Annotated in this window: 48 protein-coding genes and 1 pseudogene (1 of these 49 running past the window's edge); 27 read left to right on the top strand and 22 right to left on the bottom strand. The window is 66.1% G+C overall.

Annotation, left to right across the window (positions count from 1 at the left end; genetic code table 11):
* The 3 genes from trpB to ACO1P8_RS21050 form a co-directional block, all read right to left on the bottom strand.
* A protein-coding gene (gene trpB, locus ACO1P8_RS21060; protein WP_486297811.1) for a tryptophan synthase subunit beta crosses the window boundary here: on the bottom strand, positions 1 to 14 show its 5' end (the start). It extends 1,189 nt beyond the left edge of the window; 14 of the gene's 1,203 nt are visible here — the first part of the coding sequence; its start codon is at positions 12 to 14; the stop codon falls past the left edge of the window.
* Positions 15 to 193: 179 nt separating this feature from the next.
* Entirely contained in the window at positions 194 to 1,345 is a 1,152-nt protein-coding gene (gene argE, locus ACO1P8_RS21055) for an acetylornithine deacetylase (protein WP_486297810.1), read from the bottom strand.
* Between the two features lie 73 nt (positions 1,346 to 1,418).
* On the bottom strand, positions 1,419 to 3,647 hold the full coding sequence (locus ACO1P8_RS21050) for a RelA/SpoT family protein (RefSeq protein WP_486297809.1): 2,229 nt from the start codon (positions 3,645 to 3,647) through the stop codon (positions 1,419 to 1,421).
* 148 nt (positions 3,648 to 3,795) lie between these two features.
* Here ACO1P8_RS21050 and ACO1P8_RS21045 point away from each other — a divergent pair, with 148 nt between their 5' ends.
* Positions 3,796 to 4,635, top strand: a complete 840-nt coding sequence (locus tag ACO1P8_RS21045) for a M90 family metallopeptidase (protein WP_486297808.1) — start codon at positions 3,796 to 3,798, stop codon at positions 4,633 to 4,635.
* Between the two features lie 53 nt (positions 4,636 to 4,688).
* Here ACO1P8_RS21045 and ACO1P8_RS21040 read toward each other — a convergent pair whose 3' ends face one another.
* Both ACO1P8_RS21040 and pncB read right to left on the bottom strand, forming a co-directional pair.
* Positions 4,689 to 5,042 carry a RidA family protein gene (locus ACO1P8_RS21040; protein ID WP_094841074.1) on the bottom strand — a complete coding sequence of 118 codons (354 nt, stop codon included), beginning with the start codon at positions 5,040 to 5,042 and terminating at the stop codon, positions 4,689 to 4,691.
* Complete coding sequence (pncB, locus tag ACO1P8_RS21035) at positions 5,039 to 6,265, bottom strand: nicotinate phosphoribosyltransferase (RefSeq protein ID WP_486297807.1); 1,227 nt, start codon at positions 6,263 to 6,265, stop codon at positions 5,039 to 5,041. Before pncB ends, ACO1P8_RS21040 begins: the two co-directional genes overlap by 4 nt.
* Before the next feature lie 320 nt (positions 6,266 to 6,585).
* On the opposite strand from pncB, the gene fdxA reads away from it, so the two are divergent.
* The 13 genes from fdxA to acnA all read left to right on the top strand — a co-directional run bounded on the left by fdxA (position 6,586) and on the right by acnA (position 20,120).
* Positions 6,586 to 6,909 (top strand): ferredoxin FdxA, encoded by a 324-nt coding sequence (fdxA, locus tag ACO1P8_RS21030; RefSeq protein WP_066660569.1) that lies wholly within the window; start codon positions 6,586 to 6,588, stop codon positions 6,907 to 6,909.
* Between the two features lie 97 nt (positions 6,910 to 7,006).
* Positions 7,007 to 7,825 carry a ferredoxin--NADP reductase gene (locus tag ACO1P8_RS21025; protein WP_486297806.1) on the top strand — a complete coding sequence of 273 codons (819 nt, stop codon included), beginning with the start codon at positions 7,007 to 7,009 and terminating at the stop codon, positions 7,823 to 7,825.
* Positions 7,826 to 8,205: 380 nt separating this feature from the next.
* On the top strand, positions 8,206 to 9,429 hold the full coding sequence (locus tag ACO1P8_RS21020) for a polyhydroxyalkanoate depolymerase (RefSeq protein WP_486297805.1): 1,224 nt from the start codon (positions 8,206 to 8,208) through the stop codon (positions 9,427 to 9,429).
* A 64-nt stretch (positions 9,430 to 9,493) separates the two neighbouring features.
* Positions 9,494 to 10,165, top strand: coding sequence for an electron transport complex subunit RsxB (rsxB, locus tag ACO1P8_RS21015; protein WP_486297804.1), 672 nt, complete (start codon positions 9,494 to 9,496; stop codon positions 10,163 to 10,165).
* 79 nt (positions 10,166 to 10,244) lie between these two features.
* Positions 10,245 to 10,889, top strand: coding sequence for an endonuclease III (gene nth, locus ACO1P8_RS21010; RefSeq protein ID WP_486297803.1), 645 nt, complete (start codon positions 10,245 to 10,247; stop codon positions 10,887 to 10,889).
* A 133-nt stretch (positions 10,890 to 11,022) separates the two neighbouring features.
* The gene (locus tag ACO1P8_RS21005; protein ID WP_486297802.1) at positions 11,023 to 11,796 is read left to right on the top strand and encodes an ABC transporter ATP-binding protein; all 774 of its coding nucleotides are present in this window, start codon (positions 11,023 to 11,025) and stop codon (positions 11,794 to 11,796) included.
* Positions 11,793 to 12,506: an ABC transporter ATP-binding protein gene (locus ACO1P8_RS21000; protein WP_486297801.1), complete on the top strand. Its 714-nt coding sequence runs from the start codon at positions 11,793 to 11,795 to the stop codon at positions 12,504 to 12,506. Before ACO1P8_RS21005 ends, ACO1P8_RS21000 begins: the two co-directional genes overlap by 4 nt.
* 54 nt (positions 12,507 to 12,560) lie before the next feature.
* Positions 12,561 to 13,778: an ABC transporter substrate-binding protein gene (locus ACO1P8_RS20995; protein WP_486297800.1), complete on the top strand. Its 1,218-nt coding sequence runs from the start codon at positions 12,561 to 12,563 to the stop codon at positions 13,776 to 13,778.
* 100 nt (positions 13,779 to 13,878) lie between these two features.
* Entirely contained in the window at positions 13,879 to 14,763 is an 885-nt protein-coding gene (locus ACO1P8_RS20990) for a branched-chain amino acid ABC transporter permease (RefSeq protein ID WP_486297799.1), read from the top strand.
* Positions 14,760 to 15,737 carry a branched-chain amino acid ABC transporter permease gene (locus ACO1P8_RS20985; RefSeq protein WP_486297798.1) on the top strand — a complete coding sequence of 326 codons (978 nt, stop codon included), beginning with the start codon at positions 14,760 to 14,762 and terminating at the stop codon, positions 15,735 to 15,737. The genes ACO1P8_RS20990 and ACO1P8_RS20985 overlap by 4 nt, the downstream gene beginning before the upstream one ends.
* 75 nt (positions 15,738 to 15,812) lie before the next feature.
* Positions 15,813 to 16,853, top strand: coding sequence for a M4 family metallopeptidase (locus ACO1P8_RS20980; protein ID WP_486297797.1), 1,041 nt, complete (start codon positions 15,813 to 15,815; stop codon positions 16,851 to 16,853).
* Positions 16,850 to 17,164: a protealysin inhibitor emfourin gene (locus tag ACO1P8_RS20975; protein WP_486297796.1), complete on the top strand. Its 315-nt coding sequence runs from the start codon at positions 16,850 to 16,852 to the stop codon at positions 17,162 to 17,164. Before ACO1P8_RS20980 ends, ACO1P8_RS20975 begins: the two co-directional genes overlap by 4 nt.
* Before the next feature lie 250 nt (positions 17,165 to 17,414).
* On the top strand, positions 17,415 to 20,120 hold the full coding sequence (gene acnA, locus ACO1P8_RS20970) for an aconitate hydratase AcnA (RefSeq protein WP_486297867.1): 2,706 nt from the start codon (positions 17,415 to 17,417) through the stop codon (positions 20,118 to 20,120).
* Between the two features lie 139 nt (positions 20,121 to 20,259).
* Here the strand turns inward: acnA and ACO1P8_RS20965 are convergent, their stop codons facing one another.
* A complete protein-coding gene (locus ACO1P8_RS20965; RefSeq protein ID WP_486297795.1) occupies positions 20,260 to 21,237 on the bottom strand; it encodes a Bug family tripartite tricarboxylate transporter substrate binding protein in 978 nt (325 codons plus the stop codon).
* Between the two features lie 325 nt (positions 21,238 to 21,562).
* Positions 21,563 to 22,333 carry a DODA-type extradiol aromatic ring-opening family dioxygenase gene (locus ACO1P8_RS20960; RefSeq protein ID WP_486297794.1) on the bottom strand — a complete coding sequence of 257 codons (771 nt, stop codon included), beginning with the start codon at positions 22,331 to 22,333 and terminating at the stop codon, positions 21,563 to 21,565.
* 127 nt (positions 22,334 to 22,460) lie between these two features.
* Here ACO1P8_RS20960 and ACO1P8_RS20955 point away from each other — a divergent pair, with 127 nt between their 5' ends.
* The 4 genes from ACO1P8_RS20955 (at position 22,461) to ACO1P8_RS20940 (ending at position 27,083) form a co-directional block, all read left to right on the top strand.
* Complete coding sequence (locus tag ACO1P8_RS20955; RefSeq protein WP_486297866.1) at positions 22,461 to 23,663, top strand: DUF2863 family protein; 1,203 nt, start codon at positions 22,461 to 22,463, stop codon at positions 23,661 to 23,663.
* Positions 23,664 to 23,797: 134 nt separating this feature from the next.
* Positions 23,798 to 24,937 (top strand): elongation factor P maturation arginine rhamnosyltransferase EarP, encoded by a 1,140-nt coding sequence (gene earP / locus ACO1P8_RS20950; RefSeq protein ID WP_486297865.1) that lies wholly within the window; start codon positions 23,798 to 23,800, stop codon positions 24,935 to 24,937.
* A gap of 248 nt (positions 24,938 to 25,185) precedes the next feature.
* Complete coding sequence (gene efp / locus ACO1P8_RS20945) at positions 25,186 to 25,746, top strand: elongation factor P (RefSeq protein ID WP_094841058.1); 561 nt, start codon at positions 25,186 to 25,188, stop codon at positions 25,744 to 25,746.
* Positions 25,747 to 25,958: 212 nt separating this feature from the next.
* A complete protein-coding gene (locus ACO1P8_RS20940) occupies positions 25,959 to 27,083 on the top strand; it encodes a hypothetical protein (RefSeq protein ID WP_486297793.1) in 1,125 nt (374 codons plus the stop codon).
* 16 nt (positions 27,084 to 27,099) lie between these two features.
* On the opposite strand, the gene ACO1P8_RS20935 is transcribed toward ACO1P8_RS20940, so the two are convergent.
* Together ACO1P8_RS20935 and ACO1P8_RS20930 are read right to left on the bottom strand one after the other, a co-directional pair.
* Entirely contained in the window at positions 27,100 to 27,561 is a 462-nt protein-coding gene (locus ACO1P8_RS20935; protein ID WP_486297792.1) for a DUF1178 family protein, read from the bottom strand.
* Positions 27,562 to 27,594: 33 nt separating this feature from the next.
* Positions 27,595 to 28,569, bottom strand: a pseudogene (locus ACO1P8_RS20930) (sigma 54-interacting transcriptional regulator); the annotation flags it as partial.
* Positions 28,570 to 29,140: 571 nt separating this feature from the next.
* Here ACO1P8_RS20930 and ACO1P8_RS20925 point away from each other — a divergent pair.
* A complete protein-coding gene (locus tag ACO1P8_RS20925; RefSeq protein WP_486297791.1) occupies positions 29,141 to 30,862 on the top strand; it encodes a ShlB/FhaC/HecB family hemolysin secretion/activation protein in 1,722 nt (573 codons plus the stop codon).
* Between the two features lie 179 nt (positions 30,863 to 31,041).
* A complete protein-coding gene (locus ACO1P8_RS20920; RefSeq protein WP_486297789.1) occupies positions 31,042 to 32,682 on the top strand; it encodes a collagen-like triple helix repeat-containing protein in 1,641 nt (546 codons plus the stop codon).
* Positions 32,683 to 32,748: 66 nt separating this feature from the next.
* Here ACO1P8_RS20920 and ACO1P8_RS20915 read toward each other — a convergent pair whose 3' ends face one another.
* The 6 genes from ACO1P8_RS20915 to ACO1P8_RS20890 form a co-directional block, all read right to left on the bottom strand.
* Complete coding sequence (locus tag ACO1P8_RS20915; RefSeq protein WP_486297788.1) at positions 32,749 to 34,509, bottom strand: ABC transporter ATP-binding protein; 1,761 nt, start codon at positions 34,507 to 34,509, stop codon at positions 32,749 to 32,751.
* A complete protein-coding gene (locus ACO1P8_RS20910) occupies positions 34,506 to 36,032 on the bottom strand; it encodes an ABC transporter permease (protein ID WP_486297787.1) in 1,527 nt (508 codons plus the stop codon). Before ACO1P8_RS20910 ends, ACO1P8_RS20915 begins: the two co-directional genes overlap by 4 nt.
* Before the next feature lie 5 nt (positions 36,033 to 36,037).
* A complete protein-coding gene (locus ACO1P8_RS20905) occupies positions 36,038 to 37,015 on the bottom strand; it encodes an ABC transporter permease (protein ID WP_486297786.1) in 978 nt (325 codons plus the stop codon).
* Complete coding sequence (locus ACO1P8_RS20900; protein ID WP_486297785.1) at positions 37,012 to 39,252, bottom strand: ABC transporter substrate-binding protein; 2,241 nt, start codon at positions 39,250 to 39,252, stop codon at positions 37,012 to 37,014. Before ACO1P8_RS20900 ends, ACO1P8_RS20905 begins: the two co-directional genes overlap by 4 nt.
* Positions 39,253 to 39,457: 205 nt before the next feature.
* Entirely contained in the window at positions 39,458 to 40,048 is a 591-nt protein-coding gene (locus ACO1P8_RS20895; RefSeq protein ID WP_486297864.1) for a thermonuclease family protein, read from the bottom strand.
* Positions 40,049 to 40,074: 26 nt separating this feature from the next.
* Entirely contained in the window at positions 40,075 to 41,112 is a 1,038-nt protein-coding gene (locus tag ACO1P8_RS20890; RefSeq protein WP_486297784.1) for a magnesium and cobalt transport protein CorA, read from the bottom strand.
* Positions 41,113 to 41,282: 170 nt separating this feature from the next.
* Between ACO1P8_RS20890 and ACO1P8_RS20885 the strand changes: the two genes are divergently transcribed.
* Both ACO1P8_RS20885 and ACO1P8_RS20880 read left to right on the top strand, forming a co-directional pair.
* Positions 41,283 to 42,221, top strand: a complete 939-nt coding sequence (locus ACO1P8_RS20885) for a DUF72 domain-containing protein (RefSeq protein WP_486297783.1) — start codon at positions 41,283 to 41,285, stop codon at positions 42,219 to 42,221.
* Between the two features lie 98 nt (positions 42,222 to 42,319).
* Positions 42,320 to 42,559 carry a hypothetical protein gene (locus ACO1P8_RS20880; protein ID WP_486297782.1) on the top strand — a complete coding sequence of 80 codons (240 nt, stop codon included), beginning with the start codon at positions 42,320 to 42,322 and terminating at the stop codon, positions 42,557 to 42,559.
* A 13-nt stretch (positions 42,560 to 42,572) separates the two neighbouring features.
* On the opposite strand, the gene ACO1P8_RS20875 is transcribed toward ACO1P8_RS20880, so the two are convergent.
* Positions 42,573 to 44,648, bottom strand: coding sequence for an ATP-dependent helicase (locus tag ACO1P8_RS20875; RefSeq protein WP_486297781.1), 2,076 nt, complete (start codon positions 44,646 to 44,648; stop codon positions 42,573 to 42,575).
* Between the two features lie 202 nt (positions 44,649 to 44,850).
* On the opposite strand from ACO1P8_RS20875, the gene ACO1P8_RS20870 reads away from it, so the two are divergent.
* Both ACO1P8_RS20870 and ACO1P8_RS20865 read left to right on the top strand, forming a co-directional pair.
* On the top strand, positions 44,851 to 45,300 hold the full coding sequence (locus tag ACO1P8_RS20870; RefSeq protein ID WP_486297780.1) for a PA2169 family four-helix-bundle protein: 450 nt from the start codon (positions 44,851 to 44,853) through the stop codon (positions 45,298 to 45,300).
* Between the two features lie 111 nt (positions 45,301 to 45,411).
* A complete protein-coding gene (locus tag ACO1P8_RS20865) occupies positions 45,412 to 46,380 on the top strand; it encodes a DUF72 domain-containing protein (protein ID WP_486297779.1) in 969 nt (322 codons plus the stop codon).
* A gap of 70 nt (positions 46,381 to 46,450) precedes the next feature.
* On the opposite strand, the gene ACO1P8_RS20860 is transcribed toward ACO1P8_RS20865, so the two are convergent.
* Positions 46,451 to 48,328, bottom strand: coding sequence for a TRAP transporter large permease (locus tag ACO1P8_RS20860; protein ID WP_486297863.1), 1,878 nt, complete (start codon positions 48,326 to 48,328; stop codon positions 46,451 to 46,453).
* Complete coding sequence (locus ACO1P8_RS20855; RefSeq protein WP_486297778.1) at positions 48,328 to 49,341, bottom strand: TRAP transporter substrate-binding protein; 1,014 nt, start codon at positions 49,339 to 49,341, stop codon at positions 48,328 to 48,330. The genes ACO1P8_RS20860 and ACO1P8_RS20855 overlap by 1 nt, the downstream gene beginning before the upstream one ends.
* Positions 49,342 to 49,891: 550 nt before the next feature.
* Here ACO1P8_RS20855 and ACO1P8_RS20850 point away from each other — a divergent pair.
* From ACO1P8_RS20850 to ACO1P8_RS20840, 3 genes are all read left to right on the top strand, one after another.
* Positions 49,892 to 50,734, top strand: coding sequence for an inositol monophosphatase family protein (locus ACO1P8_RS20850; protein ID WP_486297777.1), 843 nt, complete (start codon positions 49,892 to 49,894; stop codon positions 50,732 to 50,734).
* 151 nt (positions 50,735 to 50,885) lie between these two features.
* Positions 50,886 to 51,830 carry a serine O-acetyltransferase EpsC gene (epsC, locus tag ACO1P8_RS20845; RefSeq protein ID WP_094841041.1) on the top strand — a complete coding sequence of 315 codons (945 nt, stop codon included), beginning with the start codon at positions 50,886 to 50,888 and terminating at the stop codon, positions 51,828 to 51,830.
* A gap of 7 nt (positions 51,831 to 51,837) precedes the next feature.
* Complete coding sequence (locus ACO1P8_RS20840; protein WP_486297776.1) at positions 51,838 to 52,710, top strand: NAD-dependent protein deacetylase; 873 nt, start codon at positions 51,838 to 51,840, stop codon at positions 52,708 to 52,710.
* Between the two features lie 142 nt (positions 52,711 to 52,852).
* Here the strand turns inward: ACO1P8_RS20840 and ACO1P8_RS20835 are convergent, their stop codons facing one another.
* From ACO1P8_RS20835 to ACO1P8_RS20820, 4 genes are all read right to left on the bottom strand, one after another.
* The gene (locus ACO1P8_RS20835) at positions 52,853 to 54,043 is read right to left on the bottom strand and encodes an AI-2E family transporter (RefSeq protein ID WP_486297775.1); all 1,191 of its coding nucleotides are present in this window, start codon (positions 54,041 to 54,043) and stop codon (positions 52,853 to 52,855) included.
* Positions 54,044 to 54,191: 148 nt separating this feature from the next.
* Complete coding sequence (gene galE, locus ACO1P8_RS20830) at positions 54,192 to 55,229, bottom strand: UDP-glucose 4-epimerase GalE (protein ID WP_486297774.1); 1,038 nt, start codon at positions 55,227 to 55,229, stop codon at positions 54,192 to 54,194.
* A 22-nt stretch (positions 55,230 to 55,251) separates the two neighbouring features.
* A complete protein-coding gene (locus ACO1P8_RS20825; protein WP_486297773.1) occupies positions 55,252 to 56,655 on the bottom strand; it encodes a phosphomannomutase/phosphoglucomutase in 1,404 nt (467 codons plus the stop codon).
* A 15-nt stretch (positions 56,656 to 56,670) separates the two neighbouring features.
* A partial coding sequence (locus tag ACO1P8_RS20820; RefSeq protein WP_486297772.1) for a polysaccharide biosynthesis tyrosine autokinase occupies positions 56,671 to 57,671 on the bottom strand: 1,001 nt, incomplete at its 5' end.

Genomic DNA, 57,671 nt, shown 5'->3' with positions numbered 1-57,671 from the left:
TAAGGTTTGACCACTCTGTTTCACCACGTTATTCCCGCCGGCACCGCGGGGAGCGGGCGGTCAGGTAAAACACGCCGCCGCCAACAATTTAGCAACCGGGTATTTTACCCGACCGGGCGCCCGCGTCCGGGCGAGGACACCCCGGGTGCCGCCGGCATGCGCCCGCACCGGCCGGGAAGCCGGCGCCCGTCCCTTATATCGACTGGCCGACGCGGCGCAGGAACGCCGCGCAGGCCTCCAGTTGGTCTATCGCGACAAACTCGTCCGGCTTGTGGGCCTGGGCAATATGACCCGGGCCGCACACCACCGTCGGGATGCCGATGCCCTGGAACAGCCCCGCTTCGGTGCCATACGCCACTTTGCGCGTCGCGCTATCCCGGGTCAGGGCGCGCACCAGTTGGGTGATGGCGGCCTGCTCCGAGGCTTCCAGGCCGGGAGCCGCGGGACCGCGCTCGATATCGATGCGCGCCGCCGGAAATTCCGCCCGCATGCGCGGCAGCAGCACGTCATCCACGTAGCGCTGGATTTCCCGCTGGATATCGTCCGGCTCGATGGCCGGCAGATTGCGGAACTCGTAGGCGAACTCGCAATCGTCCGGAATAGTGTTGACCGCAATGCCCCCGCGGATCAAGTTGGTCGTCAAAGTGCTGAAAGGTACGTCGTAGAAGGTGTCGTAAGGCCCCCTGGCCTTGTAGGCATCGGCCACGTCGCGGATATGGCAAATCAGCCGCGCGGCGTACTCGATGGCATTGCAGCCATGCGGCGTCAGCGACGAATGCGCCGCCTTGCCGTGTACCCGGCAGCGATACAGGTTGATGCCTTTATGCGCCACCACGACTTGCATGCCGGTGGGTTCCCCCACCACGCAGCCGTCGGGGCGGATGCCGCGATCGCGCAGGTCGGCGAGCAGGTAGGGGGCGCCGGCGCAGCCGACTTCCTCGTCGAAGGAAAACGCCAGGTGCAAGGGCTTGGCGCGCGGCATGGACAGGAATTCCGGCACCAGGGCCAGCGCCGTCGCGATGAACCCCTTCATGTCGCAGGCACCGCGCCCGTACAACCGGCCATCCTGCTCGCGCACCACGAAGGGATCGCCGGTCCAGTCCTGCCCGTCGACCGGCACGACATCCGTATGGCCGGACAACACGATGCCGCCCTGTTCCGCGCCGTCGCGGCCGGGCAGCGTGGCGAACAGGTTTGCCTTGCTGCGGTCCTCGTTATGGGCCAGCCAGGCCTGCACGCCCTGGCCCTTGAGCCAATCGCGCGCGGTTTCGATCAGAGCCAGATTGGAATTGCGGCTGGTGGTATCGAAACCCACCAGCGTTTCCAGCCAGCGACGGGTATCCATAAGCCTGGGCGCCTTATCGTGAAAACCCCCAGTGTAGGCCGGCGCCGATCGGGCCGTCTATGGCGGGACGGCGTTATTTGCGCGCCGCGCCGGTCACGCCGGGAACTTCGGCCAGGGCATCCAGCGCGCGCGACAGCGCTTGGCCGCCATGCACTTCCACGGTAAATACCATATGCGCCAGCGAATTGCGGCTTTGCGTATTCACGCCGATGACATTCAGGCGCAGCCGCGCGAAAACTTCGGACAAGTCCCGCAGCAGACCGGAGCGGTCGTGCGCGCGCACGCTGATATCCACGGGATAAACCGTATTGCCGGTCTCGCCCCAGGCCACTTCGATGACGCGTTCGGGTTCGCGTTCGGCCAGGGCAGCGTAGCTGTGGCAGTCCGTCCGGTGGATGGACACGCCGCGCCCGCGCGTAACGAAGCCGACGATAGGATCTGGCGGCGCCGGCCGGCAGCACCGCGCAAGCTGCGTCATGAGCGAGCCCACGCCCACCACCAGCACACCGCTCTTGCCGCCTTTTTCCGTACTTTCGGCGCGGCTGGCATGGGTAACGACGCCCGGTTCGCCGGCCGGTTCCGCCGGCTGCTGGAAGACCGCGTCGATCTGCCTCAGGCTGAACTCGTCCTTGGCAGCCGCGACGTAAAGATCGTCGGCGCGCGCGAAGCCCAGTTGTTGCGCCAGCTGCTCCAGGTTCACGGCGGTCTTGCCCAGGCGCTGCAGTTCTTTTTCTATCAGGCCTTGTCCCTGGGTAATGCGTTGCTGCAGTTCGATGGCGTTGAACCAGTTGCGGACCTTCGCCCGTGCGCGAGGACTGGCCAGGAACCCCAGTTGGGGATTCAGCCAGTCCCGGGAAGGTCCGCCGGACTTGGCCGCCACGATTTCCACTGTCTGGCCGGTGGCGAGGCGGGTCTGCAAGGGCACCATCTGGCCATCGACCCGCGCACCGCGGCACCGATGGCCCAGATCGGTATGCAAGTGATAGGCGAAGTCGACCGGCGTGGAGCCCGCGGGCAGTTCGATCACGCGCGCCTGCGGCGTCAGCACGTAGATGTGTTCCGCCGCCACGCGGGCGACGGTACCCCCCTGCCCTCCCGCGGGCGTCTCGTCCAGGTCGGCGTTCCAGGCCAGCAGCTGGCGCATCCAGGAAAGCTGCCGGTCGTATTCGCTGGACGCGGCTACCTGCCCGCCCTTGGGTCCGGCCTCTTTGTAGCGCCAGTGCGCCGCCATGCCGTATTCCGCGAACTGGTGCATCTCCTGCGTGCGGATCTGGACCTCGAACGGGCGCCCGTCCTTGTCCATGACCACCGTGTGCAGCGAGCGGTAGCCGTTGGGCTTGGGCCTGGAGATATAGTCGTCGAACTCGTCCAGCATCGGCGTCCAGAGCTCGTGCACGATCGCCAGCGCGGTATAGCATTCGCGCACGTCCTTGACGATGACGCGCAGGGCGCGCAAATCGAACATCTGGTTGAAGTCCAGCTTCTTGATGCGCATCTTGTTCCAGATGCTGTAGATATGCTTGGGCCGCCCGCTGACTTCCGCGTCGATGCCGGCCTTGCGCAAGGCCATGCGCACGCGCTCGACCGCGTCGGCGATGAAGGCTTCGCGCTCCACCCGCTTTTCTTCCAGCAGGCGGGCGATTTCCTTATAGCGATCGGCGTCCAGGAAACGGAAGGCCAGGTCCTCCAGTTCCCACTTGAGCTGCCATATTCCCAGGCGGTTGGCCAGCGGGGCATAGAGGTCCAGCGTTTCGCGGGCCAGCTCGGGCGGGCAGGCCACCTTGGATGCGGCATGCCAGCGCAGGCTTTGCAGGCGCGAAGCCAGGCGCATCAGGACGATGCGCAGATCCGCCGCCATGGCCAGCAGCATCTTGCGCTGCATTTCCTTCTGCGCCCCGCTGTCCGCCGCACTGTCGCTGGCCAGCCGGGCGACGGCGCCCAGGCGCAGCAAGGCGCGCGCGCCCTGCACCAGGCGCGCGATTTCCGCATCGAATTCGGCGGCAATGGGGTCGTGGCGGTTGGACGGTGCGGGCGCGGACAGATCCGCCGGCAAGGCGGCCAACACCGAGGCCACGCGTGTCGCCCGATCGGTATGCAGGCCGGCCAGGATGCGCGCCACGCCGGCCGCATGGCTGGCCAGCGGTTCGCCGGTCAGCGCTTGTTCCTCGCCGAAGCGCGGCCCTGCCCACGCCGCCGCCTTTAGCAGTTGATCGCGTCCTTGCGTATCCAGGCCGGCCGCGGCACCGTCGAACCACGCGGCGTCAAAAGGCGTCAGGGTATCGCGATCGGAAGGCGGGGGCATCGGTGCGGGCACTGAAAAAACGCAACAAAGCATCGATTGGACAGGAACCCCACACTCTACACTAGCGCCTGTCGGGACTGGAAGGCGTCCCGCGCCGACGCGAACCGCCCCCCCCCGGAGACCGTGCACCCGAATGGAGAATCCGCCTATGTTGCGATGGCTGCTTGGACGCGGCGCGCCCGCCGCCCGGGTCGCGAATGTACGGGCGCGCATCGATCCCGCGCTATGGGAAGAAGTCCTTCAGGCCTATCCGTTCCTGGCGGGACTGGCACCCGAGGACATCGAGGAGCTGCGCGCCCGCGCCGCCTGGCTGCTGGCCAGCAAAACCATGAACGGCGCGCGCGGCCTGCAACTGACCGACTTTATGCGACTGTCCATCGCGGTACAGGCGGCGGTGCCCATCCTGAAGCTGCCGACCGGCCTGTACGAGGGATGGGACGAAATCATCGTGTATCCCGGCGGTTTCGCCATCCCGCGGCGCCGCGAGGACGACATCGGGGTGGTGCACGAATACACCGAAGACGCGGCGGGCGAAGCGTGGGATGGCGGACCCGTCGTGCTCTCCTGGGAAGACGCGCGGATTGCGGAAGGCGGCTTCAACGTGGTGATCCACGAATTCGCCCACAAGCTCGACCTGGTGGGCGGCGACGCGGACGGCATGCCCAGCCTGGCGGGGCGGCCGGAACTGAACGCCCGCTTGTGGCGGCGCGTACTCGACGACAGCCTGGACCGGTTCACGCGCGCCCTGGAGGCCGTGGAAGCGGCGATTCCCCCGGACGTCGACCCGGAAGGGCCGGACGCCGATCCCTGGTACAGCCAATTGCCGATGGATCCCTACGCTGCGACTGACGAAGGCGAGTTCTTCGCCGTCAGTTCCGAATCGTTTTTCGTGGACCCGGAGCCCCTGGCCTCGGCATTGCCGGAATGGTACGACCTGCTGCGCGCCTATTATCGGCAGGATCCGCTGGCGCGGCTGGGAAAAGGCTAGGCCCGGGGAGGCCGGCAAGGGGCGAGCCCCCCGCCGGCATGGCGCAACCGCGATCAGCCTACCGCGGCGGTGACGACGATCTCGACCTTGTAGTCCGGATTGGCCAGGCGAGCCTCGACCGTCGCCCGGGGCGGCGCGTTGCCGGCCGGCACCCAGGCGTCCCACGCCTTGTTCATGCCGTCGAATTCCTTCATGTTGGCAACGAAGATCTGCGCCATCAGGATTTTGGTCTTGTCGGTGCCGGCTTCGGCCAGCAGGCGGTCGATGGTGGCGAGGACCTGCTGGGTCTGGCCGGTGATGTCCAGCGAGGCATCATCGGGCACCTGGCCGGCGAGATAGGCGACACCGTTATAGATGGCCATGTCGGAAAGACGCTTTTCGACGTTGACGCGCTTGATGGAGCTCATGAGTTTCCTTTCGGTTCGGGGTTGGAAATGGTTGCCGCGCTTTCGGCGGGTATGGGAGGCAATTGGAACACTTGGCGCAGGTAGGCCAGGTAGGCGGGATCGTCGCACATGGTCTTTTCCGGCGAGTCGGACACCTTGGCCACCGGCTGGCCATTGCAGCGGACCATCTTCATGACGATCTGCAAGGGCTGATGCCCCAAATCGTTGGTCAGGTTGGTCCCGATGCCGAACGACACCCGGCAGCGCCCGGCGAAGCGCCGCGCCAGCTCTATTGCCCGAGGGAATGTCAGCGCATCGGAAAAGACCAGGGTCTTGGTGCGCGGGTCGACGCGATTGGCCTGGTAGTGTCCGATCATGCGCTCGCCCCACAGGAAGGGATCCCCCGAGTCGTGGCGCGCGCCATCGAACAACTTGCAGAAATACATATCGAAGTCGCGCAGGAACGCATCGGTGCCGTAGACATCGGACAGCGCGATGCCGAGATCGCCACGGTATTCCTTGGCCCAGACCTCCAGGGCGAATACCTGCGAATCGCGCAGGCGCGGGCCGAGAGCCTGGCAGGCCTGCAGGTATTCGTGGCCCATGGTGCCCAGCGGCAGGACGTCGTACTTCCGGGCCAGCGCCACGTTGCTGGTGCCGGCGAACATCCTGCCCATGGTGGCCTTCATCGTCGCCACGACCTCGTCGTGCCAGACCTTGGAAAAACGCCGGCGCGTGCCGTATTCCGCCACGCGGAAGTCCGCCATGTCCGGCGCGTTCACCGCCAGGCCCATCTTGGATTGCAGGCGCGACCGGCCTTCCGCCAGGTCCGGGTGCGCCCGGGTATTGCGGAAATAGACTTCGTTGACGATGGCCAGGACGGGGATCTCGAACAGGATGGTGTGCAGCCAGGGACCCTTGACCTCGATCGAGATTTCGCCGGGATGTTCGCCTTCGGCCACGACGATGCAGCGCTCGGGCAGGTGGAACAAGCCGAGGAAATCGACAAAATCGCTTTTGATGAAACGCAGTCCGCGCAGATAGTCAAGCTCGTCGTCGGAGAAATGCAGCTGGCACAGGTGGTGGATTTCGGCACGGATCTCGTCCATGTACGGCCGCAGGTTCACGCCGGGTGTGCGGCACTTGTAGCGATACTCCACCTGAGCAGCCGGAAAATGATGCAGGACCACCTGCATCATGCTGAACTTGTACAGGTCCGTATCTAATAGCGAGGTGATTATCATGATTCGCTTGGTCGCTTTCGTATGCGCTGGCCTGGGAACGCCGGATTGCCATGCGCGGCGATCGCCCGCAGCACCGGTCCCGGGCAGGCCCGGCGGGAAAAACCGTATTCAACCATAGTATGTCGCTCGACGATGGCGGGGCCGCGCCGGCTTGTCCGCGTTATGGCGCCCACCTTCGCGGTTGCTCAACGGCCGTGCCGCCAGGCCCCCGGCGCGCCGCGACATTACGCGGTTCAGGGTTATAGCGGGAGGCGGCACGCGCAATTGGGTAAAATCCCTTTTTTCACCCAGAATAAAAGCGCCCCACCGGGAGTTGCCGCATGACTCACGTCGTCACCGAAAACTGTATCAAGTGCAAGTACACCGATTGCGTCGACGTGTGCCCCGTTGATTGCTTCCGCGAAGGACCGAACTTTCTGGTCATCGATCCGGATGAATGCATCGACTGCGCGGTCTGCATTCCGGAATGCCCGGCCAACGCCATCTATGCCGAAGAAGACGTCCCGCAGGACCAGATGAAATTCATCGCGCTGAACGCCGAACTGTCGCCCGAATTCGCCAGCATCAGCCGGGCCAAGAAGCCGCTGCCCGACGCTGACGAATGGAACGGCAAGCCCGACAAGCTCCAATACCTGGAAAAATAAGCAATCAGGCCGGCCAGGGGCCGGCGCTGCACAAACGCCTTCTTCCGGGGCCTGGCAAGCCGGCCCGCCGGCGCAGCATTGGGACACCGATCCGCCCATGACCGAAACCAAGTACACGCGCCAGACCGTCACCGAGGTTCGCAACTGGGTGCCGGGCAAGCTGTTCTCCCTGCGCGTGACGCGGGATCCGGCCTTCGTCTTCAAGGCGGGGCAATTCGCGCGTGTCGGCCTGCCGGAAAGCGATAACCCCGGCGCGGAGCCTACGCTGTGGCGCGCCTACTCGATGGTATCCGGGCCGCTGGACAATGAACTGGAGTTCTACTCCATCGTCGTACCCGAGGGTGCCTTCAGCCCCCGGCTGGCCGCGCTGAAAGCCGGGGACGCGCTCTATATCGAGAAAAACCCCTACGGCTTCCTGACGATAGACCGCTTCGCCGCGCCGGCCGGGCAGACCGGCGCGCACAGCGACCTGTGGCTGCTTGCCACCGGCACCGGGCTGTCCGCCTACCTTTCCATCCTGCGCGATCCCGCCACATGGACGACCTTTCGCCGCATCATCGTCGTCCATGGCGTGCGTAATGCCCAGGAACTGGCCTATCGCCGGGAAATCGAAGGCTGGTCCACCCTGCCCGAATTTGCCGGCATCCATCGCGCGGATCCGCGCAAGCTCATCTACGTGCCTATCGCCTCGCGCGAAGCGCTGCCCGGCATGCCCCAGGCGCGGCTGACCACGCTGATCGAAGACGGGCGCCTGGAAGCGCTGGTGGGTGAAAAGCTGGATCCGGCCCATGCGCGGGTGATGCTGTGCGGCAATCCGGCCATGCTCGCGGATGCGCGCAAACTGCTCGGGGAAAAGGGCTTCGCGCCAGGCCGCCGCGGCGTGCCAGGCAACCTGGCGGTCGAAAACTACTGGTGACACGGGTTTCCCCGGCGTGCCGCGTCGGCGCGCCGCTGGCCAGGACACTGCGCGACGCCCCGGCAACCGCGGGACGGAAAATCCGTACCGCAACGCCCCGCGGCAGGCCGGGCATGGGAATTGCCGTGTATCGGGCGCCAGCGGGGCACGTGCTCGCGCCCCAATGAGCCGGGGACAGGAAACTGACAAAAATCTGAAAATTCCCGTTTTGGCAACACAACCGGGCCCGCAGAGCCCCGGAAACCATCCTAAATATCGTCAGCTCTGTTGCAGTGCGTAAAATAAGGCGCACGAAGTCGCCACGGGCCGGTCCAAAAGTGCATCTGGACAGTTCCAGGCGACGCGGGGCCGATGGCTCCGGGTCTGGAAAGGAATATTCGATGCTGTATCAACTACATGAGCTGCAGCGCGCCTTCTTGACGCCCTTGGCCGCCTTCACGGACGTCGGCTCGCAGCTATTCTCCAATCCTTATAGTCCCTGGGCATACACCCCGGTTTCGCGCCAGCTTGCCGCCGGCTACGAACTGATGCATCGCATCGGCAAGGAATATGAGAAGCCGGAATGGGGGCTGCCCACCACCGAGATCGACGGCAAGAAGGTCAAGGTAGTTGAGAAAATCGCGGTGGACAAACCCTTCTGCCGCCTGATCCATTTCGAACGCCAGGGACCGGCCCGGCGCAAGGATCCCCAGGTATTGCTGGTCGCGCCGCTGTCGGGCCACCACGCCACACTGCTGCGCGATACCGTACGCGCCCTGCTGCCGCGCCACGATGTGTACGTTACCGATTGGGTCGATGCGCGCATGGTGCCGCTCTCGGAAGGCCCCTTCCACCTGAACGATTATGTGCGCTACGTGCAGGATTTCCTGCGCTTCCTGGGCGCGGATACCCACGTGATTTCGGTGTGCCAGCCGACCGTACCGGTGCTGGCTGCGATTTCCCTGATGGCGTCCAGCAACGACCCGTGCCAGCCGCGCACGATGGTCATGATGGGCGGCCCCATCGACCCGCGCAAGAGCCCCACGCAGGTCAACAACCTCGCGACCACCAAGCCCTACTCGTGGTTTGAAAACCAGCTGATCCATCGCGTGCCGGGCCGTTATCCCGGCGTGAACCGGCCGGTCTACCCGGGCTTCCTGCAACATGCGGGTTTCGTCGCCATGAACCCGGACCGCCACCTGAAATCGCACTACGATTTCTACCAGGACCTGGTCCGGGGCGACGACAGCGACGCGGAAGCGCACCGCCGCTTCTATGACGAATACAACGCCGTCCTGGACATGGCGGCCGAGTTCTACCTGGACACGATCAAGATGGTGTTCCAGGAATACCAGCTGCCCAAAGGCACCTGGGAAGTGGACGGCCAACGGGTCAAGCCCGCGGATATCAAGCACGTCGCCCTGATGACCGTGGAAGGCGAACTGGACGATATTTCGGGCCTGGGCCAGACGCGCGCGGCACTGGACCTGTGCAGCGGCATTCCCGCCGATCGCAAGACGCACTACACGGCACAGAATTGCGGCCATTACGGGATTTTCTCCGGACGCCGCTGGCGCGAAATCATCTGTCCTAAAATCGCCGAGTTCATACGCCAGTACGCCTGAAGGCACCACGGCGGCACCGGCTGCCCATCATTCCGAAACGGGGCCTCGTGGCCCCGGTTTTTTTATGTCCACTCCGACTCTCGCCGACCGCATCGACGGCCTGCTACCCCAGACTCAATGCACCAAATGCGGTTACGACGGCTGCCGTCCCTACGCCGACGCGATTGCGAGCGGTGAAGCCGATATCAACCGCTGCCCGCCCGGCGGCGAGGACGGCGTGCGGGCGCTGGCTTCCCTGTTGGACAGGCCGCCTCCCGCGCTGGACCTGTCGCGCGGAAGCCCCGGTCCGCTCATGGTGGCAGTGATCGACGAAGCCCATTGCATCGGCTGCACGCTGTGCATCGATGCCTGTCCGGTGGACGCCATCGTGGGCGCCGCCAAGCTCATGCATACCGTGCTGGATGACCTGTGCACCGGCTGCGATCTGTGCGTCACACCCTGTCCGGTCGATTGCATCGCGATGGTTCCGGCGAACCGGGATTGGACCGCGGACGATGCCCGCCGGGCACGCGATCGGCATGAACGCCGCGCCCGACGGCTGCGGGAGATCGCCGATGCCGACGCCGGTGCGGGTGCCGGCGCCCGGCGCGCCGCCGCCCCTTTGGCGGCGTCCGCCAGGCATGCGACCGGGCCGGCTGCCGATGCCCCGCCCGGGAACGCGGACATCCGCAAACGCGCGGCCATCGAAAACGCCCTGGCGCGCGCCCGCGCGCGCCGCGGCCGGCCGGCTTCGTGACCGCGCCGACACAAGGCGTGAAGAAGCCAGGCCGCCAGGCCGGGCGCCGACGACCATACCAGAAGGAAACAGCGCACCGATGAATGCCGCCAAACGCCGGGAAATCTTTGCCCGACTGCAAGCCGCCAATCCGACGCCGACCACCGAACTCGAATACGCGACGCCATTCCAGCTGTTGATCGCCGTGCTGCTGTCCGCGCAGGCGACCGACAAATCGGTGAACATCGCCACGCGCAAGTTTTTCCCCCACCACGGCACCCCGCAAGGGCTCGTCGACCTGGGCGAAGTCGGACTGGCCGAATACATCAAGACCATCGGCCTGTACCGCACCAAGGCGAAGAACGCCGTCGCCACCGCGCGGCTTATCCTGGAGCAGCACGGCGGCGAGGTACCGCGCAGCCGCGAAGCGCTCGAAGCCCTGCCCGGCGTCGGCCGCAAGACCGCCAACGTGGTGCTGAACACCGCCTTCGGCGAGGCCACGATGGCGGTGGACACGCACATCTTCCGCGTCGCCAACCGCACCGGGCTGGCACCGGGGAAAAACGTCCTGGAAGTCGAATTGAAACTGGTCCGCCTCGTCCCCAGGGAATACCTGCAGGACGCGCATCACTGGCTTATCCTGCACGGCCGCTATGTCTGCGTGGCCCGCACCCCGAAATGCCCGCAATGCGGTATCGCGGACCTGTGCGAATACCGGCATAAAACGCCCGCAAAGCCGGCGTGATGCCGATGCTCGTCACACGGCTGTCAAGTCCCCGTATTCCTTAGAAAAAACCTATGTAAAACCCGCATAGTATTTTGCGTTCGCCGTCCGCATACTCGCCGCAACAATTACGCACAATGAACAATGGTGGAGTATGGAAGACACCATTCTGGAGACCCAGGGATTGACCAAGGAATTCCGCGGCTTTATCGCGGTAAAGGGGGTCGACCTGCGCGTCAGGCGTGGACATATCCATGCCCTGATCGGGCCCAATGGAGCGGGCAAAACCACATGCTTCAATCTTTTGACGAAATTCCTGGCGCCCAGCGCCGGACGCATCCTGTTCAACGGCGCGGACATCACGCGCGACAGGCCGGCCCAGATCGCCCGGCGCGGCATCATCCGGTCGTTCCAGATTTCCGCCGTCTTTCCGCACCTGACGGTGCTGGAAAACGTGCGTATCGGACTGCAGCGCAAGACAGGGCTGTCCTACCATTTCTGGCGCAGCGAAAAGCGACTGGACGCGTTGAACCCCGCTGCTCGCGCGCTGCTGGACGAAGTCGACCTGGGAGATTTCGCGGATGAAATGACCGTGAACCTGCCCTATGGCCGCAAGCGGGCGCTGGAGATCGCGACCACGCTGGCCATGGAGCCGGAACTGATGCTGCTGGATGAACCCACCCAAGGCATGGGACATGAAGACGTCGATCGCGTCACCCGGCTGATCAAGCGGGTAAGCGCCGGCCGCACCATTTTGATGGTCGAACACAACATGAACGTGGTCTCGTCCATAGCCGACCGCATTACCGTCCTGGCGCGCGGCGCCGTCCTGGCGGAGGGCAGCTATGCCGAAGTATCGCGCAATCCGGACGTCATGCAGGCGTACATGGGGACCACCGCGGGTGAATTGCAAGGAGCGCACGCATGACAGCGCCGGCACTGGAAATCTCCGATCTGCACGCCTGGTACGGCGAATCGCATATTCTTCACGGGGTGAATATGCGCGTCGGCCAGGGCGAAGTCGTCACGCTGCTGGGGCGCAACGGCGCCGGCCGTACCACCACGCTGCGCGCCATCCTGGGCCTGACGGGTCATCGCCGCGGCTCGGTACGGATCAATGGCACCGAATCCATCGGCCTGCCGACATTTCGCATCGCCCATCTTGGCGTTGGCTACTGCCCCGAAGAACGCGGCATCTTCGCCAGCCTGTCGTGCGAAGAAAACCTGCTGCTGCCGCCGGCGATCGGCGGCGCGCTGGGCGGCGGCATGTCGCTGGCCGAGATCTACGACATGTTTCCCAACCTGCACGAGCGCCGCCAGTCGCCCGGCACCCGGTTGTCCGGCGGCGAACAGCAAATGCTGGCCGTCGCGCGCATTCTGCGCACCGGCGCCAGCCTGCTCCTTTTGGACGAGATATCCGAAGGCCTCGCCCCGGTTATCGTGCAGGCGCTGGGACGCATGATCACGGCGCTGAAACAACGCGGCTACACCATCGTGATGGTGGAGCAGAACTTCCACTTCGCCGCACCTCTGGCCGACCGCTTCTACGTCATGGAACATGGCCAGATCGTCGAACACTTCGATGCATCACAATTGCATGAAAAACAGGAAGCGCTCAACGACCTGTTGGGCGTTTGAATCTGCCAACCGCCGGATAACCGGCAACCCCCTACAAGAGGGAGAGGAGTCAAAATGAAGCTGCGTTCCCTTACCGCCGCATTGGCGCTTGCCGGCCTGGGCATCGCCGTGGCGCCTGCCGTCCAGGCGCAAGGCATCTCGAACGATGTCATCCGCATCGGCTTCATCACCGATATGTCGGGCGTGTATTCCGACATCGACGGCAAGGCCGGCGTGGAAGCCATCCGCATGGCGATCGAAGATGCCGGCGGCAACATCAACGGCAAGAAGATCGAGCTGCTGTACGCCGACCACCAGAACAAGGCCGACGTAGCGTCCTCGCGCGCGCGCGAATGGTTCGACCAGGAACACGTGGACGTACTGATCGGCGGGACGAATTCCGCCACCAGCCTGGCCATGGCCGCCGTGGCCGCGGAAAAGAAAAAGCCCTTCATCGCGATCGGGGCCGGCGCATCGGACCTGACCAACTCCCAATGCACGCCCTATACGGTGCACTACGCCTACGACACCGTGGCGCTGGCGCGCGGCACGGGCTCGGCGGTCGTGAAGGACGGCGGCAAGAGCTGGTTCTTCCTGACGGCCGACTACGCGTTCGGCCACGCGCTGGAACGCGACACCGCGAACGTGGTGAAAGCCGCCGGCGGCGAAGTCAAGGGCCAGGTGCGCGCGCCGCTGGGCGCTTCGGACTTCTCGTCCTTCCTGCTGCAGGCGCAGGCGTCCAAGGCGCAGATCCTGGGGCTGGCCAACGCGGGCGGCGACACGATCAATTCGGTCAAGGCGGCGAACGAATTCGGCATCACGCAGACGATGAAGCTGGCCGGCCTGCTGGTGTTCATCAACGACATCCATTCGCTGGGCCTGCAGGCCACCCAGGGCATGTACCTGACGGACGGCTGGTACTGGGACCAGAACGACGCGTCGCGTGCCTGGAGCAAGAAGTTCGAAGCCAAGGTCGGCCGCAAGCCTTCCATGCTGCAGGCGGGGGACTATTCCTCGGTCTCGTTCTACCTGAACGCCGTCAAGGCCACCGGCACCGATGACGCCGATACGGTCATGAAGTGGATGAAGTCGAACAAGGTCAACGACATGTTCGCCCAGGGCGGCTATGTCCGCGAGGATGGCCGCATGATCCACGACATGTATCTGATGCAGGTCAAGACGCCCAAGGAATCCAAGGGCCCCTGGGACTACTACAAGGTGGTGGCCACGCTGCCAGGGGACCAGGTATATACCAAGCTGTCCGAATCGACCTGCAAGCTGGTCAAGAAATAAGCCGGGCATCGCGGCGCGGCGCCGGCCGGCATGGCCGGCGCCGCGCGCTCGCCTGCCTTCGCTCGCCCATGCATAACCGGCGCAGGACTTCCAAAAAACCATGAATTTTTTCGGCATCCCCATGCAGGCCCTGCTCGGGCAATTGCTGCTGGGCCTGGTGAACGGTTCCTTCTACGCCATGCTGTCACTCGGCCTGGCGGTGATATTCGGCCTGCTCAACGTCATCAACTTCGCCCACGGCGCCCTGTACATGATGGGCGCCTTCGTCGCCTGGATGGGCGTGGCCTATCTGGGCCTGAATTACTGGGTCATGCTGATTGTGTCGCCGCTGGTGGTGGGCGTGTTCGGCATCGTCATCGAACGCCTGCTGCTGCGTCACCTCTATCGGCTGGACCATTTGTACGGCCTGCTGCTGACCTTCGGCCTGACGCTGCTGATCGAGGGGCTGTTCCGCAGCTTCTACGGCGTGTCCGGCCAGCCCTTCCCGACGCCGGACGTGCTGCGCGGCGCCACCAACCTGGGCTTCATGATTCTGCCGAACTACCGCGGCTGGGTCGTGGTGGCCTCGCTGATCGTCTGCTTCGGCACCTGGTTCGTCATCGAGCGCACGCCGCTGGGCGCGCTGCTGCGCGCCGCCACCGAGAACCCCAGGCTGGTGGAAGCTTTCGGCGTGAACGTGCCGCGCATGATCATGCTGACCTACGGTTTCGGCGTCGCCCTGGCCGCCTTTGCCGGCGTGCTGGCCGCGCCGGTGCTTCAGGTCTCGCCCCTGATGGGCTCCAACCTGATCATCGTGGTATTTGCCGTCGTGGTGATAGGCGGCATGGGCTCCATCATGGGCGCGATCGTCACAGGCCTGGGGCTGGGGGTGATCGAGGGCCTGACCAAGGTGTTCTGGCCCGAAGCGTCCAACACGGTCGTCTTCGTCATCATGGCCATCGTGCTGCTGCTGCGTCCCGCGGGGCTGTTCGGGAAGGAAAAATGAATCGACACATTGCCGGCTATTTGGTCCTTGCCGTCGCGGCCGCGCTGCTGCCATTCCTGGGCGTGTACCCGATCTTCGCCATGAAGGTCATGTGCTATGCACTGTTCGCCTGCGCCTTCAATCTGCTGCTGGGCTTTACCGGCCTGCTGTCGTTCGGCCACGCGGCCTTTTTGGGCAGCGCCGCCTACGCCACCGGTTATGCCCTGAAGGCCTGGGGCGTCACGCCAGAAATCGGCCTGATCTTCGGCGTGGGCGTGGCTGCGCTGCTGGGCCTGGTGGTGGGGGGCCTGGCCATCCGCCGCAGCGGCATCTATTTCGCCATGATTACGCTGGCCATGGCCCAGATGGTCTATTTTTTCTTCCTGCAGGCCCGCTTCACCGGCGGCGAGGACGGCTTGCAGCGGGTGCCGCGCGGGCGCCTGTTCGGCATGATAGACCTGAGCAGCGACCTGACCCTGTACTACCTGGTCCTGGCGTTGTTCCTGTTCGGCTTTGCCATCGTCTGGCGCACCGTCAACTCGCCGTTCGGACAAGTGCTCAAGGCGCTGCGCGAGAACGAGCCTCGCGCGATTTCCCTGGGATACGACGTCGAACGCTTCAAGCTGCTGGCCTTCGTCCTGTCGGCAGCGATCGCGGGCCTGGCCGGTTCGGCCAAGACTTTGGTGTTCGTGTCGGCCACCCTATCTGACGCGACCTGGCAGATGTCGGGCCTGGTCATCCTGATGACCCTGATCGGCGGCATGGGCACTTTCCTCGGCCCTGTCCTGGGTGCCCTGATCGTTGTCCTTTTGGAAAACAAGGTAGGCGATCTCGGTCAGGCGCTGACCAGCGCGACCGGTATCGATTGGTTCCGCCAATTGGGGGAATCGGTGACCATCGTCATCGGCCTGATCTTCGTGATCTGCGTGATGGCGTTCCGTCGCGGCATCGTCGGCGAACTCCAGGCCCTGCTGCGGCGACGCAAGGCCGCCTGAGCGAAACAGCGCGCAACGAGGCTCGCCCCGCGCGACGTGGCGCATTATGCTGGAGCGGTTCGTGAGGACCACTCCATGCGCCCACCCCGCTTCCGCATGTCCCGGCACGCCGTCGTGCCTCCTTACCTGCTGAACCGGCTTGCCCGGCAGGGCAGCCCTCATGTCCGGGCATGCGCCACGACCACGCTGACCCTGATCGGCGACGACGGTTCGCAGCGCGGCGCCGCGCAGGCGCTCGCCCGCATGCCGGCGGCACGGGCGGCCGACGGCGCCGCACGCCGTGTCCACACGGCCGAGGGCGGCACCGCATTGCCTGGCAGGCCGGTGCGCGCCGAAGGCCAGGCCGCCACCGGCGACCCCGCCACCGACGAAGCCTACGATTACCTGGGCGCGACGCACACGCTGTTCGCCGAGGTCTACGGCCGCGACTCCATCGATGGCAAAGGCATGGCGCTGGTCGGCACGGTGCACTACGGCCAGCACTACGATAACGCGTTCTGGAACGGCGCCCAGATGGTATTCGGCGACGGGGACGGCGAAGTCTTCAACCGTTTCACCATCGCCATGGACGTCGTCGGGCACGAACTATCGCATGGCGTGATCGACCACGAGGCCGCCCTGGTCTACCGGGGCCAGGCGGGCGCCCTGAACGAGTCCATCTCCGATGTTTTTGGCGTATTGGTAAAACAGTATCGACTGGGACATTCCGCCGACCAGGCAGACTGGCTGATCGGGGCAGGCCTGTTTACCGACGCCGTCCGCGCGAGGGGTCTGCGGTCCATGCGCGCTCCGGGCACGGCCTATGACGACCCTTTGCTCGGCCGCGATCCGCAGCCGGCCCATATGCGCGACTTCATCCACACCGAGGAAGACAACGGCGGCGTCCACTTGAATTCAGGGATACCCAACCGGGCCTTCTACCTGGCCGCCAGCGCATTCGGCGGCCACGCCTGGGAACAGGCCGGGCGCATCTGGTACGACGCCCTGTGCGACCGTACCCTGGCCCGGGACGGGGATTTCGCCGCTTTCGCCTCGCTCACGCTGAAGCACGCCGGGAAAGCTGGCGCCCAAACGGCCGTCCGGCAGGCGTGGCATGACGTGGGTGTACTGTCATGAAGCCCCTGCCTCCCTGGGATACGGTAGCGACCGTGCAGGTCCGGCGCCAGGGTGGCGTGGCGGCCATCCCGGCGCTGGCGCGGCCGCGGATGATTTCTCCGCGCGAATGCCCGCAGGACGAACGCGGTCGGCTTTGGGAAGTCCTTGTGCAGGCAGCGGCCATGGCCGACGACCGGTGCGGCGCCGGCGACCAGCGTTATTTCACCATCGAGATCCGGCGCGATGGCGACGAGCAGCCCCTGCGTTTCAGCGTTCCCGAAGCAGGCGCGCCGCAGACGCTTATTCGACTGTGGCGCGACGGCAAGGCTTGAAACAGTGCGCCGGTCCGGCCACATGTTTCACGATCCGCCCCGGGTTTTGGCTATGCTATCGATTTGCCTGGAAGAGCATGCGGCACGCCCCTTGCAGAAACGGCCGCAACTTTTTCAGGTTGGCAATGTCTTATATAAGACATAAGATATAAGACATACGGATCCACTCGCCCCGCCGCCATACATGACAAGCGCGGGGAAACGCATGAAAATGGCTGCTTTTTCGCGGTCCACCACACTGGAGTTCATCATGCCGCACAACGTGTTCGACACCCTCAAGACATTCAAGATCGGCAACCAGACCTGTCAGTACTACTCGCTGCCGGCTTTGGGCAAGGCGCTGGGCGTGGACGTGCAGCGACTGCCCATGTCGCTGCGTATCGTCCTGGAGTCGGTGCTGCGCAATTGTGACGGCCAGAAAGTGACCGAAGAGCACGTCAGGCAGTTGGCGAGCTGGCAAGCCAATGCCCGGCGCGAAGAGGAAATCCCCTTCGTCGTGGCGCGCGTGGTGCTGCAGGACTTCACGGGTGTCCCGCTGCTGGCCGACATCGGCGCCATGCGTTCGGTGGCCCAGGCGATGGGCGCGGACCCGAAGCGCATCGAACCTCTGGTGCCGGTGGACCTGGTGGTCGACCACTCCGTCATGATCGACTACTTCGGCACAAAACAGGCTCTGGACCTGAACATGAAGCTGGAATTCAAGCGCAACCAGGAGCGCTACCAGTTCATGAAATGGGGCATGGACGCATTCGATACCTTCCGCGTCGTACCGCCGGGCTTCGGCATCGTGCACCAGGTCAACCTCGAATACCTGGCGCGCGGCGTGCACCTGGACAAGGCCAATAACGTGTACTACCCGGATTCGCTGGTCGGTACCGACAGCCACACGACCATGATCAATGGCATCGGCGTGGTGGGCTGGGGCGTGGGCGGTATCGAAGCCGAAGCGGGCATGCTGGGCCAACCGGTGTATTTCCTCACGCCCGACGTGGTCGGTGTCGAACTGAAAGGCCAGTTGCGCGGCGGCGTCACCGCCACCGATCTGGTCCTGACCATCACCGAAATGCTGCGCCGCGAGAAGGTGGTCGGCAAGTTCGTCGAGTTTTGCGGCGAGGGCACGGCCAGCCTGTCGGTAACCGACCGCGCCACCATCGGCAACATGGCGCCCGAATACGGCGCCACCATGGGCTTCTTCCCGGTGGACGAACGCACCATCGAGTACTTCAAGGGTACCGGCCGCACCGAACAGGAAATCGCCGCCTTCGAAGCCTACTTCAAGGCCCAGAAGATGTTCGGCGTGCCCAAGGCCAAGGACATCACCTACAGCAAGCTGCTGACGCTGGATCTCGGCACCGTGGCGCCCTCGCTGGCCGGTCCCAAGCGCCCGCAGGACCGTATCGAGATCGGCAATGTGAAGAACACGTTCGTCTCGCTGTTCTCCAAGCCGGTCGCCGAGAACGGCTTCAACCAGCCGGCGGAAAAGCTGGACCAGGTGTTTACCACCAGCGCCGGCACCAAGGTCAAGAACGGCGACATCCTGATCGCCGCCATTACGTCGTGCACCAACACGTCCAATCCCAGCGTCATGCTGGCGGCCGGGCTGCTGGCCAAGAAGGCGGTCGAAGCCGGCCTGAAGGTACCGTCGCACATCAAGACGTCGCTGGCACCGGGATCGCGCGTGGTCACGGAATACCTCACCAAGACCGGCCTGCTGCCCTATCTGGAAAAACTCGGCTTCAACGTCGCCGCCTACGGTTGCACGACCTGCATCGGCAACGCCGGCGACCTGGCGGCCGACCTGAACGAAGCGATCAACGCCAACGACCTGGTATGCGCCGCAGTGCTGTCGGGCAACCGGAACTTCGAGGCTCGCATCCATCCGAATATCAAGGCCAACTTCCTGGCATCGCCGCCGCTAGTCGTGGCCTATGCGCTGGCAGGAACGATGCTGCGCGACCTGATGACCGAACCGGTCGGCAAGGGCAAGAACGGCGACGTCTGGCTGGGCGACATCTGGCCGTCCACCGAGGAAGTGCGCGACCTGTTGAAGTTCGCACTGGACCCCACCGCGTTCCGCGAGAACTACAGCGACGTACGCGCCAATCCCGGCAAGCTGTGGGAAAACATCAAGGGCGTCAGCGGCGAAGTCTACAACTGGCCCACGTCCACCTACATTGCGGAACCGCCTTTCTTCAAGGACTTCGCGATGAAGCCCGCGGCCATGCCGACGGTCAAGGGGGCGCGTGCCCTCGGCATCTTCGGCGACTCGGTGACAACCGATCATATTTCGCCGGCAGGCTCGATCAAGGAAAGCTCGCCCGCCGGCAAATGGCTGAAGGAGCACGGCGTGATGAAGGCGGACTTCAACAGCTACGGCTCACGCCGCGGTAATCACGAAATCATGATGCGCGGCACCTTCGCCAACGTGCGCATCAAGAATTTGATGATCCCGCCGCGCGCGGATGGCAGTCGCTTCGAAGGCGGCGAAACCCTGTACCAGCCGTCCGGCGAGCAGATGCCCATCTACGACGCGGCCATGAAGTACATCGATGCCGGCGTGCCCACGGTGGTCTTCGGCGGCGAGGAATACGGCACGGGATCGTCGCGCGACTGGGCGGCCAAGGGCACCCAGCTGCTGGGCGTGAAAGCCGTGGTGGCTCGCAGCTTCGAGCGAATCCACCGCAGCAACCTCGTCGGCATGGGCGTGCTGCCTCTGCAGTTCAAGGGCGATGACAGCGCCCAGTCGCTGAACATCACCGGCGAGGAAACGTTCGACGTGTCGGGCCTGGAAAACGGCATCAAGCCCCAGCAGGATGTGACGCTGACGATCCATCGCAAGGACGGCTCGACGCAGGCGGTACAGGTGCTGTTGCGCATCGACACGCCGATCGAAGTCGATTACTACAAGCACGGCGGCATCCTGCCTTTCGTATTGCGCCAGTTGCTGGCCGCCTGAGGGCGGGCGCAGCCCCGCTGCCGGCCGGTACGGCGCTGGCGGGAGCAACAAGGGACCGGGCTCGCGAGGCCCGGTCCTTTTTTTACGGCGCGGCGATCTTGCCATGCAGCCGGCGCCAATCAGGCCAGGCAGCCCGCGCTCAATCCAGCCGGATATCGGCCTTCTGCACCACGACCGCCCACCGCTGGCGTTCGGCGGACAGCCATTTGTCCATTTCGGCGGGGGTCATGGTCACGACGTCGGCGCCCTGCTCCGCCAGCTTGGTCTTCAATGCCGGCGCGTTCAGGATGCCGGCCAGGTCCTTGCTGAGCCTGGCCAGGACTTCCGGCGGCATGGAGGCCGGCGCCACCAGCCCTTGCCAGGTACCGGACTCGAAACCGGCAACGCCCTGTTCCGCGATGGTGGCGACATTCGGCAATTGCGGCATGCGGTTGCGGCTGGACACGGCGATCGCCTTCAGCTTGCCGCTCTGCACATGCGGCAGTGTGGCAAGCATGCCGTTCATGATGATCTGGGTCTGGCCGCCGATGGTATCCGTGATGGCCTGGGAACCGCCCTTGTAGGGCACATACTGCCATCGGGCGTGGGTAGCCTGTTCCACCGCCACGCCGGCGACGTGCGGCGCGCTGCCCATCGCGGTGACGGCGAAGTTCAGGCGTTCGCGCTTGGACAGGGCCACGAGTTCCGGCAGCGTGTTCACGGGCACCGACGGGTGCACCGCGAGGATATGCGGCGAATAGGCCAGCATGCTCACGCCGCGCAGATCCTTGTTGGGATCGAAGCTGAGCTTGGTATAGACCGACGGGCTGATCATCAGCGCGCCGACATCGCATAGCAGCAAGGTGTGCCGGTCTTCGCCCGACTGCGCCACGATGGCGGCCCCCAGGTTGCCATTGGCGCCCGGGCGGTTATCGACGATGACGGTCTGCTTGAGGGTTTCAGACAGAGGCTGGCTGATCGCGCGCGCGATGATGTCGGAGGAGCCTCCCGCGGGATAGGGCACCAGGAGGCGGACGTTGCGTTCGGGCCAGTTCTGCTGCGCGCGGACAACCGGCGCGGTGCCGTACAGCGCGGCCGCGCCGGCGGCGGTCAGGAATGAGCGGCGGGATAGGGGCATGGGTTTGTCTCCTCGATCTGCTTCTGTTATAGGACATCATATAAGTTCGGCAGATTCTGCCGAGAATTCAGATCGACGTCAAATGCAACATCCGGGGACGTGAGAGGGTTTCCGAGCGCCATACCTGCGTGCCCTGGCTGCGTGCGGCGCGGGGGGCGTACCACAGATGTACGATGACATGCCTGGACCGGCGACCCGAAGCCCGGCGCAATGCATCAAGGCCGACGGCCTGCCCGCTCTTCCGGCCTGTGTTTGCCCGGCGCTGGACACAGCCGTCCGGCGCCGCCGGGATCGACCCCAAGGCCAGCAGAGACCGGCCGGGACCTTAGCCGAACTGGTAAGCGTCCATGGCCAGGGCGCCGTAGGCGACTTCATCCACCAGTCGCATGGCGGCGCCCTCCCCGGCACCCCATCCGACGAACAGGGGCATGAGGTGGTCGTCGTGCGGATGCGCCTGCCCGGCCTCCGGCGCGCGCGCACGCCAATCCAGCAAGGCCGCCGTATCGCCGGCGGCCAGCCGGTCGGCGAACCACTGCTGGAAAGGGCGTACATAGGGCAGCGCGGGCGCGTCATGCCGGCGTTGTACGTGGCGCAGGTTATGGGTCAGGGAGCCGGATGCCAGGATCAGCACGCCTTCGTCGCGCAGGGGCTTGAGCGCCTGGCCCAGTAGGTACTGGCCCGCCGCATCGCGCGTCGCATCCAGTGCCAGCGCGACGACCGGAATATCGGCATCCGGATACAGGTAGCGCAGCGGCACCCACACGCCATGATCCAGCGGGCGCTCCGGGTCGGCATCGACCGCGATACCGCTGTCGGCCAACAGCGACCGGACCTTGGCCGCCATCCCCGGCGAACCGGGAGGCCCATAATCCAGCCGATACAGCTCATCCGGAAAGCCGCCGAAATCATGCCATGCCTCCTGCACCGCGCGCGTCGCAACCGCCGCGCCCTTCCGATACCAGTGCGGTGAAATGGCGAGAATGGCAGTGGGGCGCTCGCGCCCCCGCGACCAGGCGGCAAGGGCCGCGCCCGCGCGACCGGGATCGAGCGCCAGCATGGGCGACCCGTGGGAAACGAAGAGAACGGGCCAGCGCATCGGCGGCTCCTGTAAAGAGATGGCTTTATCGTAACGCCGTCATGCTGCCTCGCCGCAGACAGACCCGCGCCCGGCCGTAGCAGTACACTATATGGTTCCCCTTTCCCCGGCCCAGCCATTCATTGCCATGCCCCGCACCCGCAGCCATACATCCTCACGTCTGACTCGCGACGCCTCGCGCCTGGCCGCCCTGGCGCTTGCGCTGGACAGCTCAGGCAGCCGCGTGGAAGACCTGTTCTGGGAAGAGCAGCTGCGCGCCGCCATACCGAAACTGCTGCGCGCCGGCAACGACGCGCCGCTGGAATCGGCGCTGGATCATCTGTCCCAGACCCATCCGGGCGCCTACGAGGTGCTGATCGAACAGGCCGAAACGCTGACCGAATCGACCGTCATCGACAAGAACGGCGTCAGCTACGACGTGCTGCTGATCGTCGCGCCCATGGTGGCGTGGACGCGCTATACCATTCCCACGGGCCCCGTCTCACCCGCCGCCTTGCAGGCGCTGATGGCGCAACTGCATGGACACGTGCTGGCCAAGGATGTGCGTCTGTCGCTGATGCCGCATCTGGTCAGTATCGATCAGATGCCCCGTACGTTTTCCGAAACCTGGCACTGGCTGCAGCGCCTGGGCTCCCAGGCGCTGGGCGCGGAAACCATGAAGCCGGCGATCGCGGAAGAAGCGGAAATGGCCAATATGCTGGCCGATACGCGTTATCTGGTCGGCGCGGTCGCCGTGCCGCGCGGCGCGGCGATCTTTCGCTGGCAGGAAAGCCCCGGGGATGCCGACGCCTCGCGCGAAGCGTGCCTGGCGCGGTGGGTGGAACAAGCCCAACCCACGCTGGCCAGCCTGCTGCCCGGCTGCAGCTTCGAATGCCTGCTGCCCGACGCCTACTACATCAGCAACCGGGAAGCGGACCGCCGTGTGCGTCCGCTGGCGCTGCGCGCCGCGGTCACCTGGCTGGAAGGCGCCGTGAATCTCGAACCGGCACGCCTGCGCGCGGTGGTGGCGGGCTGCGGCGAAGGCCGCATCGACGAGTACCGTGTCTCCTTCACCGCCCGCAACAGCAACGACGTCATCTATGGCTGCGTGTGGTCGCTATATGGCCGCGAAGACGAAGCCGGCGGCGAGGACGACAAGCCCGACCCCGTGGAACAGATCGCCGCCCTGCTCAAGGAGCTTGGCGTCACCGAGGTTCGCCGCATTCCCGGCGTGCTGCCGGCGGAATACTGCGAGGATTGCGGCACCCCGTATTTCCCCAACCCGCTGGGGGAAATGGTCCACGCCGAACTGCCCGAAGACGCCGAATCGGCACCGGCCCGCTTCCACTAGGCGCCGGCCTGCGCCACCAGGAGCTTCGCATGGAGACGCCTACGACGGCATTGGCCGGCCGCTCCGCACCCGGGCGACACCGGGCGTTTTCCGGGCATTACAGGCCCTAGGGGCAACGCATGCCGATATCGGAAATGCATGCCGATATCTTTTGCAGGCGCGTCGATAACTACGGCGACGTCGGCGTGTGCTGGCGTTTGGCGCGGCAGTTGCACCGGGCCGCCGGATGGCGGGTCCGGCTCTGGATCGACGACCTCGCGGCATTTGCCAGGATGGAACCGCGCTGCGAAGTTGGCAAGCCAATCCAGGAAATCGCCGGTATCACCGTCGTCGCATGGTCCGCCCATCCGCCCGCGCTACCGCCGGGCGACGTGGTGATCGAAGCCTTCGCCTGCGACCCGCCCGAGGCCTTCCGCGTGGCGATGCGACAGCGGCCGCCCATCTGGATCAACCTGGAATACCTGAGCGCCGAGGCCTGGGTCGAGTCGCATCACGGGCTGCCCTCTCCCCAGCCGGACGGCCTGATGAAGTACTTCTTCTTCCCCGGCTTCACACCCGCCACGGGGGGATTGCTGCGCGAACCGGACCTGGCGGCGCGGCGCGATGCCTTCCAGGCGTCGCCTCAGGCGCAGAGGACATTCCTCCGCGAGATCGGCGTGCCGGCACACCTGGTGGCCCGCTGGCTGGCCCCGGCGGAGCGCCGCGCGGGACCCCGGTCCTTGCGCCTGGCCAGCCTGTTCTGCTATCCGGATGCCCCCTACGAGGGGCTGGTCGAAGGCCTGCGGACCGATCCCACGCCCTTCGTGCTGCTGGTGCCGGAAGGCGTGGCGCCCCGGCTGGAAGCCGGGGCCGCGACGGGATCGGCACCCTATATCGCGCGCATCCCTTTCCTGCCGCAGGACGACTATGACCGCGTGCTGTGGTGCGCGGACCTGAATTTCGTGCGCGGCGAGGATTCCGTGGTGCGTGCCGGTTGGGCCCGCCGTCCCATGCTATGGCAGATCTATCCGCAGGCCGACGACGTCCACCTGCTAAAGCTGGACGCCTGGCTGGATCGCTACCGTCCGCCCGTTCCTGCCCGAAAGCTCTTCCATGCCTGGAATACCGGCGCTGCGCCCTCGGTCCTGGCCGAAGCATGGCGCGAAGCCATGGCCGAGCCCTGCTGGAGCGCCTGGGGGGACACCGCACGGGCCTGGGACGACGTACTCTCCTCTTCGCCCGATCTGGTTACCCGGCTGATCCGATTTTGCGCAGATCTGCGCCAAAAATGCTAGAATTGTGGGTTTTGCAGGCCCTTGGAAGTGGCCCTTGACAGTGGCCTTTTGAAGCGGCTTTTGTGAAGCGGCTTTTTGGGCAGTGCCGGCGAAGCAGGATCGTCCCGGCAGCTCCATTTTCAGCCATGGCAACGTGGCTGCCACGCGGCGTGGAGCAAGAGCCAGGGCAGCCGCGCAAGCGTATTGTTCCCGTTCCGACGCCGTGGCCGGACCGGGCAGAACCAGGAATCTCCCCGGAGTTTTAATCGATGAAAACCGCTCAGGAATTGCGAGTCGGCAACGTGGTCATGGTCGGCAAGGATCCGCTCGTGGTCCAGAAGGCCGAATACAACAAGTCGGGCCGCAATGCGGCCGTGGTCAAGCTGAAGTTCAAGAACCTGCTGACCGCCGCCGGCAGCGAATCGGTCTACAAGGCCGACGAAAAGTTCGACGTGGTCGTGCTGGATCGCAAGGAATGCACCTATTCCTACTTCGGCGACCCGATGTACGTCTTCATGGACGAGGAATACAACCAGTACGAGATCGAAGCCGAAAGCATGGGCGACGCGCTCAACTACCTCGAAGAAGGCATGCCGGTTGAAGTCGTGTTCTACGACGGCCGTGCCATCTCGGTCGAACTGCCGACCAGCGTGGTTCGCGAAATCACCTATACCGAACCGGCCGTGCGCGGCGACACGTCGGGCAAGGTGCTCAAGCCCGCCAAGATCAATACCGGCTACGACATCAACGTGCCGTTGTTCTGCGCGATCGGCGACAAGATCGAAATCGACACCCGCACCGGCGAATACCGCAGCCGCGTGAACGGCTGACACAGCCGCTATCGCACGGCATGCCGGGCAGTCCGGTTGCCGCAGGGCCCTCCGCAAGGAGGGCCTTTTCTTTTGCGCCCGGGCATGCGCCGACTCGCGCGGCGGAACCGCCTGCTTTCCCCAGTCTACCCAGATGGCGCCGCCTGCCCGCGGCCGATGGCGGGCGGCGACGCGATTCCGCCGAAAAACGAGTCTTCAGAGAGGTTGGCCCCATGTTCCCCATCCGCGCATTCCATCCTGTCATCCCGACGCGGATCGACACGCAGCAATCACCCACAGCGCCCTTCCAGTTGGGCAGCGGCGCGGTACCCCGGGCACAGGCCGGCAAGCGGGCGGGTGTCGCGCTGCGGGCCGCCACCCCCGCCAAGCGGACCGCCATGGCCGACGGGACGACCGGCCTCGCCAAGCCGCGCGGCTCCGCGGCTGCCGCGCGGAAAGCCCGCCGCCCCGCCGAGTCCGGGCGCGCCAGCCTTGCCGCCGCGAACCATACATCGCCGCGACGGGCCGTCACCGTCGACGCCATACGCGGGGCCAGCCAGCTGCTGGCCTACGACAAATACCAGGACGTGCGCGCCTGCGCCGGTAGATTCCAAGTCTCGGAACGCGAGCTGCGCAGCTTCATCAAGCCCAACGGCAATTTCACGGATGTGGGCCATCGGGTCCACCTTGGCTCGTTGCTGACCCCGAGCGACCGCCAGGCCGCCCAATTGCCGCCCCTCGTACGCAAGACCGAACTGAAAGCCGAGGATTTCAACCTGGCGGACGGGCTGTTGGGACGGAGGGCCGGCAAAATGTCGCGCACGCTCTTCTGCGACCTGTTCGGCTACGACTACGCGACGATCTTTCGCGCCTACAACAAGGACGGTGCGCTCACGCCGTGGGGACGGGAGAACCGGGAGGCGCAAGCGGACGCGGCACCGGACGGTGCCGCAAGCCCTGTTGCCGCCGACGACGCGGGACGCGCCGCCGAACAGGCGGCCGCGCAACGCCTGTCGCAGCGCGCCCTCCACGACGGTATCGCCATCGGCTACTGGGATGGCTGCGGATTCCGCAGGCTGGGCGTGCCGGGTGCCCGCTTTGCCGGCGACGTCGACAGAATGGGTGGGCATTGGCGTATTCGGCCGGCCCGCGATGGCCACTACCGCCTCGCGCCCGGGCCGCACGAGACCGATCACATCGTGAATATCCTGCGCCTGCACGAAGATGGGGGGCGCCAGGCCGTGGCCGCCCGCTACGACCTCTTGCCGGCAGACCAGGGCAGCGCCATCCCGCTCGTGCCCAAACCGGGGGCGTTGCCGGACGACCTGTTGCCGCCGGACGTGACCGCCGGGTCCTGAGCCGCCGACCGGCCGCCTACTGCAGCCGGTCGTCGTCGAAGATATCGGGCAAGGCCATGAAATCGATGCCGTCCTCGGCCAGCGCCTGGCGCTCCTCCGGCGTGGAGGTGCCGCGGATCGGACGTTCGTCGGCCTCGCCTTCATGGATGCGGCGGGCCTCTTCGGCAAAGCGCGGACCGACGTTTTCCGCCTTGCGCACCATGTCGCGCACCTGCTTCAGCATGCTCGCCTGCAGCCGCGCCATGTCCATGGACGGATTCCCGGATTCCGCGCCCGGCGCCTGCGGCGCTGCCTGGGGGGCTTTCAGGTGGGAGACGTTCAGGCGCGGAGCGGACAGGCGCTTGGACACCTTGTTCGTGCCGCACATGGGACAGGAAACCAGGCCGCGCGCCTGCTGCTCGTCGTAGTTTTCATGCGATGCGAACCAGCCCTCGAATAGGTGGCCCTGATCGTCGCATTGAAGGTCGAATACTTTCATAGAAGGGGAGGTGCAAACGCACGATCCGCAATGCTACAGCGTTTCCGCCGGGCCGATGGCGGTTTCATCGGCACCGCTCAACCCGAATTTGCGCATTTTCTCCCACAATACCTTGCGGCTGATCCCCAGCGCGGCTGCAGTGCCCTGGCGGTGCCAGCCATTGGCACGCAACGCCGCCAGCACCCGCTCGCGTTCCGCCCGCCTGGCCGGCGTCAGCCAGGGGGCCATGGGGGCTTGCTCGTTTGCCGGATTCGGGGAATGGCGGCCGGCGAATACTTTCTCGATACGTATCCGGTCCCAGCCGCCCATCCGGCGCCGCAGGATCGCGACACGTTCGGCCAGATTCGACAATTCCCGCACGTTGCCGGGATAACGGCCGCGCGCCACCGCATCATCCAGCCAACCCGGGACCCGGCTACCCTGGCCCGGCAGTTCGCGATCGATGAATGCCTTGAAAAGGGCGATTTTCTCCGCCGGCCCGCGCTCTTCGAGATTGGGTACGCGCAGTTCGATAACGGCCAGGCGATAGTACAGATCCTGGCGGAAAGCGCCCTGCATCACTCGCGCACGCAGGTCCTGGTTTGTCGCGGCCACCAACCGAAAATCGACGGGCGTATCGACCCCTGCGCCCAGACGCGTCACGACCTTGTGCTCCAGCACGCGCAGCAGCTTCACCTGCTGGTAGAGCGGAAGGTCGCCGATCTCGTCCAGGAACAGCGTGCCGCCGTCGGCCTGTTCGAAGTATCCCTTGTGGGCGCTGGCGGCCCCCGTGAACGCCCCTTTCGCGTGGCCGAAGAAATGCGCCTCGAACAGTCCTTCCGGGACGGCACCGCAGTTGACCGCGACGAAGGGGCCGCGCGCCCAAGGGGCGCTCTCATGCAGCAGCCGCGCCACGCATTCCTTGCCGACACCGGTTTCTCCCGCGATCAGCACGCTGGCGCGGGCATCGGCATAGGCTCGGGTCTCGTCGAGGAGTTCGTGCATGGCCTCCGATACGGCGATCAGGGCGTGGCCGCGCGCAAGGCGATGAAGATCGATGTGCTGCTGGATCGAGACGTTGTCCATGGTGGGCCAGCCCCAAAGCTGCATTGTGGATACGCGCGATCCGGCGATCGACGCGATCGATCGGTCCATGGCGCACCTCGGTCTGCCTCCACCCGGCGCCCGGCCGACGGTTGATATACGCGTGCGTCCAGGACCGTGAAGCCGCCCCAACGCCACCGGCGGCTGCAATGTCCGCCTCGCAATCAGTCTTTACCACCCCCGAATGGATGGCATCCGGGAAAGTCCCAGGTTCGGGGGACGGATTTGAATCAAAACCTCATGGAAGAGGAAGCAATCCCCCGCCACACAAGGTTTTTTTGAAATTACAAAAGCGTAACTTCAAAATGTCCCGGACCCCGGTCACTGTGGTTTTTCTCTTCTTTCCGCTCGTCCCGGCCCTGCCCGTAGGGATTTCTGCCGCTTTGATACATCCGGCAAGCAGATCGCGATGCTCCGACTGGGCATCCTCTGACGACACCGTGCGTCATCCCTTCGGACGAGGCGTCCCTTGTATCCAGCGACGAGGACCAACACCATGAAAGCCGCTCGCCGTGCACCCATCCTGCATATCGTGGCCGCCGGCATAGTGGCGACCGTGTTCGCGGCCGCGGCGCGGGCCGATGGACCGTTGCGCGGCAACCCGGTGGACGCGCTGCCGCCCTTGGAGAAACCCCGGCCGCCGGCGCCGGCCGGCCGTCTGGAAGGACCCACGCCGGAGCAGTCGGCAATCCAGGCGCGATTGGCGCAGCACATCGTGCCGCGCCATTTCGATGTCAGCGGCGTGCATGCGATTGCCTTCGACGACGTGGCAAAGATCCTGGCCCCGCTGGCGAACAAGGAAATCTCGGTCGGCGAATTGGTGCAGCGGACGGACCGCATCACGGCGCTATACCGCGAACGCGGCTACCCCTTGTCGTTTGCGGTGGTACAGAACCAGACCTTCGCGCAAGGCAGAGTGGTGGTGACCGTGGTGGAGGGCTACGTCTCCGGCGTTCGCATCGAAGGCGATCCAGGCAACGGTGCGCGGGCGCGGCTGAACGCCCTGGCGCAACCGTTGCTCGCCGAAAAGCCTTTGACCGCGCACACGCTGGAGCGCAGCCTGAACCTGATGCGCATGGTGCCGGGGGTGACGTTCAAGCCTGTGCTGGAACTGCCGCGCAGCGCCGACGGCGCAACCGAACTGGTGCTGGATACCCGTCATAAGCGCGTGAGCGCGAATGGCGGCGTTGTGGACCTGGGTACCGGCATGCAACCGCTTCTTTCCGCCAGCGCCAACAGCCTGACACCGCTGGGTGAACGGCTTCGGCTGACGGGCAGCATACCGATCGACACCGACGACGTACGCTACGTGGCAGGCGATATCACCATCCCCATCGGCGCCGACGGCCTCAGCCTGAAGATAGACGGTTTTCACTACAAGGCCAGGCCGGAGGACGACGCCGTCGAACGGCTCGGCTTCGACCGCACCGTCCAGACGGACCGCGCCGGCATTGGCCTGAGCTACCCTTTCCTGCTGGATAACCGGCAATCGCTGACCGGCACGCTTGGCGTGTATGCCGTCAATGCACAGGATCGCTACGACCTGCGGGACACGGATCTATGGCTGAAGCAGGACACGCGGGTACGCGCCGCCACGGCGGAAATGCGCTACATCGTCGTCGGGCCGGTACGCAGCACCGATATCGCCCTGAGTGTGTCCCGCGGGATCGACGCGCTGGGCGCGGACAAACACATCGATTCCAACTACGGCTACTCTGCCGTTCCCGATGTCGACCTGGCTTTCACGCGATGGAACCTGAATGCCAAGCAGAGTTTCGCCTTGCCGGCGCAATTCGGCCTGACATTTTCAGCTGCCGGCCAATACAGCGATGACGTGCTGCCCTCCTCGGAACAGATATCCTTCGGCAGCTGGCGCTATGGCATGGGATACCCGCAAGGCGAGGAAAGCGGCGACAAGGGACTGGGCGCCTCGGCCGAAGTGAACCGGCGTTTCACGACCGGCATGCCTTTGGTATCGGCGGTGCAGCCCTACCTTTTGATTGACTATGCGCGCGCCTGGTACAACGCGGCCGGACTCCAGGCCGATAACACCCGGCATCTGTCATCGCTGGCGATCGGTGCCCGGTTCACGGACGATCGGTATTACCTCTTCGATTTCAACGTCGCCAAGCCGATCGCCGCGGGCAGCTCCGACGGCGACGGACATGGATGGCGCTTCAACGCGAACTATTCGTTCTACTACGACGGCGCGAGCTGAATCCGCGGCGACGTTATCCGCGTACGTGCGTTACGCGCGTTACGTAGCACCGTAACCTGCGCCGTAACGACATCGCAGCGCGCGCCACCCGTCTTCCCAGGGGAACATCGCGGTATCGCGGAGGCGATGGCGTTGGCATGGTTTTCGCAAGGGTTCGCGGATCGGCCCGCGAGGCCGCCATGACCTCGACCAAGGAGTCCACCATGCGATCCGCGTTTCCTGCCGCTTTTCATCTCGCACCTTCCCTGCGCCGCACCGCGACGGCTATCGCGCTGCTCGCGGCGTTGTCCGCCTGTGCCGGCGGTCATCATCATGATCACACCGCTTCCGCCGACATGCCGGGCGGCGGCGGCACGCAAGCCGGCGGCGGCGGAGGCGACGGTGCCGGCGGCGGCGCAGGCGGCACACTGCCGGGAGGCCAGGACTCCGGCGGCAACAACGGTGGCAATCCCGGCGATGGCGGCACCGGGGATGGCGGGGGTTCGGCCGCTTCCGCCGGCGTGCTCCAGAACACCCTGGGCGGTGTAGGGGCCGCCGTGAACGATGTGGTTCCGGCCGGTACGGATACGGCCCTCGCGGACACCGGCCAGGCACTGGACGGCACCGTCCAGCCGCTCGTGTCCAACGCCACGACGCTGACGCAGGAAATCGGCGGCACGACCGGCCTGGGCGCGCCGACGGACAATCTGCTGAATCAGGTGGGCTCGGCACTGGACGCGACAGGCCAGCGCGTCGCGAGCGCGGACGCGCCCGCCAACCTGGCGACCGGGCTTGGGGGCGCGGTCAGCCAGCTTGGCGCGACGGTGGCCGACACCGGAGATCTGCTCAACCCGGCTTCCACGCTGCAGTCGCCGCTGGCCACGGTGGCCGGGGATGCAACCGGCGTCGTACGTGCCTTGACAGCCTCGCAGGGCGGCGCGGGCGGACTGCTGCAACCGGTGAACGCATTGACGGGCACCTTGACCGGCGCGCTGCTGGACAAGCCGTCGATGCCCATCCTGCAGCCGGCGTTGAGAAACACGGGCACCGGCGTGGACAACCTGGCGGACCTCGGGCTGACCGCGCCGCTGGATGGCACAGGCGCCGCGCTGGATCCGACGGTGGTGCCGGTCGTCAGCCAGGTAACGGCAGTCACCCAGACATTGGGAGACAACACGGGGGCCGGCGCGCCGCTGAACCATCTATTGAGCAACGTGGGCGGTAGCATCGCCGGCCTCGATAACGCTACCGGATCCGGCACGCCGAACGGCGGACTGAACGGATTGCTCGACGGCGTGGGCGGTGCGGTCGCCAGCGCAGGTGGATTGGTACATGGCGGGCCCGCCAATGCCAATCCGGTCGGAAGCACGCTGGCCAATGCCACCGGCGGCGTTGCGGCGCTGACGGGTGGCGCGGATGCCGGGTTGCTGTCGCCGATCAACGGCGTATTGGGCAGCGTCGCCGGCACGCCGTCCGGTAACGCCGGGAGCGGCCTGTTGGCTCCCGTCACCGGATTGGTGGCCTCCGTCACGGGCAACCCGGGCAACGAGGGCGGCAACACCGGCGGGCTGCTGGGCGGCCTGATACACGGAGTCACCCAGGTGGCGGGGGGTGCCGTGCCCGCGGGCGGCGTCGCCGCGGGTGCCGGCGTCGGAGCGACGGCCGGCGGCACCTCTGCCGGTGCGGCGGCGGGCGCGACGGCAGGGACCTCGGGTGGCGCGCCGTCCGGCGGTCTCCTGGCGTCTGCCGGCACTTCCAGCGGCGACACGGCCGGCACCTCCCAGCAGCAGGGCGGCTTGCTGGGAGGACTGCTGGGAGGCCTGCTCGGCGCCCGGCGCTGAGGCCAACCGCGGGGACGCGGCCGGCCACCGATGCGCCCCTGGCCGGCCCGCCCGAGCCTGTCCGGTTCAGGCCGGCGCGGCGGCCGGCAGTCCGCGGTCCGTGCCGAAATCCAGGCGCGGCACCGCTGCCAGCAAGCGGCGCGTGACATCGTGCGTGGGCTGGCGCAATACCGTCGCCGTGTCGTCCAGCTCCACGATGCGCCCGCCGTGCATCACCGCGATCCGGTCCGCCAGGTACTCGACCACGCTGAAGTTGTGGGTGATGAAAAGATAGGCGATGCCCAGTTCGCGTTGCAGATCGCGCAGCAGGTCCAGGATCTGCGCCTGGATGGACACGTCCAGGGCGGACGTCGGCTCGTCGCAGATCAACACCCTGGGTTCGACAGCCAGAGCGCGGGCGATCGCGATGCGCTGGCGCTGGCCGCCGGAAAATTCATGCGGGTAGCGTGTGGCGGTGTCCTCCGGCATGCCCACCCGAGCCAGCAGGCGGGCGACGCGATCGCCGCACATCTGCCGCGACAGATCGCGCCGCAGCGCCAGCACGCCTTCCAGCAGGATATCGCCCACGCGCATGCGCGGATTCAACGACGCAAACGGGTCCTGGAACACGATCTGGATGTGTTCGCGCAGGCGCGCCAGCGTGCGCCCGCGCGCCTGCATCAGGTCCTTGCCATCCAGCATTGCCTGGCCGCCGATGCGGGCGCCCTCGATCAGGCGCAGCAGCGCCTTGCCGGTCGTGGTTTTGCCGCAGCCGGACTCTCCCAGCAAGGCCAGCGTTTCTCCCGCACGCAGGTCGAAGCTGAGCCCGTCGACCGCCTTGACCCAGGATCGGATGCGGCGCAAGGGGCCCTTGCGTACCGCGTAATGAACGGACAGGTCGCGCACCGCCAATACCACCGTCGATGGCGCCCCGGCTGCTGCAGGGCCGGCATCGTCCTCGGGGCGCGCCCGCGCCGCCGGCGCGGCATCGGTGCCCAAGTCGCCTGGCGCCGGCGCCTGCATGGCGCCGCCCGACAGGGGCCGGCCGCGCTTCTCGAATGCCGGGATAGCGTCGAACAACTGCCGCGCGTATGGGTGACGCGGCGCGGTAAAGAACTGCTCGGCCGGCGCGCATTCGACGATCTCGCCGGCACGCATCAAGGCAACGTGCTGCGCCACATTGCGCACGACCGCCAGGTCGTGGGTAATCAGCAGCATGGCCATGCCCATATCGCGCTGGATGCTTCCCAGCAGCTCCAGCACCTGGGCCTGCACGGTGACGTCCAGGGCGGTGGTCGGCTCGTCGGCGATCAGCAGCGCCGGCTCGGCCGCCAACGCGATGGCGATCATCACGCGCTGCTTCTGGCCGCCGGAAAACTGCATGGGATAGTCGTCGATGCGCCGTTCGGGCTCGGGAATGCCGACGCGCCGCAGCCAATCGATGGCGCGTGCCCGCGCCGCTTCGCCGCGCAGCGCGGTGTGCGCGCGCAGGGTCTCGACGATCTGCTCGCCCACCCGCATCACCGGGTTCAGGCTGGTGGACGGCTCCTGGAAAATGATGCCGATGCGCCCGCCGCGCACGCGCCGCATGGCGCTTTCGGGCAGGTGGTTCAGGTCCTCTCCGGCCAGGTCGATCTGGCCGGCGACGATGCGACCCGCATCGGGCAGCAGGCGCAGCAAGGCCAGCGCGGTGACGCTCTTGCCGCTGCCGGACTCGCCCACCAGCGCGAAGGTCTCGCCGCGCGAGATCGCCAGCGCCAGTTGCTTGACGGCGACGGCGATGCCGCGCTCGCTGGCGATCTCGACGCGCAGGTCCTCCACGCGCAGCACGTTGGCCGGAACGCTCATCGCCCGTCTCCCCGCTGCCGCGTCACTTCGCTCGTTTCCGCCGCCACGGGCGATACCGCGAACAGCCCGCCGGTGGGCGGCGGCGCCAGCACGGGCACGCGCCGCGCCCTGAACTTGCGCGCGCGCGGATCGAAGGCGGCGCGCACGCCATCGGCGAACAGGTTGGCCGACAGTACCAGCGCCAGCATGAAAACGAAGGCGGTGCCCAGGTTCCACCAGATCATCGGGTCCATCGACATCTCCAGCCGGGCGGAATTGATCATCGACCCATAGGAATTCATGCTGGGATCCACGCCTATCCCAAGATAGGAAAGCACCGCCTCGTACAGCACCAGGGAGGAAAACTCCAGCACGACGGTGATCAGCACGATATGCATGACGTTGGGCACCAGATGGCGCCGCATGATGCCCCACTTCGATACGCCGAAAGCGCGCGCGGCCTGGACGTATTCGAGTTCGCGCAGCTTCAGGACCTCCGCCCGCACCAGCCGGCACAGCCCGGCCCAGCCGGTCAGCCCCAGGATAAGGCACAGCAGGAACAGGCGCAGGTCCGCGCGTTCGGCGGAGGTCGGAAAGCGCGTGGGATTGTTATCGATGTACACCTGCATCATCAGAACGCAGGCCGCCACCAAAAGCACGCCGGGAATGGACGTCAGCGTGGTGTACAGATAGGTGATGGCGTCGTCGACCTTGCCTTTGAAGTAACCGGCGGCGATGCCGAAACCCAGCGCGGGCGGCAGCATGGCCAATGTGGTCAGGCTGCCGATGACCAGCGCCGTGCGCACGCTTTTCATGGCCTGCCAGAACACATCGTTGCCGGTGCGGTCCGTGCCCAGCGGGTGGTAGCCGGTGGCCAGCCCTGCCAGGATGCCGGCCGCTGCGCACAGCCCGCACAGCGTGATGAACATGGGCCGCCAGCGTATGTCCGTATCGCCGCGCAGCAGGTCGCGCATCGCGGCGCGCCAGGACGCCCGGCGCCGCGCCAGCCCCAGGCCCAGCACCGCGCCGGCGGCCAGCGCCACCAGCGCGCCGCCGGCCAGCCCGGCGGCGGCGCGCCACGCCACGTCCGCCGGTCTTTCGGCGTCCGGGTCCGCAAGATGGGCGGCGCCGGCCCGCAAGCGTGGAAAGTCGCGCACCGGTCGGCCGTCGACCAGCATGGTTTCCTTCGTGAACTGGCGCGCCGCCAGGGGCGCCGAGTAGGTCTTCTCCGGCCGGGTCAGCACGGTATCGGCCAGCAGCGCGTCCAGCAGCGAACGCGCCGATGGCGCATAGGCAACCGGCGCATCCGCGGCGGCCCCCGGAAGCGGCGGCAGGCGCGGCCGGTAATGCACCGAATCGAGCAGGCCGATGACGACGAATACCGCCAGCACCGCCGCCGCGCACATCGCCGGGCCGTCCTGCGCGACACGCAGCCAGGTCGCGCGCAGCGTGGGGGTGCGGCGCACATGCCATCCATAGGCCAACACCGCGATCACGATCAGGTACAGGGCGACATCGGTCCAGAGCAGAACGATCAAGGGCATGGCGGTCACTCGAAACGCACGCGGGGGTCGGCCAGCGTATAGGAGATATCGGCCAGGATCAGGCCGACGATATACAGCGCCGATCCCAGGAAAACCATCGCGCGCACGATGGAAAAGTCCTGCGCATTGATCGCGTCGATGGTGTAGCTGCCCAGGCCGGGGATGCCGAAGAACGATTCGGCGATCAGGCTGCCCATGAACAGCAGCGGCAGCGTCGCGACGGTGCCGGTAAGAATGGGCAGCAGCGCGTTGCGCAGCACATGGCGGAACAGCACGGCGGCTTCGGTCAGGCCTTTGGCTCGCGCCGTGCGCACGTAGTCCTTGCCGATTTCCTCCAGGAACAGGGTGCGGTAGAACCGCGCCTCGGGTCCCAGGCGCGATACCATCGCCACCGCCACCGGCAAGGCCAGGAACTTGATCGCGTCCCATCCGCCGGCAAAGCCCGAATACGGCACCAGCCTCAACACCTTGGAAAACATCCATTGCCCGGCAATGATGTAGAACAGTCCGGATATGGACAGCAGCACTACGCAAAGCACCACGCCCCAGAAATCCAGCCGCGTCGCGCGGAAGAACACCAGCAGCAGCGAGAACGCGATGCTGGCCCATAAGCCAAGGATGAAGGTCGGCACTGCCAGGGACAGGCTGGGCCACATGCGCGTGCCGATTTCGCGGCCGATATCGCGGCCGCCGTCGGAGGATCCGAAGTCCATGCGCAGCAGGGGCACGGAACGCTGATAGAAGATGGTGTCCGTGACGCGTCCCGTACCGGCCGCGGCCGCGTTGTAGAACAGCGGCTTGTCATAGCCGCGCTCGACCTTCCATTTGTCGATCGCGTCCTGGCTGACCCGCTGCCCGCCGATGGACAGGCGCGCCATGTCGTCCGGCGTATTGACGGCGAAGAACAGCACGAAAGTGAACAGGTTCACGCCGATCAGGATCAGGACGCCGTACAGCAGGCGGCGGACGATATAGGCGGTCATGTGGGCTCCCCGGGCGACGATCCGGCGCGGTCGCCGAACGCCGTCTGCTTTTCACGCCGGCGCATGGCGCGGTACGACGGCCAGATCGCCAGCACGGCCAGCGCCGCCAGCAGCACCAGCGGCCACCACCGCGGCCGGTTCCATTCGTCTATCTTCCTGACCCGCAGGGCGGTATCCAGCTTCATGTACTGCAGGGTGTTGCGCACCATCTGCGTCGGCTTGGCGTTGCCCACCCATTGCTGGTATGCGCCGGCGGACATCGGGAAGTAGCCGAACATCCAGGGCGCGTCGCGCTGGACGATGGCGACCATGCGGTCGATGATGGCGGCCTTCTGTGGCCCGTCGTCCAGGAACTTCATCTGGTCGAACAGCTTGTCGAATTCGGGATTCACGTAGTTCGAGGCGTTCTCCCCGCCCGATGCCACCTTGGCATTGGGCCCGTACAGCAGAAAAAGGAAATTTTCCGCATCGGGATAATCGGCGTTCCAGCCCCAGAAGAACATCTGGGCCGTGCCGCGCCGCATCTTGTCCTGGAACCTGCTGTAGTCGGTGGAGCGCACATCCAGCTGCACGTGCAGCTTGTCGAGCTGGCGGCGCATCCAGTCGAACATCGGGTTGGCGCCCATGCCGGTCATGGCGTCGTAGTGCAACACCAGCGGCTCGCCGGTTGCCGCGTCGCGGCCGCCCGGATAGCCGGCTTCGGCCAGGAGCTTCTTCGCCACCTCGATGGACTTGCGCACCGGCTTGCCGTCCACCACGTCATAGACGACCGGATTGATGCCTTCCGGCGCGGGCTTGTATCCCAGCACGCCGGGCGGGACGGGACCGTATGCCACCGCCGCCTGGCTGTTCTCGAAGATCGCGACGTACTCTTCCCAGTCGAAGGCGATACTGATGGCCTGGCGCAGCTTGCGATTGCGCGCCTGCCGTTCCGGGGTATCCCCCTTGCCGACGACAGGATCGTTCCAATTGAAGCCCATGTACCAGTTCTGCGTTTCCACCGTGGTCGGCAGCTGGATCCCGTGCTCGCGGTAGCGCGCCGCCTTCTCGGCGGAATCGCCCGCCGCCACCAGCATCGCCACGCCGTATTCGCCGCGCTCGAGCTGCGGAATGTCGTAGTAGCCCTGCATGAACTTGCCGCTGAGCGGTGTCGATTCCTTTTCGATGCTGAACACCACGCGATCGATGAAGGGCGTCGGCTTGCCGCAATCGTCCAGCCGGCCGGCGGCGCGGTCGGCCGGCTCGCCGTCGCAGGGATAGGGCTCGCCATGGAAGTTCGGATTGCGCGCCAGCACATGCCGCCGGTTCTGCAGCGACTCCACCATCATGTAGGGCCCGGTCCCCACCGGCCAGGTATTCAAGGACAGATTGCGCGTCGCCATCCCGGGCTGGCTGTAGAAGCGTTCAGCCTCCCAGGGCACCGGCGCGGTAAAAGTCATCGCCAGCCAATATTTGAACTGCGGATACTTTCCCTTGATGCGGATGCGCAGCGTATGCGGGTCAGGTGCCGTTACGCCGTCGAAGCCGGCCTGCCGCAGGTCCAGCCAGGGCAGATCGCGCTCATGCGGAGGTAGCTTGGCGCGCGCGGCCTGGTCCTGCGCCTTGAGGCGGTCGCCGTATTCCTTCATGCCCACCACGTAATCGGCCATCAGCGAATAGATGGGCGATACCAGCCGGGGGCTGGCCAGGCGCCGGAAGGCATAGACGTAATCGTCCGCGGTCAGCTCGCGCGTGCCGGTCTGCGAAAAATCCGGGATCGCCGACTTATTGTCGAGTTCCCCCGGCCGCAGCGGGTAGTACACGTAGCTGCCGTCGGGATTGCGCGCGAAGGCCGGATGCGGCTGGAAACGGATGCCGGGGCGGATGGGGATTTCGTAGACGCTTTCGGCGATGGTCTCGCCCGGCGCATCCTGCGGCAGCACATGCCCCTGCGCATCCAGATAGGTGGGTGGCGCGATGCTCGCCGCCGCGCGGGGAATCAGCTTGTACGGACGGGCGAGGTAATCGTAGCCGTACAGCGGCTCGTAGACGTTGTAGGTGAAAGGCGTTTCATCGACCGAATACGAGCTGGCCGGGTCCAGGTACTTGGGAGAATTGCGGGTAAAGGCCGTATACAGCGTGTTGTCCTTTTCCGCGCCCGACGGATAAGGGCTATTGATCGGGCTTTCCTGCCCGCAGCCGGCCAGCGCGGCCGCGCACAGCGCCGCGATGACCCAAAGCCGCCTGATGCTCCCCATGTTTGCCCCGATGCTGCCCGCAAGTCTATGTCGCGGCAAGGATAGCAAACTGAACCCGAACATAGGACCGATTAACCCGGGCGAGCCCCCGCGATCGACCAACCGCGGGTAATCCCCCAGGCCGGCCGCGCCGCAAGCCCGGCGCGGCATGCCCGTCGCCTCAGGCGTCACGCCGCCGCGTGGACGTGATCGCGTCCGGCCGAGATCACGGCGCCGCCTGGCCCGCCACCGCGCATTTGCGTTCATTCCAGCATTCGAAGCGCCACACCCAGGGCGCCACGGCACCCGGCTGCGCCCAGATGCCCTTGCGGCCCTCGCGCGCCGCGCGCTCCAGCGCCGGCAGCGATGCGTCGCGCAGATACTCGCCATGGCGCACGGTATTGGCCCAGGCATAGCCGGCCTCCACCTGCCGCCGGTTGGCGGTCTGCCCGCCCTCCGCGGGCAGGTCGCAGACGTCCCTGCCGTAGCGGTCCTGCTCGTAGCAGTGGGCCGTCAGCGTACGGCCGGCCACCAGGCTTTCCAGATTGCGCCGCGACGCCTGCGCGTAAGGCTGTCCGGGCTTGTCCTTGCCATGGCCGGTTTCGGGGGCATCGATGCTTGCCAGGCGTATTTTGTATTGCCTGTTGTTCGTTCCCAGCAAGGTCACCGTATCGCCGTCGGCGACACGAACGATCCGGCCTTCCAGCGTGTAGCCTGGATGCGCGGCCCCGGCCGGCCCGCGCGGCGACGAGCAATACGCCACACCCACGCTGGCCATCGCCGCGACCGCCGCGATTACGGCGCGCGAGGCCCCCATGCGCCGCAACACGGCGCGTACCCCGTTTACAACCACCCTGCTCTCCGAAACCGCCAATACAACAAACCGCACGCCAGGGCGATGCCCCCCAGCGTCGCCGGATATCCATACAGCCAGTGCAACTCCGGCATGTGTTCGAAATTCATTCCATAAATGCCCGCGACCGCCGTCGGCACGGCCAGGATGGCCGCCCACGACGCCAGCCTGCGGGTCGTATCGTTCTGCTGCGACTGGCCGATCATCAGGCTCGCTTCGAAAGCGAATGCCAGCGCATCGCGCAACGCGGCCACCAGTTCATCGATCCGCATGACGCGGTCGGCCACCTCGGCGAAGTATGGCCGGGCGTGCTCGTCGATGGCCGTCATCTCAACGCGCGCCAGGCGCCGGCAGATCTCCGACATCGGGGCGATGGCGTTGTGTATGCGCAGCAGGTCGCGCCGCTGCCGGTACAGCCGCCGGATATCGGTATCTTTCGCCCCGCGGATCAAAAGCTTCTGCTCGGCGTTTTCCACCACGCCTTCCAGCCGCGTCACGGCCTGAACGTAACGGTCCACAAGGAAATCCAGCAGTTCGGACGCGACGTAGTCGCTGCCGCGCGCCAGCAGATCCGGTGCGCCTTCCAGCCGTTCGCGCAGCGCGCTGTAGGGCGCCGTGGAGCCGCGCCGTATGGTGAACAGAAAGCCGTCGCCGATGATCAACTGCGTTTCGCCGAACAGCGGCCGATCGCCGTCCACCTCGAGCGTGACCGCGACTACCAGCACGACATTGCCGTAATCGATGATCTTCGGGCGCTTGTGCGGCTCCAGGATTTCCTCCATCGCCTTCGGCCCCAGTCGCAGCTCTTCACCCACGCGCGCCAGCAGATCGGGATGGGGATTGCGCACGCCCAGCCACAGCAACCGCTCCGACTGTCCCACATAGGAATGGATCTGCTCGATGGGCACGGCCTGGTCGCGGCGGCCTTTCACATACGAGATGGATGCGACGACCTCGCCGTTGTACTCACCGCCCGCGCCCTGGGCCGCAGCGGGACCGGCGGCCGGTTTGGATTCGGGATCCTGCATAAGTCCTTCCTTCAGGTCTCGTGAAAGGGCCGCGCGCCGTGCGGCTTCTCTTTCAAGTAGCCGACGATGATAGCACCGGGCTCGGACGCCTCCGCCGGCCCGCGAGGGCGGGGACGGCATGGCGCTTGCAACGCGGCGGCTGGCTACATTGTCCTGTCGGAATCCCACGCATGGCTGAACATCGGCAACGATCCGCGGTTCGCATCGGCATTTCAGGATGGCGCTACGCGCCCTGGCGCGGGCGCTTCTATCCGAAGGGCCTGCCGCAGCACAGCGAACTGGCCTACGCCGCGCATCAGGTATGCACGGTCGAAATCAACGGCACGTTCTATTCGCTGCAACGCCCGCCGCTTTTCGCCCGCTGGCGCGATGAAACCCCCGGCGGCTTCGTCTTCGCGATCAAGGGGCCGCGATTCATCACCCACACGCTCAGGCTGCGCGACATCGACGAACCCCTGGCGAATTTTTTCGCCTCGGGCGTGCTGGCGCTGAGGGAAAAGCTCGGGCCGTTCCTCTGGCAGCTGCCCCCCACCCTGCCCTGGGATGCGGCGCGCATCGAGCCCTTTCTGGATATGCTGCCGCGCGACACGGAAGCCGCCGCTCGTCTGGCGCGGCGGCACGGCCCGAGGATGAAAGGGCGCAGCCTGACCGAAGCGGATGCCCGGCGTACCGTGCGCCATGCCGTGGAAATCCGCCATCCCAGCTACGCCTGTCCGGAGTTCGTCGCGATGCTGCGGCGCTACGGCGTGGCGCTGGTCACGGCGGATACCGCGGGCAAATGGCCTGTGCTCGAGGACCCGACAGCCGACTTCGCCTACGTCCGCCTGCATGGCGATAAAGCGCTGTACAGCAGCGGCTACAGCGAAGAGGCCATTGCGGACTGGGCACGCCGCATCGACGCCTGGTCGCGGGGCAGGACGCCGCGCGGGGCTCGCCTGGCTGGCCCTCGTCCGCGGCCATCGGCGGCACGCGATGTCTATTGTTATTTCGACAACGATATGAAAGTCATGGCGCCGCGCGACGCACGCGCATTGATGAGCGCGCTGCGCCTGCCCATGCAGCCGGTTACGGAATCCGACGCGGCGGCGCGAAGGCATGACGATTGCTGAACGGCAGGTGGCGGGGCCGGGATAACCCGGTTCCACAACCCCCCAGAGAATCGCGGTAGACGGTGCGGGCCGATCCGCCGCGACAGCCGGAGAACGACATGACGCGAGAAAATCCGAAACACGGTGGGCAGTCCAAGGCCGACAAGGACGCCGACCACCAGGGCAACAAGGTGCCTACCTACCAGGAGGCGCTGGACGAGGCTGTGGAGGAATCCTTCCCGGCCAGCGACCCGATTTCACCGGGTGTCGCGGAGAAAGCGGACCGCAAGATTTCCACGGACAAGGACGAAGTGGATTGGAAGGCCGACCGCGACAAAAGCGGGAAACAGCGCAAATAGCCACCGCCGACCGCTAGAAAAGCCTGCGCAGCCGCGCCGCCACGTCCACCTGTGCCACGGGCGTGGGCGCGGCGCCCCGCACGGCCGGCAGTTCGGGCGGCCTGGGCAAGGCTTCGAACAGCGGCGCCAGCTTGTCCGGGATGAACCGCGTGCGTGACCCATAGACGTGGCGGTCGCCCAGGCCGGTCTGCTGGTGCACATAGAATCGTTGCGGCACGATCAGGTGCAGCTCTTCCTTGGCGCGCGTCATCGCGACATACAACAGGCGGCGTTCTTCCTCGATCTCTTCGGCCGAGCCCGTCGCCATATCCGATGGGATGCAGCCGTCCACCACGTTGAGCACGTAGACCGACTTCCACTCCTGCCCTTTGGCCGAGTGGATGGTCGACAGGATCATGTAGTCCTCGTCGCGCAGCGGCGCGCCGGATTCCGCGCTGGTCGCGTCGGGCGGATCCAGCGTCAATTCCGTCAGGAAGCGTTCGCGCGACGCATAGCCGGATGCGATGCGGGCAAGCTGATCCAGGTCGGCCTTGCGAACCCGGGCGTCCTCATACAGGCGCTCCAGATGCGGCGCGTACCAGCGCAAGGCGATGTCCAGGTCCGCCGGCCACGCCAGGCCGGGGGCGCATAAATCCTTGTAGGCCTGGGCGAATCCCTGCCAGTCCTCGCGGGCGGCGCTGCCGGGCTTGAACGCGTCCAGGGCCGCCAGGGGATCGGGCGCGCCGTCCATCGCGTCCAACAGGCGCGCGGCCGTCGCCGGTCCGACGCCCGGCACCAGTTGCGCCACGCGGAAGCCGGACATGCGGCCGCGCGGGTTCTGAGCCCAGCGCAGCAGTGCCAGCAGGTCCTTGATGTGGGCGGCCTCCAGGAAGCGCAGGCCGCCGAACTTGACGAAGGGAATGTTGCGACGGGTCAGTTCCAGTTCGACCGCCGCGCTGTGGCCGGAAGCGCGAAACAGCACCGCCTGCGACTTCAGCGTGGCGCCCGCCTCGCGCTGCGCCAGGACCTGGTCCGCCACCCAGCGGGCCTGGCCGGCTTCGTCGCTGACCGTGACCAGTTTGGGCAGGTTCGAGGACTTGCGCTCGGTCCACAGTTGCTTGGCATGCCGTTCGCGCGCCAGCGCGATGACGGCGTTGGAGGCATCCAGGATAGGTTGAGTCGAGCGATAGTTGCGCTCCAGCGTGACCACCCTGGCCGGCACTTTGAACTGTCCGGGAAAATCCAGGATGTTGCGTACCGTCGCCGCGCGGAAGGAATAGATGGCCTGAGCGTCGTCGCCCACCACCGTCAGGCCGCGGCCATCGGGTTTCATGGCCAGCAGGATGGCGGCCTGCAGGCGGTTGGTATCCTGGTATTCGTCCACCATGACGTGTTCGAAACGACCGCCCACATCGCCGGCGATGTCGGGGTGGACCATCATTTCAGACCAGTAAAGCAGCAGATCGTCGTAGTCCAGGACCTGCTGCGCCTGCTTGGCCTCGACATAGGCCCGGAACAGGCGCTTGAGTTCGCCCTCCCACTGCGCGCACCAGGGATAGACGTCCTTCAGGATACCGTCCAGCGGCGCCTGGCCGTTTACTACCCGCGAATAGATGGACAGGCAGGTTCCCTTCAGCGGGAAACGGGATTCGGTCGACGACAATCCCAGCTCGTGGCGCAACATCCCCATCAGGTCTTCGGAATCCCCGCGATCGTGGATGGTGAACGCTTCCGCCAGGCCGATGCGCGGCGCGAATTCACGCAGCAGGCGGGCACCGATGGCGTGAAACGTGCCCGCCCAAGGCAAGGCGGGGGGCACGTGGCCGGCGCCCAGCCGCAGGACTTTCTGCAGCACCGCGCCAACGCGCCTTTCCATTTCGATCGCCGCCCGCCGGGAGAAAGTCAGCAGCAGCATGCGTTGCGGGTCCGCGCCGCGCAGGATCAGGTTCGCGACCCGATGAGCCAGCGTGCTCGTCTTGCCCGAACCGGCGCCGGCGATGACCAACAGCGGCCCGTCGTCCTGCGGACCGGCGCCGTACTCGGCCGCTTCGCGCTGGCTGGGATTGAGGTCCGCGAGAGGATCGGGCACATCGGCGGGACGTTCGGACATTTGAAGAAGGCAGAAGCCGGGGCTCAACACTTATGGATGGGCAGGTGCCGCCAAGGGCGGCGCGACAGCCCGCAATAATACTGGATAAAACCTCAGCCCGGCGCGGGGCGCTGCCCTGGGAACGCGGTTTGCGAAGTGTGCAGTCCAGGGAGATCGCGCTGCGCGCGGGCACAGCGCGCCACCCGCTACCAAGGAGAATGCCATGGCCGATCGTATCGTCAAACTGCTGAACGACCTGACCGAAACCTGCAAGAACGGCGAAAAGGGTTTTCAGGCGGCAGCCGAAGATACCAAGGATGCGGAGCTGAGGGGATTGCTGCAGAATCGCGCACAGGATTGCGCCGCGGGTGCCGCGGAACTGCAGGCCATCGTTGCGCGGCTCGGCGGCAAGCCGGAAACCGGCGGCAGCGTCGCCGGCGCCGTGCACCGCGGCTGGGTCCACCTGAAGGCAGCCGTTACCGGACGCACCGATGCCGCCATCCTGGAGGAGTGCGAGCGCGGCGAGGACATCGCCAAGCAGGACTACACCAACGCCCTGCGCGAGCCCCTGCCCGAAGACATCCGCACGGTGGTGCAGCGGCAATACGAAGGCGTGCTGCGCAACCACGATCAGATCCGCGCCCTGCGCGACCGCTATCGCGCGAACGCCTGACGATTGAGGGATAATCCGCGGAGCGCCCAGGCGCCCGGCAACCCCGCAGGGGGCGTCTGCCGGCGCGCCGGCTCCGGGCCGGCGACGCGTGCCGGGACCGATACGCGACTCATGTCGGAAGCAATGCATTTCCCATCCGAACGGCCGGCAGTCCAGCCTGCGGCCGGCTTTCCGGGCGCGCCGCCCATCCTGGTCGGTACGGCATCCTGGACGGATCCCACCCTGCTGGCGTGCGGCCGCTTCTATCCACCCGGCACCGCCGACGCGCAGGCGCGACTGCGCTACTACGCGGCCCACTTCCCCATCGCCGAAGTGGACGCCAGCTACTACGCCCTGCCCTCCGCGCACCGTGCCCATGCCTGGGCAACGCGCACGCCGCCGGACTTCGTTTTCAACATCAAGGCATTCCGCCTGTTTACCGGTCACCAAACGCCTTGGGCCGCGCTGGACCCCGACTTGCGCGATGCCTTGCGCCGCGATGCCGGCGACGTCTGCTTCATCGATCAGTTGCCGCGCGAGGTCGTCGATGAAGCGTGGCGGCGCTTCGTCTTCGCGCTGGAACCCTTGCGCATGGCGGGCAAGCTGGGCGCCGTGCATTTCCAGTTCCCGCGCTGGATCAAGCCGGATACGCGCGGCCGGGCCCGGGTGGCCGACTGCGTAGCCAGGCTGGAGGACCACGTCGCATCGGTGGAATTCCGTCATCGTGCCTGGTTCGAAGGCGCGGCGGCCGCCTCGACATTGGACTTCCTGCGGCAACTGCGGGCGGTCCATACCGTCGTGGATGCCCCGACGGCATCGCAAGACAGCGTGCCGGCGATATGGGAAACCACGCGCGACGATCTGGCCCTGGTGCGCATGCACGGACGCAATGCCGCGGCCTGGACGTCATCCGGCAACGCGTCTTCCAGCCGGTTCAACTACGAGTACAGTGTGGCGGAACTCGAAGAAATGGCTCGCCGGGTACGGCAGCTGGCGCAACGCGTGCGCAAGACCCACGTGATTCTGAACACCAACTTCGAGGACCAGGGCATGCGCAATGCGCAAGGCCTGATGCAGGCCTTGCAGCGCGCCCTGCCGTAGTCGCGGACCGCGCCCGGCGCGGCGACCGGTGCTCTGCCGCCCGCCGCGAAAAGCGGCGCCCGCCACCGGTTTACTTCAGGAATCCAATGGACAACCAGGGTATGGCCGCGACGATGACCAGGCCGATGGCAATGGAAACCAGATAGCCCACGATGGCGCGCATGCCGCGGTCCGGCGCCACGCGGCTGATCGCGCACGCGGCGTAATATCCCACCCCGAAGGGCGGGGCGAACAGGCCGATGCCCATCGCCAATATCACCACCATCGCGTAGTGAACCTCGTGCACGCCGATCTGCTTGGCGATGGGGAACAACAAGGGGCCGAACAGCACGATGGCCGGAATACCTTCGAGCACGCTGCCCAAAATCACGAAGGCAACGATGGATACCGCCAGGAAAGTCACCGCGCCGCCGGGCAGCTTCGCCATCATATCGGCCAGTTGGTGCGAGAACCCCGATTGCGTCAGCGCCCAGGCCATACCGGTGGCCGCGCCTATGATCAGCAGGATGGCACCGGACAGGCTCGCGGTATCTATCAGCATGGGCCACAGGCGCTTGCAATCGAAACGCCGGTACACCAGCAAGCCGATCAGGGCGGAATAGACGATGCCGATGGTCGAGACCTCCGTGGCGGTGGCCACGCCCTCGACGACCGCCGCGCGGATCACGAAGGGCAGCGCCAGGGCAGGCAGGGCCACCACCAGCGCGCGCAGGATCTCCGCGCGCGTCGCGCGCGCGACCATGCCGGCGTTTTCATGGCGGCTGCGCCGCCACACCACGAAGCACAGCATCAAACCCAGCACCAGGCCCGGCAGCAGGCCGCCCGTGAACAGCGCGGTGATGGATACCCCGGTCACGGACCCGATGGTGATCAGCACCAGGCTGGGCGGTATGGTTTCGGTCTGGGCCCCCGTCGCCGACAGCAACGCGACCAACTCGCCTTCGCTGGCGCCGCGCTTGCGCATTTCGGGAAACAGCACCGGCGCGACCGCCGCCATATCGGCGGCCTTGGCGCCGGAGATGCCCGAGACCAGATACATCGCGCCGATCAGCACATACGACAGGCCACCGCGCACATGGCCCAGCAGGCTGGCCAGGAAGCCCACCATGCGCTCGGCCATGCCCGTCATTTCGATCAGCAGGCCCAGGAACACGAACATCGGCACCGCCAGCAGGATCAGGTGCGACATGCCTTCGTCCATGCGCCCGACGACAACCATCATCGGCGTCCCGGTCGTCAAGGCCAGGTAGCCGAAAGTGGCCAGTCCGAAGCAGAATGCGATCGGCACGCCGGCGAACACGCAGGCGGCCACGATCACGACGAAAAACACCACCAGGTTGCCATTGCCCAGCAACGCGAACACCGGCTGCAGCGCGGTCATCGCGCCGACGATGGCGGCCACCAGCGCCACCGCGCCCAGCGTCGCCTTCCATTCGCCGCGGCTTGCCAGCCGCAGCAAGGCGATCAGGATCATCAGCGCGGTGCCCACCGGCAGCGCCGCGGCGCGCCAGATGTTGGAGATCTCCAGCGCGGGCGTGGTGACGTACTGTTCCTCGATGGCGTATTCGTAGCCCGGCATGGCGATCATCAGCAGGAACGTCAACGCGCTGGCGACGGCCACCACATCCAGGAAGGCGCGCGCCACGGGCGATGCGCGGTTCACCAGCGCCGTCATGCGCATGTGTTCGCCACGGCGGAATGCCACCACGGCACCCAGCATGGCCAGCCACAGGAAGAGAATGGAGGCCAGTTCGTCCGACCACACCAGGGGCGCGTGGAAGACGTAGCGCGCCGCGATGCCGGCGAACAGCACGACGATTTCCGCGACCACCAGCATGGCCGCCGGAATCTCCACCAGCCAGCCCAGCGCGGCATCGGCCCCGGCAACCCAGGAAAGGCCCGCGGCCGCGCCGCCGGTTCCGCCGGCCTGCGTGCGCGTGCCCGTCATCACGACAGCTTGCCGACCGACTGTTCCAGGATGGCCCAGGCCTTCTCGCCGTACTTGCCCTGCCATTCCTTATAGAAGCCGGCCTTGCGCAAGGCGTCGCGGATGGGGCCTGGGTCCGGCGTATTGAAAACCAGGCCCTGCTGCGCCAGTTTCGTTTGCAGTTCGCCGTTCAATGCGAATGTGTCGGCGCGCATGTTCATGCCGGCTTCGTTGATGTGCTTCGAAACGATGCCCTGGATGTCCTCCGGCAGTTTTTCCCACGCACGCCGGTTCATCAGGAACCAGAAGCCGTCCCACATGTGGTTGGTCATGGAGCAGTACTTCTGCACTTCATAGAGCTTGGCGGTCTGGATAATCGCCAGGGGGTTCTCCTGGCCATCCACGATGCGGGTCTGCAGCGCCGAATACGTCTCGTTGAAGTTGATGCTGGCCGGCGCCGCGCCCAGCGCCTGGAACATGGACGTCCACAGCGGGCTGACCGGCACGCGGATCTTCATATCCTTGAAGTCGCCGGGACCGTTGATGGGATGCGTGCTGGTCGTGACCTGCCGGAACCCGTTGTCCCAGATCTTGTCCATCACCAGCAGGCCCTTGGACTTGATCTCGCCGCGGATGAAGGCGCCCAACGGGCCGTCCATGGCCTTCCACACCGTGTCGTAATTGGGGAAAGCAAATCCCACGCCGCTAATGGACGCCGTCGGCACGAGCGTGGAAAGGATCAGCCCGGAGAGCGTGAAGAACTCGACGGCACCGGCGCGCAGCTGGCTCAATGTATCGGTATCCGAGCCGAGCTGGCTGCTGGGGAACACATCCAGCTGGAAACGGCCGTTCGTATCCTTGGCGATTGCCGCGGCGGCTTCGCGCGCGCGCACGTTCATGGGATGCGTGGCGGGCAGGTTATTGGCGTACTTGTAGCGGAACTGGGCCGCCGCAAGCGCACCCCGCACCGATCCCGCGGCAAGCACAGCGCCGCCCGCGGCGGTAAGCATCAACTTCCGTCGTGTCTGGTTCATCCTGTGTCCTTTGTCTCCGTTTTGTTTTTACGCTGCGTCGCGTGGCGATGCGCGGTTGCCGCCCGCATGCGTCGCGGTACTGCGCCAGGCAGCGGCCGCCGCGCGCGGCGCAAAGTATTAGAGCATAGAGGCATTGCAGATGGCTTAAGAATGTTCTGGGACTCACCGCCAGGCATCGCGGACTTCAACACCGCCGCCCCTCGGGCGCTGCACCGGCCATTTATCCCCACATTATGTGGACAACCCTTGGGATAGAAGTTGTGCAGGTCGGAAAATGCCTTTTCGCACAAGCACTTGGCAGAAGCGAGCAGGGATGGCCCAGGCATGCCGCGTCTTTTTATCCCCACGTTTTGTGGACAACCCTTGGGATAGCTTCGGGGCAGTTCCAAAAATGCCTTGCCGTACAAGGACTTGGGGGTGTCGCTTAGAATCGGCGCAGCGCCCGCCCCGTTCCGGCATCCGGGCCGGCGGCAGCGTCTCGTGGTAGATTCGGCTCCCGTCCCAGCTTTTCCCGGGCCTGCGCCCGGGGGCACAGCCCGGCCAGACCATCATGCTTCGATCGTTCAATCGTGAAGACACGCGCCGCATCGTCGCGCTCATGGCGGAAGCCGCGGACGCCGAGATCATGCCGCGCTTTCGACGTCTGGCCACGAGCGCCGTACGCAGCAAGACATCGCCTTTGGACGTCGTCACGGATGCCGACGAGGCGGCGGAGCGCATGATCGGCGAACGGCTTGCGCGCGCCTATCCGGGCGCCGTGGTGGTCGGCGAAGAGGCCTGCTCGCGCAACCCTGCCCTGCTGAATGTGTGGATCGACGCCGAACTGGCCTTCCTTATCGATCCCATCGACGGCACGCGCAACTACGTGGCCGGCCTGCCGCTCTTCGGTGTGATGGTGGCCGCGGTCAGCCGCGGCGAAGTCATGGCGGGCTTCATCTACGACCCCCTGTGCCGTGATGCCGCGATCGCGATACGCGGCGAGGGTGCGTGGCTGGAAAGCGAACACGGCGAACAGACCCCGCTGCGGGTGGCCGCGCCGGCGACAACGGACGCGATGACCGGGCTGATCGCCGTGCGGCATCTGGACGATACGCTGCGCGCCACCGTCAATGCCAACGCCCTGGGGCTGGCGTCCTCGACGATACTCAACTGCTCGGCGCACGAATACCGCATGATCGCCGGCGGCCATGCGCACGTCCTGCTGTATGGGCAGCTGATGCCCTGGGATCACGCGGCGGGGTGGCTGCTGCATCGCGAGGCCGGCGGCTACGGCGCGCATTTCGACGGGTCGCCCTACAAGCCCACCCATCGCGGCGGCGGGCTGCTTTATGCGCCGGACGCGGGCAGCTGGAAGGCCGCAAGACGCCTGTTGCTGGGCCGGGACCAGGACTAGCCCATACCGGGGCCGCCGGCTCATAAACCCTGTGCATGGCAAGGTTTGCCCCGGCGGATACCCCGCCATCGGGGTAAATTAGGATTACGCCGCCGATGCGCCCCCGGGTGCCGGCGGCGATATGTCCTCTTCCACTCGCAGCCTGAGCGCCATGAATGCACCCTTGAACCCACACAGCGCGTCCTGGAACCTGGATCGCATCGTTTCGGAGCTGCGCGGGGTCCGTACCGAATGGCGCCAGCCGCTCGGACGCCTGCGCGATGCCGGCGGACGGGAATTCCCATCGCAGGAAAGCCTGCGCCAGATCGTCTCGGCACTGTGCGGCGCGCTCTTCCCCATGCGCCTGGGCCCCATCGACCTGCGCGAGGAACTCGAGGACTTCTACGTAGGCCATACCATCGGTACGGCCCTGGACGCCCTGTTGCACCAGGTGCGGCTGGAACTGAACCATGCCGAGCGCAACCACGGCCCCATCCGCGACGAAACCGAACAGCGCGCCGTGGAGATCGTGCGCGCCTTCGGCGCGCAGTTGCCCGCCGTGCGCCGCAAGCTCGACGCCGACGTGATCGCGGCGTACCAGGGCGACCCGGCGGCGCGCAGCGTCGACGAAGTCCTGCTGTGCTATCCCGGCGTAATGGCGATGATCCATCATCGCCTCGCGCACGAGCTCTACCTGCTCGGCGTACCGCTGCTGGCGCGCATCGTCGCCGAGATCGCGCACGCCGATACCGGCATCGACATACATCCGGGCGCCACCATAGGTCGAAGTTTCTTCATCGACCACGGGACCGGCGTTGTCATCGGCGAAACCGCGGTGATCGGCGACCGCGTCCGCCTGTACCAGATGGTGACGCTGGGCGCCAAGCGCTTTCCGCCGGGCGACAACGGCGAACTCAAGAAAGGCCTGCCACGCCATCCCGTACTGGAAGACGACGTGGTGGTCTACGCGGGGGCGACCATCCTGGGACGCATCACGATCGGACGCGGGTCCGTCATCGGCGGCAACGTATGGCTGACGCGGGACGTGCCGCCCGGATCCAACGTAACGCAGGCCGGCACCCTGAACACTTCGCCCGACGCCGGGCTTGGCGGCTGACGCGTCGATGACTGCCGCGGACCTGCTGCCGTTGCGCGACTTCGTGCTGGCGCATCCGCGCCTGTTCGTGCTGACAGGCGCCGGTTGCAGCACCGGGTCGGGCATTCCCGATTACCGCGATAGCGAGGGCGCGTGGAAGCGCCGTCCTCCCATGGATTTCAGCACCTTCATGGGCAGCGAGCCGTCGCGGTCGCGCTATTGGGCGCGCGGGATGATCGGCTGGCGCATGTTCGGCAACGTGGCGCCGAACGCCGCCCACCTCGCGCTGGCGCGGCTGCAGGCGCAGGGCCGCTTTACGCGTCTGGTCACGCAGAACGTCGACGGCCTGCACGAGAAAGCCGGCAGCCGCGATGTGATAGACCTGCACGGCCGCATGGACCGGGTCGTCTGCACCCAATGCGGGCACACGCAGCCGCGCACACGCATGCAGGACATGCTGGAATCCTTGAACCCCGACTGGCTGGCGCTGGATGCGATCCACGCCCCCGACGGCGACGCCGATCTCGACGGCGTGGATTTTTCCGGCTTCCGCGTGCCGCCCTGCCCCGTCTGCGGCGGCATCCTGAAGCCCGATGTGGTGTTCTTCGGCGAATCCGTGCCACGCGACCGCGTGGCCGGCGCCAACGACGGCCTGTCGCGCGCGGACGCCATGCTGGTCGTCGGGTCGTCCTTGATGGTCTATTCCGGCTACCGTTTCGCCGCCGCCGCGAACCGGGCCGGGCTGCCCATTGCGGCCATCAATCTGGGACGCACCCGCGCCGATCCGCTTCTGGCGCTGAAGATAGAACGGCCCTGTGCCGATACCCTGGCGGCGCTGCTGACGGTCCTGCCCGCTATCGACGGGCCCGGCGACGCGCGGGCAGCCGGGGGCCTGCCTTGAGAGGATTTTGACCTCTTCTCCCAAGACCTTGTCATAAAAGGTTTTTTTCAGGCTGTGCGCAGACTATCCAGAGGGTTGTCCACAGAAGCTGTGGACAACCCCGAAGGGCAAATCCTTCCCAGGGGCATGCGCCGTGCCCGCCCTATTCCCCCAGGAACTCGGCGACGCCCTCGAAGCCCTCGACGTGATCGGCGACGACCTTCACGATGACCGCGATGGGTATCGAGAGCAGCGTGCCCCACAAGCCCCAGGCCCAGGTGAACAACAGCAGGATGACGAAAACGGCGACGGGATTCATCTTGGCGATGCGTCCCGTCATCCAGGTCTGCACCACGAAGCCGATCAGGGCGGCGATCAGCAATGAGACCCCCGCCACCAGCAGAGCCGGGCCCAGCTCGCCGAACTGCACGACTGCCGCCACGCCCGTAAATACCGCGACCAGGAGCGGACCGAAATAGGGGACCACGTGCATGGCGCCCGCGAATACCGCCCAGGTGCCCGCGTTGTTCAGACCGATCCAGCGGAACGCCAGCCAGGTCAGCAGGCCCAGCATGACGTTGGTCACCACCATCATCATCATGTACAGGCGTATGGAGCGATGGATCTCGTCCAGCATGTGCACGTTGATTTTCTTTTCGGTCAGGTTGCGGCCGGAGACACGGACGAACTTGCGTTTGAACGTATCCCCGGAGAGCAGCAGGAAAAACACGAGGAAAATCACCATCAGCGCTTGCCCGAGGAACTCCGCGATACCCATGGACCCCGCCAGCAGCATCTCTTCCAGCTTGTCGGCCGGACGCGTCACCACCACGCGCGCGCCGTCCGAGCGCGGCTTCGACGGTGTATTCACGGCATTGGCGGCGGCGCGCAGCTTGTTCACGACGGAGCCGCTGCCGGCGTTGAAGCCTTCCACGGAGCGCGATACCTTCTGCGCAGTCCTTGGCAGGCTGTCGACGATGGACATCACCTGGCCGCGCAACGAGGCCATGCCGAACAGGATAAGGCCGATCATCGCGAGCACCACGACGACCGTCGCCAATACGCGTGGCAGGCGGACGCGTCGATGCAGGAAGTTCACGGGCGTGTCCAGCGCATACGACAGGACGATGGAAATGACCAGAGGGATCACGAAATCGCGCGCCAGATGCAAGGCGAATACCACCGCCAGTACTGCGATGATCGATAGCGGCGCGTGCCGGCGGTCGAAGGCGCGCGGTGGCGTTAGATGCGCAGGGGTGTCGGCGGGTGCGTGCGCGGCAGGTTGAACCGTGGGTGCGGCGGTATCCGGTATTGTCGGCGCGCTGGCGGATGACGCGCGTGGCTGTGAGCTCATGGCTGGGCGGCTATTCGAAGTATGTTGCTGCCGGTGGCCTGAAGCCGCCGTGATGTGGTGGTCCGACAGAGAGCAATTCCCGTGCCTGCCCGCCGCAACGCCGATATACCCGAGCCCGCCGGCCCGGGCGCTATCGGCCTGCCAAGCCTTAATGCACCGCCCCGTAGCCCTCGGGATTGGACTGCTGCCAGCGCCAGCCGTCCTTGCACATGCTCTCCACGCCGTACGAAGTGCGCCAGTTCAAAAGGCGCCGGGCCAGGCTCGGGTCCGCCCAGACCCGGTCAACATCGCCCGGACGCCGCGCCTCGACCTGGCAGGGAATGCGCAGCCCGTTGACACGTTCGAAGGTGTGCACGAGCTCCATGACGCTGGTGCCTTTGCCGGTGCCGAGGTTGACCGCGACGAAACCGGTATGGTTCAGCGCGTAATCGACCGCGCGCACATGGCCCGCAGCCAGGTCCATGACGTGCAGATAATCCCGCACGCCCGTGCCGTCCTCGGTGGCATAGTCGTTGCCGAAAACCTTCAGGTGCGGCTGGCGCCCCACCGCGACCTGGGTGATGAAGGGGAAAAGGTTATTGGGCACGTCGCGCGGATTTTCCCCGATCAGGCCGCTGGGATGCGCGCCGATCGGATTGAAATAGCGCAAGGTCACGGCACTGAATTCCGCCTCGGCGGCACAGGCATCCTGCAGCATCTGCTCGACGATCAGCTTGGAACGTCCATATGGATTGGTCGGCTGTAGCGGATGCTCCTCGGTAAACGGCAGGAAGCGCGGCACGCCGTAGACCGTGGCGGAAGAACTGAACACCAGCCGGCGCACACCATGGGCGTGCATCGCCGACAGCAGCGCCACCGTGCCCGAGACATTATTGTCGAAGTACTTGATCGGGTCGCGGACGGATTCGCCCACCGCCTTCACGCCCGCCAGGTGCAGGACGCATTCGATGGGTTGCCGCCGGCGCTCCTGCAGGGAAAACAGCGTGGCGAGCAGGCCGGCGGAGCGGATATCGCCTTCCACGAACGCGATCCGCGTGCCGGTGATGCGCTCGACGCGGCTGACCGCGGCACGGCTGCCATTGCACAGATTGTCGATGACGATGGGGCGGTAGCCCGCGCCGATCAGCTCTATCAAGGTATGGCTGCCGATGTAGCCGGCGCCGCCGGTGACCAATAACGTCGTCATTGCCGCTCCGTCGCCCCGCTCGTTAAAAGGGAAGTCGCAATCCCGGTGCCACGCTAAGCAGCTGCCGGCGGAAATCCTCCTGGATGCGCGAGAGCGCGGTGCCGTTATCGCCTTCGAAGCGCAACATGACCGCCGGCTGCGCGGCCGCGGCGCGGGCCAGGCCGAAACCGTCCTCGTATTCGACGCGCACCCCATCCAGGTGAATGATTTCCCGCGCCCCCATGAAATGGCCCTCGGCGCGCAGCGCCTCGACCAGCCGGTACTGTTCGCCGTCCGCCGTATCCAGGCGAAGTTCCGGCGTCGCACAGGACTGCGGCAAGCCATCCAGAACCGCCGAGGCGTCGCGGTGGCGCGACAGCAGTTCCAGCAGCCGCGCCGCGGCATACAGCCCGTCGCTGTAGCCCAGCCAGCGGTCCGTGAAACGGATGCCGCCGCCGGTTTCCCCCGCCAGCATGGCGGCCGCCTCGCGCATCCTGGCCCCGATGTGGGCATCGCCGCCGCGGCTCACGACCGACGTGCCGCCCAGCGCCCGCACTTCGCGGGACAGATTGCGGCTGCTCTTCACGTCGTGGACCACGGCGCCGCCCCGCACGCCGGCCAGCATGTCGCGCGCGAACAGGATGAGCAGGCGATCCACGCAGACTCGCGCGCCGGACCGGCTGATCACCACCAGGCGATCGCCATCGCCGGCTATCGACAGCGCCAGTTCGCATCCGCTGTAGCGCAGCCGGGCGGCCAGGTCGGAAAGGTAGCGGGCCTCGCCGGGCCTGGGCTGGTCCGGCGGATACGAACCGGTCACTTCGCAAGCCAGCTCGGTGACCTCGCAGCCCAGCTCCCGCAACGCGTCCGGCGCCAGCGTGCCGGCCACGCCGTGCCCGCAGTCCAGCGCGACCTTCATGGGCCGCTCCAGGCGGATGTCGCTGGCCAGCCGGGACAAATAGCACGGCGCGGCGCTGATCTGCGCCCGGGTACCGGGACGCGCCGCGGGCGCCGCGCCGGATTGCATGCGGCCGCGCAGCGCTTGCAGGGCGGCCTGGTCCACGGCGTGCCCCTCCAGCAGGACCTTGAAGCCGTTATAGGCCTCGTCGTCGTGGCCGCCCGTCACCGACACCGCCGTGCCCGTTCCGGTCAGGCGCGCGGCGAACCACGTCAGCGGCGTGGCCGCCATGCCGATATCGATCACCGCCATTCCGGACTGCCGCACGCCGGCCTGCAAGGCGGCGCCCAGCTCGACGCTGCTCAGCCGCGCATCCTTGCCGATCACGACGGCGCGGCCGCCGAGTTCGGCCACGCAGCATCCCACTGCCAGGCCCAGGGCATGCGCGAAGCGGCTATCGATCTCCTGCCCCACGCGCCCCCGTATTTCATCGGCGCGAAAAACCTCTGGCGGGAATCCGGACGATTCCGCGGCACCCAGGGAGTCCATGAAATCTCCAATGCGCTATGGCTGGTTTTCGCCGTAGTAGGACGCGCGGGAATATCGATATGGGCCGTACTTCGAGCGGTAGCCCCAGCCTTCGGACTGCAGCTTCAGGCCATTGAAGACCACGCCCGCGACGGGTGCCCCCGCCTGCTGCAGGCGCTTGTTGGTTTCCCGTATTTCGCCCACCGTGTTCATACCCGAACGGACCACCAGCATGACGGCGGCGGCGTGCGCGCCGACCACCGCCGCATCCGAGGACGACAGCACCGGCGCCGTATCGACGATGACGATGTCGTAATCGGCCGCGAGCGCGTGCAGGCATTCGCCGAAAGCCTCGGACGCCAGCAATTCGGAAGGATCGAAGGTGACCCTGCCGGTGGAAATGAAGTCCACGCCGTTCATGATGTTGCGCTTGGTCACGGCTTCCAGCGGCACGGTGCCGGCCAGCACTTCGAACAAACCGTTCTCGGCCGAGGTGGCGAAATAGCGGTTGAGGGTGCCACGGCGGAAGTCGGCGTCGATCAGCAGCACACGCTTGCCCACCGCCGCCTGGATAAAGGCGAAATTCGCGGACAGGAAGGACTTGCCAACGCCGGCCAGGGGCCCGGTGAACACCACGATGTTGTTGGAGGAATCGCGCATGGCGACCTGCAGCACGGTGCGGAAGCTGCGCAGGCTTTCGATGGGCGGTGTACTGCCGTTGCTCTGCGCCAGCAATGCCGGAATGCGCGCATTCTTGCGCCGCGCGCGGCGCCACAGCCTATCCTGCAGATCGCTGTAGGGCACGGTCGCCAGCACCGGCAGCCCGGTATAGCGTTCGATTTCGTCGGGATCGGTCAGGCCGCCGAACAGCGCGTTGCGTACGAAGGCGGCAACCACGCCAAGGACCAGGCCGGCCAACGCGGCAATGCCCAGCACGATGGGCGCCTTGGGGCTGAGCGGCCGTTCCGCCGCCACCGCCGTATCCACCACCCGCACATTGCCGACCTTGCCGGCGCGGATCATGCGCAGCTGCTGCG

It is taken from the genome of Bordetella sp. (genome assembly GCF_057362025.1).
The sequence above is the reverse complement of the archived record's forward strand: the minus strand, read 5'-3'. Positions and strand labels throughout refer to the sequence as shown.

Bases quoted from the DNA above. Each gene is read 5' to 3' on its own strand.
- argE (WP_486297810.1), bottom strand. From the start codon at position 1,345: ATGGATACCCGTCGCTGGCTGGAAACGCTGGTGGGTTTCGATACCACC.
- ACO1P8_RS21050 (WP_486297809.1), bottom strand. From the start codon at position 3,647: ATGCCCCCGCCTTCCGATCGCGATACCCTGACGCCTTTTGACGCCGCG.
- ACO1P8_RS21045 (WP_486297808.1), top strand. From the start codon at position 3,796: ATGTTGCGATGGCTGCTTGGACGCGGCGCGCCCGCCGCCCGGGTCGCG.
- ACO1P8_RS21040 (WP_094841074.1), bottom strand. From the start codon at position 5,042: ATGAGCTCCATCAAGCGCGTCAACGTCGAAAAGCGTCTTTCCGACATG.
- pncB (WP_486297807.1), bottom strand. From the start codon at position 6,265: ATGATAATCACCTCGCTATTAGATACGGACCTGTACAAGTTCAGCATG.
- fdxA (WP_066660569.1), top strand. From the start codon at position 6,586: ATGACTCACGTCGTCACCGAAAACTGTATCAAGTGCAAGTACACCGAT.
- ACO1P8_RS21025 (WP_486297806.1), top strand. From the start codon at position 7,007: ATGACCGAAACCAAGTACACGCGCCAGACCGTCACCGAGGTTCGCAAC.
- ACO1P8_RS21020 (WP_486297805.1), top strand. From the start codon at position 8,206: ATGCTGTATCAACTACATGAGCTGCAGCGCGCCTTCTTGACGCCCTTG.
- rsxB (WP_486297804.1), top strand. From the start codon at position 9,494: ATGTCCACTCCGACTCTCGCCGACCGCATCGACGGCCTGCTACCCCAG.
- nth (WP_486297803.1), top strand. From the start codon at position 10,245: ATGAATGCCGCCAAACGCCGGGAAATCTTTGCCCGACTGCAAGCCGCC.
- ACO1P8_RS21005 (WP_486297802.1), top strand. From the start codon at position 11,023: ATGGAAGACACCATTCTGGAGACCCAGGGATTGACCAAGGAATTCCGC.
- ACO1P8_RS21000 (WP_486297801.1), top strand. From the start codon at position 11,793: ATGACAGCGCCGGCACTGGAAATCTCCGATCTGCACGCCTGGTACGGC.
- ACO1P8_RS20995 (WP_486297800.1), top strand. From the start codon at position 12,561: ATGAAGCTGCGTTCCCTTACCGCCGCATTGGCGCTTGCCGGCCTGGGC.
- ACO1P8_RS20990 (WP_486297799.1), top strand. From the start codon at position 13,879: ATGAATTTTTTCGGCATCCCCATGCAGGCCCTGCTCGGGCAATTGCTG.
- ACO1P8_RS20985 (WP_486297798.1), top strand. From the start codon at position 14,760: ATGAATCGACACATTGCCGGCTATTTGGTCCTTGCCGTCGCGGCCGCG.
- ACO1P8_RS20980 (WP_486297797.1), top strand. From the start codon at position 15,813: ATGCGCCCACCCCGCTTCCGCATGTCCCGGCACGCCGTCGTGCCTCCT.
- ACO1P8_RS20975 (WP_486297796.1), top strand. From the start codon at position 16,850: ATGAAGCCCCTGCCTCCCTGGGATACGGTAGCGACCGTGCAGGTCCGG.
- acnA (WP_486297867.1), top strand. From the start codon at position 17,415: ATGCCGCACAACGTGTTCGACACCCTCAAGACATTCAAGATCGGCAAC.
- ACO1P8_RS20965 (WP_486297795.1), bottom strand. From the start codon at position 21,237: ATGCCCCTATCCCGCCGCTCATTCCTGACCGCCGCCGGCGCGGCCGCG.
- ACO1P8_RS20960 (WP_486297794.1), bottom strand. From the start codon at position 22,333: ATGCGCTGGCCCGTTCTCTTCGTTTCCCACGGGTCGCCCATGCTGGCG.
- ACO1P8_RS20955 (WP_486297866.1), top strand. From the start codon at position 22,461: ATGCCCCGCACCCGCAGCCATACATCCTCACGTCTGACTCGCGACGCC.
- earP (WP_486297865.1), top strand. From the start codon at position 23,798: ATGCATGCCGATATCTTTTGCAGGCGCGTCGATAACTACGGCGACGTC.
- efp (WP_094841058.1), top strand. From the start codon at position 25,186: ATGAAAACCGCTCAGGAATTGCGAGTCGGCAACGTGGTCATGGTCGGC.
- ACO1P8_RS20940 (WP_486297793.1), top strand. From the start codon at position 25,959: ATGTTCCCCATCCGCGCATTCCATCCTGTCATCCCGACGCGGATCGAC.
- ACO1P8_RS20935 (WP_486297792.1), bottom strand. From the start codon at position 27,561: ATGAAAGTATTCGACCTTCAATGCGACGATCAGGGCCACCTATTCGAG.
- ACO1P8_RS20925 (WP_486297791.1), top strand. From the start codon at position 29,141: ATGAAAGCCGCTCGCCGTGCACCCATCCTGCATATCGTGGCCGCCGGC.
- ACO1P8_RS20920 (WP_486297789.1), top strand. From the start codon at position 31,042: ATGACCTCGACCAAGGAGTCCACCATGCGATCCGCGTTTCCTGCCGCT.
- ACO1P8_RS20915 (WP_486297788.1), bottom strand. From the start codon at position 34,509: ATGAGCGTTCCGGCCAACGTGCTGCGCGTGGAGGACCTGCGCGTCGAG.
- ACO1P8_RS20910 (WP_486297787.1), bottom strand. From the start codon at position 36,032: ATGCCCTTGATCGTTCTGCTCTGGACCGATGTCGCCCTGTACCTGATC.
- ACO1P8_RS20905 (WP_486297786.1), bottom strand. From the start codon at position 37,015: ATGACCGCCTATATCGTCCGCCGCCTGCTGTACGGCGTCCTGATCCTG.
- ACO1P8_RS20900 (WP_486297785.1), bottom strand. From the start codon at position 39,252: ATGGGGAGCATCAGGCGGCTTTGGGTCATCGCGGCGCTGTGCGCGGCC.
- ACO1P8_RS20895 (WP_486297864.1), bottom strand. From the start codon at position 40,048: ATGGGGGCCTCGCGCGCCGTAATCGCGGCGGTCGCGGCGATGGCCAGC.
- ACO1P8_RS20890 (WP_486297784.1), bottom strand. From the start codon at position 41,112: ATGCAGGATCCCGAATCCAAACCGGCCGCCGGTCCCGCTGCGGCCCAG.
- ACO1P8_RS20885 (WP_486297783.1), top strand. From the start codon at position 41,283: ATGGCTGAACATCGGCAACGATCCGCGGTTCGCATCGGCATTTCAGGA.
- ACO1P8_RS20880 (WP_486297782.1), top strand. From the start codon at position 42,320: ATGACGCGAGAAAATCCGAAACACGGTGGGCAGTCCAAGGCCGACAAG.
- ACO1P8_RS20875 (WP_486297781.1), bottom strand. From the start codon at position 44,648: ATGTCCGAACGTCCCGCCGATGTGCCCGATCCTCTCGCGGACCTCAAT.
- ACO1P8_RS20870 (WP_486297780.1), top strand. From the start codon at position 44,851: ATGGCCGATCGTATCGTCAAACTGCTGAACGACCTGACCGAAACCTGC.
- ACO1P8_RS20865 (WP_486297779.1), top strand. From the start codon at position 45,412: ATGTCGGAAGCAATGCATTTCCCATCCGAACGGCCGGCAGTCCAGCCT.
- ACO1P8_RS20860 (WP_486297863.1), bottom strand. From the start codon at position 48,328: ATGACGGGCACGCGCACGCAGGCCGGCGGAACCGGCGGCGCGGCCGCG.
- ACO1P8_RS20855 (WP_486297778.1), bottom strand. From the start codon at position 49,341: ATGAACCAGACACGACGGAAGTTGATGCTTACCGCCGCGGGCGGCGCT.
- ACO1P8_RS20850 (WP_486297777.1), top strand. From the start codon at position 49,892: ATGCTTCGATCGTTCAATCGTGAAGACACGCGCCGCATCGTCGCGCTC.
- epsC (WP_094841041.1), top strand. From the start codon at position 50,886: ATGAATGCACCCTTGAACCCACACAGCGCGTCCTGGAACCTGGATCGC.
- ACO1P8_RS20840 (WP_486297776.1), top strand. From the start codon at position 51,838: ATGACTGCCGCGGACCTGCTGCCGTTGCGCGACTTCGTGCTGGCGCAT.
- ACO1P8_RS20835 (WP_486297775.1), bottom strand. From the start codon at position 54,043: ATGAGCTCACAGCCACGCGCGTCATCCGCCAGCGCGCCGACAATACCG.
- galE (WP_486297774.1), bottom strand. From the start codon at position 55,229: ATGACGACGTTATTGGTCACCGGCGGCGCCGGCTACATCGGCAGCCAT.
- ACO1P8_RS20825 (WP_486297773.1), bottom strand. From the start codon at position 56,655: ATGGACTCCCTGGGTGCCGCGGAATCGTCCGGATTCCCGCCAGAGGTT.